The following is a 56083-nucleotide window of genomic DNA, read 5'->3' as shown; positions in this document are numbered from 1 at the left end:
TTCGTAGAACCCTTTGTCTTTTGCCACATAATAGCCCGCAAACTGCGCTTGCGTGACCCACTTCAATTGCAGTGTCACCTCATCCGCAGCAAGTGTCGCACTGGCTGCCAGGCTAAAGGCCGCAACCGCCCCACTGAGTAGCTTCTTCATCTTCATATCTCCTAGTTGCTTATGTTTGCCCCGTTTATGGGGTCTGTTGAGTTATTCCTTTATCCTCGCTGCGACGGATGCCAGAAGGTTACCGCCTTTTCGATCATCGCCACTACGCCATAGAAGGCCGTCCCCGCCAGCGCGGCCACCACAATCTCGGCCCACACCATATCCAGCGACAATTGCCCGACGCTGGTCGATATCCGAAAGCCCATGCCCAATGTGGGGGAGCCAAAGAACTCAGCCACGATAGCGCCGATCAGCGCCAGAGTGGTAGAAATCTTTAGCCCGTTGAAAATAAACGGCATAGCGGCGGGGAGGCGAAGTTTCAGGAAGCTCTGCCAATAGGTGGCGGCATAGGTCTCCATCAGATCGCGCTGCATCGTTGTGGCTTCGCGCAGCCCTGCCACCGTGTTCACCAGCATCGGGAAGAACACCATCACTACGACGACCGCCGCCTTGGAATGCCAGTCGAACCCGAACCACATCACTAGAATGGGTGCGGTGCCCACGATCGGCAGCGCTGCAACGAAGTTGCCGACGGGAAGAAGCCCGAGGCGCAGGAAATCCCATCTATCCACGGCAATTGCCATGAGAAAGGCCGAACCGCAGCCGATGATGTAGCCGCTGAGTGCTCCCTTGATGATCGTTTGAACAAAGTCAGCCCAAAGTGTCGGCAAACTGTCCCAGAAACGGTCCCAGATGACCGATGGTGCGGGCAGGATGACCAAGGGCACTTCTAGTCCACGCACCACCAGTTCCCAGATGCCAATCACGGTCAGACCGAAGATCAGGGGCGCAAGAAACCGCACCATCCGTGTGTCAGAATAGGGTCCGCTGGCCAGACTGCTGTTCAACCACCAGCCCAATAACCAGACTGCGATTGCACCAAGAATAGGTATCATTGTGCCATCCCCATTCGTTTCAGGACGGTCCGCTCGATCAGCCCCAGCAACCCGACGAGACAGGCGGCGAGAATGGCCGCAGCGAACAGCGCCGACCAGATCTGTACCGTCTGGCCATAGTAGCTACCGGCCAGCAGCCGTGCACCCAACCCGGCAACAGCCCCGGTCGGCAGTTCTCCAACAATGGCCCCGACCAGCGAAGCAGCGACGCCAATTTTCAGCGATGTGAAGAGATAGGGCATCGAGGCCGGCAGGCGCAGTTTCCAAAACCCCTGCGAACGGCTGGCATTGTAGGTTCGCAGCAAATCCAACTGCATAGCATCCGGGCTGCGCAGCCCTTTTACCATGCCTACGACGACGGGGAAGAAACTCAGATACGCCGAAATGATCGCCTTCGGAATGATCCCCTGAACCCCAACAGAATACAGAACAACGATGATCATCGGAGCCAGCGCAATGATAGGAATGGTCTGGCTAACGATCGCCCAGGGCATCACCGACAGATCCATCACCCGACTGTGCACGATCCCGACCGCCAGTAGGATGCCCAACCCGGTTCCGATAGCAAAACCCAGCATCGTGGCGCTCAGCGTGACCCAGCCATGATAAATCAGAGAGCGTTTCGAGGTGATTTTTTTCTCAATCGTGGTTTCCCACAACTCAATCCCAACTTGATGGGGTGCAGGCAGACGGGGGCGGTCCTGCTCCCATGTGGCTGGGATTGCAAACGCGTTGTTCAAGGCCAGACCGATCTCACCCATGTCCCGGCGATCCTTGGCTGAAGGTGGCTGGACTTCAGCACCCACGCGCTCCTGTTCAGTCAGAACCCCTTTGATATTCATAGGAATACAGGCCGCGTACCAGACAACGACAATGGCGGCGATCACGGTGAGGACTGCAATGATCTGCTTCATGCGTGCCACTCCATCCGAATGACAGGCACCGTGTCAGGTGGCACCGGAGGCTCTCTTCCCGTCTCAACAAAGCCCTCGCGCCGATAAAACCGTTGCGCGTCGACATTTGGCACATGTGTGGTCAGCCAAAGATGGTCGCGCCCCTCCTTCGCCTTATCCAGCAATTGCTTGCCGATGCCCTGCCCAGTGCGCAAACAATACAGCGCACCAACCTTATGTTCGACCGGATCGACAGACATATAGCAATCAATCGGATCACCTGCGATCCAGATGTCCCTGTTCGGAAACGCCTCAAGGATCAGATCCGCCAGCTTTTCTTCTGGCAATTCCTCGGGTATCCAATCGGTCTGGGCGGCCCAGGTCGCGATGATGCGCGCGCAATCCCCCACATCTTCGCGGGATGCCCGTCTGATGCCTTTATCCGCCATCACACATCATCCCCATGACCCGCTCGCAATCCTTCTCGCACGCGGTGGGCGACTTCGATAAACTCGGGCGTATCACGGATATCCAAAGGCCGCTCTTTCGGCAGAGGGCTATCGATCACATCCGTGATCCGGCCGGGCCGAGGGCTCATTACCACGATTTTGGTGCTGAGATACACCGCTTCGGGGATCGAATGTGTCACGAAACCGATGGTCTTCTCGGTGCGCGCCCATAATGCCAGAAGCTGTTCGTTCAGATGGTCGCGCACAATCTCATCCAGCGCACCGAACGGTTCGTCCATCAGCAGAATATCCGCATCAAATGCCAAGGCCCGCGCAATACTGGCCCGCTGTTGCATCCCGCCCGAGAGCTGCCAGGGGAACTTACCGCCAAATCCATCAAGATCAACAAGTTCCAGAACCTTTCTAACGCGTTCCTCCTGCTCGGCAGAGGAATAGCCCATGATCTCAAGCGGCAGCTTGATGTTCTTTGCAATGGTCCGCCACGGGTAGAGCCCGGCCGCCTGAAACACATACCCATAAGCGCGCTTTCGCCGTGCTTCGTCAGGCGTCATGCCATTCACGGTCAGGGTCCCGCCGGTCGGTGTTTCCAGTGCTGCGATACAGCGCAGGAACGTCGTCTTGCCGCAGCCCGAGGGGCCGATAAAACTAACGAACTCGCCCTTGCCAATCGACAAGTTCACATCTTTCAGCGCATGAATAGGCCCATCATTCGTCTGAAATGTAAGATCCAGCTGCCTTGCCTCAATAACGGGCTGAGTAGTATTTTCTGTATTCATTCCATTGCCTTGAAGAAGCTCAGACCCGAGTCGCCAGAAAGGCGACCCAAGGGGTTTATACTCCCGTTGCCGGTATACCTGTCCGCTCAACAGGCCGGGGCGCTGTCAACTCTTTCCAGGTGCTCAGCGCCTTGTTCACATGGGTATTGGCCTCACGTGCCACGAACTTACCGTGCCCTTCCTGAGTCTGAATCTCGCCATCATGTACAGCCACCGCACCGCGGGTCAGCGTGAACCGAGGCAGCCCTCGCACCTCTTTGCCCTCGAAGACGTTGTAGTCGATCGACGACTGCTGCGTATCAGCCGAGATCACCTTGGCCTTATCCGGATCCCAAACCACCAGATCAGCATCCGCTCCCACGAGAACCGCGCCTTTTTTCGGATAACAATTCAATATCTTGGCGATGTTAGTTGAAGTAACAGCCACGAACTCATTCGGCGTCAATCGCCCGGTATTCACCCCATGCGTCCAAAGCATCGGCATCCGATCCTCCAGCCCTCCGGTCCCGTTCGGAATCTTGGTGAAATCCCCAACGCCATAGCGTTTCTGCTCGGTCGTAAAGGCACAGTGATCCGTGGCCACCACACTCAGTGTTCCGGACTGCAAACCGTTCCACAAGCTATCCTGATGCTGTTTGTTCCGGAACGGAGGGCTCATGACTCGCCGTGCTGCATGCTCCCAATCGTGATGGAAGTATTCGCTTTCATCCAACGTCAGGTGTTGGATCAAAGGTTCGCCCCAAACCCGTTTGCCCTGCATCTTGGCGCGTCGAATAGCCTCGTGCGCCTCCTCACAGGAAGTATGCACCACATAGAGCGGCACACCCGCCATATCCGCGATCATGATCGCGCGGTTGGTTGCCTCACCTTCCACCTGTGGCGGGCGGGAATAGGCATGCGCCTCTGGCCCGGTATTACCTTCTGCCAATAGCTTCGCACTCAGTTCTGCAACCACATCGCCATTCTCGGCATGAACCATCGCGGTGCCACCCAACTCGGCCAGACGCTTGAACGAAGCAAACAGCTCATCGTCGTTCACCATCAGCGCGCCTTTATAGGCCATGAAATGCTTGAACGTATTGATGCCACGCGTCTCGATGACGGTTTTGATGTCGTCAAACACCTGCTCGCCCCACCAGGTCACCGCCATATGGAACGAATAATCACAGTTCGCGCGCGTAGACTTGTTGTCCCAACGCTTCAGGGCGTCCAACAGGCTTTCGCCCGGATTAGGCAACGCGAAATCCACAACCATCGTGGTCCCGCCTGCCAGCGCTGCGCGCGTGCCGCTTTCGAAATCATCGCTGGAATAGGTTCCCATAAACGGCATTTCCAGATGCGTGTGCGGGTCAATCCCTCCGGGCATGACATAACAGCCCGATGCATCAAGTTCCTTATCACCTCGCAGGTCCGGCCCAATCTCAGTAATCACACCACCTTCGACCTTTACATCCGCCTTATAGGTCAGATCAGCGGTCACAACGGTTCCGTTCTTGATTACAGTGCTCATGTTAAACTCCCTGATGCGGTCTACGCCGCTTGCTTCATCTGGCTAAAAATACCCCGGGGGAGCCGCCCATCGGGCGACGGGGGCAGAGCCCCCTATTCCACAATCTCTGCTGTCTCAACGACCGCATGCAACAGAACATCCGCCCCGGCTGCAGCCCAATCCTTGCTGATCTCCTCAGCTTCATTATGGCTCAACCCATCAACGCATGGGCACATCACCATCGCCGTTGGCGCTACCCGGTTGATCCAGCAGGCATCATGCCCGGCGCCCGAGATGATATCCGTATGCGAATACCCCAACCGCTCAGCCGCATCGCGCACCGCCGCCACGCAACCTTCATCAAACTTCACCGGATCAAAACCGCCCACTTTCTCGAATTCGATCTGCAGCCCCATCTCTTCGACGATATCTTCAGCTGCGACTCGCAGACGGTTCTCCATATCAGTGATAACGTCCAACTCGGGCGAGCGAAAATCGACCGTGAACACTGCCTTTCCGGGGATCACATTGCGTGAGTTCGGATAGACATCGATATGCCCCGCCGCACCCACGGCATGAGGTGCATGCGACCATGCAATCTCGTCCACTTTCTCAAGAATACGCGCCATCGCCAGCCCGGCATTCTTGCGCATCGGCATCGGTGTAGACCCAGTATGCGCATCCTTGCCGGTCACGGTAACCTGGGTCCAGCTCAAACCCTGACCATGGGTTACAACGCCAATATCCTTACCTTCAGCTTCCAGAATCGGGCCTTGTTCAATGTGCAACTCAAAGAAAGCGTGCATCTTGCGCGCACCAACCTCTTCATCGCCGCGCCAACCGATGCGGTTCAGTTCATCTCCGAACTTCTTTCCTTCGGCATCCTCACGTGCATAAGCCCAGTCCTGAGTGTGCATTCCGGCAAACACCCCCGAAGACAACATCGCCGGGGCAAATCGCGTTCCTTCTTCGTTGGTCCAATTGGTGGCCACAATAGGGTGCTTGGTCTTGATGCCCAGGTCATTCAGCGTGCGAATGATCTCCAGCCCACCAAGCACGCCAAGAACGCCATCATACTTGCCACCTGTGGGCTGCGTATCCAAATGCGACCCTACATAAACCGGCAGAGCCTCGGGGTCCGCTCCCTCTCGTCGGGCAAACATATTGCCCATCTGGTCCAGCCCCATCGAGCAACCGGCATCCTCGCACCATTTCTGAAACAGCGCGCGCCCTTCGGCGTCCTCGTCCGTTAGCGTCTGACGGTTGTTGCCACCCGCGACGCCTGGGCCGATCTTGGCCATCTCCATCAGGCTGTCCCATAACCTGTCGCCATTGATCCTGAGATTCTGCGCCGGAGCTGCCATCATGTTCTTCCCTGTTGCTTGCGATTTGGCTCGCTTTTGGTGTCTTGATTTGACCATCTGGTCAAACTCACGCTATCACGGGTTCGACATCAGTCAAGAAATTGCAGTGGCCTGCCGGAATTTTCGACATAATTGACGCCCAACTGGCCGAAAAAAGGACAACAGGTGAACATGCCCAAAGACCGCGCCCCAACCCGGATTCAGCAAAAGAACCGAGCAGCGATTCTCGAGGCGGCCCTGAATGTGTTCTCAGCCCACGGTTTTCGCGGCGCAACCGTCGACCAAATTGCAGCTGAGGCGGGGCTAAGCAAGCCCAATCTGCTCTATTATTTTCCATCGAAAGAAGCGATCCATACAGCCCTGTTGTCGGGTCTGCTTGAAGTCTGGCTCGCTCCCCTGCACGCGTTGAATGAGGATGGCGACCCGCTGGAAGAAATACTGTCTTATATCCAACGCAAGCTTGAGATGAGCCGCGACCTGCCGCGCGAGAGCCGCCTCTTTGCCAATGAGCTTGTTCAGGGCGCGCCGCGCATTCATGAAGCTTTGTCCAGCGATCTCAAAAAACTGGTCGATGAAAAAACCACGATTCTGACAAGCTGGATGGCTCAGGGGAAAATTGCACGAGTCCATCCCTATCATCTGATTTTTTCGATCTGGGCGCTGACACAGCATTATGCGGATTTCGATGTTCAAGTCCGGGCAATTCTTGGGGAAGAAGACCCTTTCGAAGGCGCGGTTCCGTTCGTGGAAACGCTCTATCGAAAACTGCTTACACCTTAAGAGACGTTTAACCCTATTGAGAAAAGCTCGGAGCATGATGACGTATCGCTCAGATCCCGAGCCTTGGATCACCCAGCTTTTCTCGTCCCGATCTGCTCGAACGGGAGCTGTTGTGCGACGCTCAGTTGCTTGGGTCGAACGGGAGGTTGGTCACGCGGCTTTTCAGGCAGAAGTGAAACGGCGCGGATACCATTTGATCCGCACCGCCAATCAATATGTCATCATCTGCCACAACGGACCCATCGACATTCTGTTCTGAGTAAATTCGTCGAATTTTCTCCGCCAAGATTTTTCGACGAAAAATCTCTGACTACTCCGCCGCTTTCGCCATGGGGTTGTTGGGGTGTGTCGTCCAATTGGCATATTCAGGATCAACGACCTTGCCTGTGCGCGGATCAACCGCTCCGGCGGCCATCGGATCCATGGAAATACACCCCTCTACAGGGCACACATCCACGCAAAGATTGCAGGCCACACATTCCTCGTCGATAACCTCGAACACCCGATCCGCCGACATCGAAATCGCCTGATGGCTGGTGTCTTCACAGGCTGCAAAACAGCGACCGCATTTGATGCACTGATCCTGATCGATCTTCGCTTTGGCGATGTAGTTGAGGTTCAGATATTGCCAATCCGTCACATTGGGCACTGCGCGTCCGATCACTTCGTCGATATTGGCATAGCCTTTCTCATCCATCCATTCCGACAGGCCGGCCGTCAATTCATCGATGATTTTGAACCCATAGGTCATCGCTGCAGTGCAGACCTGAACATTGCCGCAACCCAGCGAGATAAACTCTGCTGCATCGCGCCAAGTGGTGACGCCACCGATGCCTGAGATCGGCAGCCCATGCGTGGCTTCGGCCCGCGCAATCTCGGACACCATCGACAACGCGATTGGTTTCACCGCCGGTCCGCAGTAGCCACCATGGCTGCCTTTACCGTCAATCGAGGGTTCGGGGCTGAAGGTGTCCAGATTGACGCTGGTGATCGAGTTGATCGTATTAATCAGCGATACCGCATCCGCGCCCCCATTCTTCGCCGCCGCCGCAGGTTTGCGGATATCCGTAATGTTCGGCGTTAGCTTCACGATAACTGGGCGGTCGTAATACTGTTTGCACCAACGGGTCACCATTTCGATGTATTCCGGCACCTGCCCGACGGCAGACCCCATACCCCGCTCGCTCATCCCGTGCGGACAGCCAAAATTCAGCTCGATCCCGTCCGCACCGGTTTCAGCCACACGCGGCAGAATGGCCTTCCAAGCAGCCTCCTCACAGGGCACCATGATCGAGGCGATCAGGGCGCGATCTGGATAATCCGCCTTTACGCGGGCCATTTCCTCAAGGTTCACCTCAAGCGGCCGATCTGTGATCAGTTCGATGTTGTTGAGTCCCAACAACCGGCGGTCCGCGCCATAAATCGCGCCATAGCGTGGGCCGTTCACATTCACGACCGGAGGCCCCTCGGCCCCCAAGGTCTTCCACACTACGCCGCCCCATCCGGCCTCGAAGGCGCGGCGAACATTGTACTCCTTATCCGTCGGTGGCGCGGAGGCCAGCCAATACGGGTTCGGGCTTGATATTCCAAGAAAGTTTGATGTTAAATCAGCCATTTATCCGGCCTCCCTGATGCAGCTCTGCATCTTTGTCTTTGAGTTTCACGCGCTCAGTGCAGCGTGGATATCCATCGCGGCATCGCGACCTTCGGCTACGGCGGTCACGGTCAGGTCTTCGCCTCCTGCCGCACAGTCTCCGCCAGCCCACACACCGGTCATTGAAGTGCGTCCCGCCCCCGTCACGGCAATCTTATTGCCATCCAGCGTTAGGCCTTCCGGCGCACCGTCAAGCGTCTGACCGATGGCCTTAAGAACCTGATCAGCCGGCACACGGACAGTTTCACCCGTTCCGGTCAGTCGACCATCATGGCTCGCAGTATACTCCAATTCGATCTCTGCTGCGGCACCATTTCCGTGAATGGCCACCGGCTGAACATTGCAGAGAATCCGAACACCATGCGACGCCGCCAAATCCTGTTCGTACCGGCTGGCACCCATCGCGTCGCGACCTCGGCGATAGGCGATGGTGACGTGCTCAGCGCCTAGCAGTTTCGATTTCACTGCCGCATCTACGGCAGTCATACCACCGCCAATCACAACGACATTGCGACCCACAGGTAGATCAACCAGATCGCTGGCCTGTCGCACATCCGAGATAAAGTCGACCGCCGGGCGCACCCCGTCTTTATCGACACCATCAGCCCGCAGTGCGTTCACCCCCGCAAGTCCTATTGACAGGAAAACAGCGTCATAGTTCTCCTGCAACCCTTCCAGAGAAACCGTCTCTCCCAGAATCGAACCGGTCTCGATCGCGATCCCGCCAATTTTAAGCAGCCAATCGACCTCGGCCTGTGCAAAATCATTGGTAGATTTATACGCCGCAATCCCGTATTCGTTCAGACCGCCTGGCTTGGGCTTGCCTTCGTGGATCACCACATCGTGCCCCAGCATCGCCAGACGATGCGCACAGGCCAGACCGGCGGGCCCTGCCCCAACCACGGCAATTGTCTTGCCGGTTGATGCGGCGCGCTCGAACGGATGCGCACCCGAGGCCATCACATCATCGGTTGCATAACGCTGCAGGCGTCCGATCTCGACCGGCTTGCCTTCTGCCGTCTCACGCACGCAAGCCTCTTCACACAAAGTTTCGGTCGGACAAACCCGGGCACACATGCCGCCCAGAATGTTCTGCTCCAGAATGGTCTGCCCTGCCGCCTGCGGTTGCCCGGCCTGAATCTGGCGAATGAACAACGGAATATCGATATCCGTAGGACAGGCCGTCACACATGGCGCGTCATAGCAGAAATAGCATCGATCGGCGGCCACAGCGGCCTCGTGCGGGGCCAGCGGCGGATGCAGATCGGTGAAATTCGAGGTCAGCTCATCGCTGGAAAGCCGCCCGGAGACGATCCCGGGTGCCATCTGGCCCTGTGCCATCACTCTACTCCCTGTAGATATGTTTGTTATGGACCCCAGCTTGCCACAATCTGATTTTTTATCAATTGGTAAAATTTGCCAAATGGTCAAAAAATGAAAAATCCGGGCGGAATGGCCCGGATTCAGTCAGAAATTGCCTATTTTGTTGGCAGCGGCGGCTCAGACCATCCCGCCCAGGTGGCCGGATTTGATCCAAACACGGGCTCCGCCCTCTCCTGCTACAGCAGCAAAGCGTGATCCAGGCGGCAAGCGCAACCAGTCCCAAGTGCCAAATTCTTCGCCCGCCTCGGCAAAGCCACCTTCGATAACAAAGACCTCAAACCCCTTATCGGCGTCCAATTCAATATGTTCGCCCGCGCCCCAGGTTTGCACCTGGACATCCTCATGCACATCCTTGAACAAATCGATATCTCCGCCCCCGTTGATCGAGCGCCGAACCTCGGTGCAGTCATTGGGGTCGAACTGATGCAATTTGACCAGAATAGTCGCGCCTTCGCTGGCCGAGGATGTATGGGAGGACGTCGGGGGATTGCGTACATAGCTGCCGACAGGGGAATCTCCGGTTTCATCCTGGAACACTCCGTCCAGCACCAGATATTCCTCACCACCGTCATGAGTATGCGATGAAAACGCGCTGCCGGGGGCAAAGCGCACGATGGTTGTGGCACGCGCCACTTCCTCGCCAATGCGGTCCAGCATCTTGCGTTCGACGCCAGCAACCGGTGACGCGACCCATTCGGTCTGATCAAAGTGAACGGCGACCCGCTGTGTGAAATCTGCATTGACCCGCATATGCAATCCCCCTGCGTTGCTGTCACATTAGATGGGAGCACGAGCCGGATTTGCAAACCGGTCATGTTTGGGGTTTTGACGCCCTTCACAGCTTGTTGTACTTCCGGTTGAGGCAGCGGCCGAATACCGGCCCGATCAGAAAGCGCAATACGATGCAGGCAAGCCCGGCGACATTTAACATCCTCATCATCGGGCAAAACAACCGGCTGCAATACGAGGCATTGCTTTTCGCCGCCTCGCTGCGCCACAGCTCATCAGGGTTCAAAGGTCGGCTGTTCGTGGGGGTGCCACAGCCCGGCCCTCTTTGGCCTCAGAACCCCAGCATTCAGGATGCCGAAGTTCTTGAAGCCCTGCAGCATCTGGGTGCCGAGATTCTGCCTTTTGAGTCTCATGCTTTTGGCTCGAGCTATCCCAATGGCAACAAGATCGAAGCTTTGCTGGCGATGCCAGAGGGTGAGCCCTTTGTCTTCTTCGACTCCGACACTCTGATCACCGGCGAAATTTCCGACGTCCCGTTCGATTTCGAACAGCCCGGCGCCTCACTTCGGGTCGAGGGAACATGGCCCAAACCCACGCTCTACGGCCCAGGATATGAGGGTATCTGGCGCGCACTGTATGACCGGTTCGGGCTGGATTTCGAAAGCTCTCTCGATCCCAGCCAGCCCGAGGGTTATTGGCGGCGCTACCTGTATTTTAACGCCGGTTATTTCTTCTACAAATGCCCCCGCCAATTTGGTGAGCGGTTTATGGGCTATGCCCGCACCATTCGCGACGAGGAAATCCCCGAACTGACCGGGCAAGTTCTGAACCCGTGGCTAGATCAGATCGCCTTGCCGCTGGTCATCCATTCCTTCGGTGGCGGACGGGATGCCCTGCCCGAGGGCCTGCTGGATGGTCGGATCAGCTGCCACTATCGCCTGTTCCCGATGCTCTACGCCCGCGAAAGCGATCATGTGGTCGAGATATTGGAAACCGTCGTGGCCCCGAACAAGATCAAAAAAGTGCTCAAAGGCTATGATCCACTGAAGAAGCTCGTGATACAGCGCAAGGGTGCGAAGATCCGGGCATTGTTCGACCGAAACAACCTGCCCGCACGCGAACAGGTCATTCGCAAAACGATCAAGTCCAAGGGGCTTTGGCTGCGGTGACGCGGACATTGTGCCGGGCGAGCCAATGTCCTAGAGATTCAGCAACACACATTCCAACAGGAGATTTCCTCGATGTCTGACGGACCCACCTACGGTTTTGACACGCTGCAAATTCACGCCGGGGCCCGCCCCGACCCTGCCACAGGCGCGCGCCAGACACCGATCTACCAGACCACGGCATATGTATTTCGCGACGCGGAACACGCCGCCGCGTTGTTCAACCTGCAGGAAGTGGGTTTTATCTATTCGCGACTGACCAACCCGACTGTTGCGGTGCTGCAGGAACGTGTGGCGACGCTTGAAGGCGGTGTCGGTGCGGTCTGCTGTTCCTCGGGACACGCAGCGCAGATCATGGCGCTGTTCCCGCTGATGGGGCCGGGCTGCAATGTTGTCGCCTCGACCCGCCTCTACGGTGGGACGGTGACGCAGTTTAGCCAGACGATCAAACGTTTCGGCTGGTCGGCCAAATTCGTTGATACCGATGATCTGGACGCTGTGAAGGCCGCTATCGACGAAAACACCCGTGCAGTATTCTGCGAATCCATCGCCAATCCCGGCGGCTATGTCACTGATATCCGTGCTCTGGCGGATTTAGCCGATGCAGCAGGCATTCCGCTGATCGTCGACAACACCTCTGCCACGCCCTACCTGTGCCGCCCGATTGAACAGGGCGCGACGCTGGTCGTGCACTCGACCACCAAGTACCTGACCGGAAACGGCACCGTGACCGGCGGCTGCATCGTGGATTCGGGCAAGTTCGACTGGTCGGCAAATGACAAGTTTCCTTCGCTCAGCGAACCCGAACCCGCCTATCACGGCCTGAAATTCCACGAGACCTTCGGCCCGCTCGCCTTTACATTCCACGGCATCGCGATCGGTCTACGCGATCTGGGCATGACGATGAACCCTCAGGCGGCGCATTACACACTGATGGGGATAGAAACGCTATCGCTACGGATGGAGCGCCATGTCGAAAACGCGCAGAAAATAGCAGCGTGGCTCGAGGCAGACGACCGTGTGGATTACGTGACATATGCTGGCCTGCCATCCTCGCCTTATAGCGACAGGGTAAAAAAGCACTACCCGCGCGGCGCGGGCGCCCTGTTCACCTTTGCGGTCAAGGGCGGCTATGACGCCTGCGTAAAGCTGGTGAACGCGCTTGAGATCTTCAGCCACGTGGCCAACCTTGGCGACGCACGGTCGCTGATCATCCACTCGGCCTCGACCACACACCGTCAGTTGACGCCCGAGCAGCAGGAAGCTGCAGGCGCAGGCCCTGGAGTGGTGCGCGTGTCCATCGGGATCGAGGATGCAGACGATCTGATCGCTGATCTCGATCAGGCTCTGTCCAAAGCCAGCGCCTGATCCGATGACCGGGCACAACACAAATGAACTGGGTCAACCCATCGGCTTGTCGGTCGCGGGCGAGTTTCCTCGCCCCACCCCGCCTTACACACCGATGCAGGGCCGGTTCTGTTCCGTTGTGCCACTGGATGTAAACAGGCACGCGCCTGGCTTGTACCGGGCGTTTGCCAATGACATGGACGGCCACAATTGGACTTATCTGCCCTACGGCCCGTTCGACTCTGAGGCGGATTTCACCGCATGGGCGCAGTCAAACTGCATGGATGCGGACCCGATGTTCCATACGGTGCTCGACGCGGATGAGGTGCCCGTGGGGATGGCCTCGTATTTGCGGGTCGAACCAGCAGCGGGTGCGATCGAAGTGGGCCACATCCATTTCTCGCCTCTGCTGCAGCGTAAACCGCAATCGACCGAAGTGATGTATCTGATGATGCGCCGGGTATTCGATGAGCTTGGCTATCGCCGCTACGAATGGAAATGCGATGCGCTGAACGCTCCATCAAAGCGTGCAGCCGAACGTTTGGGTTTCACGTTCGAGGGCGTCTTCCGGCAGGCGACCCATTACAAAGGGCGCAACCGGGATACGGCGTGGTTTTCGATAATCGATAGCGAATGGCCGCGCATTCGGGCGGCCTTCGAGAACTGGCTTGCGCCGGGGAATTTCGATGCATCGGGCCAGCAGCGCCAACCGCTGCAAGCCCGGGTTGGATCGTAGATTACTCCGCGATTTCGAACTCCATCGCGATATTGACCGAAACGGAAATCTCTCCGCCTGCGACCGGCACGCCACCGGCGTCCGACATAGCCATCTCGCGCATCTGAGCCATCGGGCGAACACCTCCGCCGTGGTCGTTGATCGATAGGACGGGACCCAGCGTAACCCCGGACGCCTGCGCTAGTTGCTGCGCCTTCTCGGTCGCATCTGCCACAGCCTTGGCCCGTGCTTCAGCCTCAAGCGGTTTGGGCTCTTGCACGCCAAAGCTCAGACCGCCGAAATCATTCGCACCATCCTTGATGACCGCATCCATGATCTGGCCCAGATTATCCAGATCCCGTACGCGAACCGAAACGCGGTTGGACGCGGTGAACCCAGTGATCTTGGGTGGCTCATTGCTGGAATTGCTGCGCCCCGACCAGACCGGTGAAAGCGAAAGATCGCGCGTCTGAACATCGCGCGCCTCCAATCCCATTTCGTCCAGTCGTTTGAGGATCTGCGTCACCGCATCCGAGGTCGCCTGCATCGCTACCGATGCCTGCGCATCCTGATTGGTCACGCCCAGTGTTATCGTTGCCATATCGGGTGCAACCAGAGCCGTACCGGTCCCGCTGACCGAGATGCGACGTTCTTCCGCATGGGCGGGCAGAGTCGCGGTGGCAGCGGCCATGGCGGCCAAAAAAGCAAGTGTCTTCAAGATGATCCCTCCTTGATGCTTGCTCTCAAGATGGGTGGTCGGGCCCGTACACGGCAAGGGGGAAACGTGCCTTTTTCTTTCCCTCGGCGAGTTCCTGCTCTAATCTCGGCGGGCAGACATCTAAGCGTTTGCATAAAAGCCGACAATTATGGTTCATCGCGATTATGAAACCCGCCTTTGCGCTGTCATTTTCTGAAAACGGCATTTCCTTGCATCATCAGTCGGATGGAGACTGGTACTGCATTGGAACCGTTCCGTTAGATGCGTCGGATTTCGCGGACCAGATGCAGGCCCTTCGGGATCAAGGATTCGCGCTGGAAAATGACCTGAGTTGCAAGCTTGTGATTCCATCCGATCAGGTGCGCCGCTTGGTTGTCGACACCGATGGTTTGGACACCGATGCAGCGGCGAAAAAGGTCAAGGATACGTTGGCCGCAGCCACGCCCTATGAGCTATCAGAGCTGGCTTATGTCGCGGGCGACGTGGGGACTGAGACCCCGGTTGCCGCTGTGGCCCAGCAAACGCTGGACGAAGCCAGCGCATTTGCCACCGATCATGGCTTTATCCCCGAGGCATTCTGGGTCAGCGCAACCGGCAACGATGCTCTGGACGCGCCATTTCTGGAACTGCCGATCATTGTGGATGAGGACGCTGTGATTGCGGCCCCCAAACCCGTTGATACGCCGGACATACCGGTTCACGCCATCGCTGAAGATGCAGCCCCCCCTGCATTTGAGCCTGCTACCAAAGCACTGCCCTCGTCTGCCAAGACAGGAACGGATCTGAAACGCTTTGCAATTCCTGCGATCGCAGCGTCGGTTGTGGTTGGAATGTTGCTGGGTGTCTGGTCTTACAACAGCTCTGACCCCGAAATTGTCGAAGTGGCCGAGCCGTTAGAGCCCGAGCTGCAGCCAGAGCCAGAAATTGTGACGGCAGAACCGCAGACACAGCCCGAACCTCAGGAAACCGAGATCGCAAGCCTCCCACAAGAACCTGAAGTGGCAGAGGAAGAACCGGTGCTCACCCCCACGGACGAGGCCATTCTCGAAGCACTGAAGATTGAACCGGAGCCGGTCGAAGACATCGCTGATCTGCCAGAGAGCAGAACCGAGTTTCGTGAGTTTACCGGCACCGCCCCTGTTGAACCTTCAGATCTGGAGCCAGCGCCTGTGGCTGGCGTGGATAATCAATATCTCACATCGGTCGATCGCTCGGACCTGTCGACCGATTCCGTCGCACTACCCGAACTTGCCAGCCTGGACACAGATGCGTCTTTTGAGTCGATCTCTTTGCCAGGCCAAGCGGGGCAGCGGTTCAACCTGGATGAACGCGGACTTGTGACGCCAAGCGCCGAAGGCACGCTGAACCCGGCCGGCGTTATGGTTTATCTGGGTCGTCCCGCATCTGTGCCCCCCGACCCCCCAACCAGGTTCGAAACAGAACCCGTTGTCGTAGAAGAGGTCGATGAGAGACTCGCGGCGTTTCGCCCACGGCCACGCCCGGAAAATCTGGTGGATCAATTCGAACGCCAGCAACTTGGCGGTCGATCCCGGCAAGAACTGGCCTCGGTCCGGCCCAAGCTGCGGCCCAAGTCTCTGCAAACCCCTCCGCAGGTCGATGAAACCCCGACTGCGCTGGCTGTTGTACGGGTACCCCGTCCAAAAATCAGGCCTGCCAGCATCACGGCGCGCGCGACACGGCAACCTAGTTCTGGGAGTGCAGCGCTAGCCTCGACCGCAAATGTGGCCAGTAATGCCGATGAAGTTGGTTCGTTCCAGCCCAGAACGGTCAATCCCAAAATTCCGTCTTCCGCGTCAGTTGCGAGACAAGCAACCATCGACAACGCGATTAACCTGCGCAAGTTGAACCTAATCGGCGTGTACGGCACCCCGGCAAACCGCCGTGCTTTGGTCCGCCTGCCCAGCGGACGCTACAAAAAGCTGAAGGTGGGCGATCGCATCGACGGAGGTAATGTCATCGCCATCGGCGACAGCGAGTTGCGCTATCAGAAGCGCGGCAAGAACATCACGCTCAAGATGCCGCGCGGGTAAAGAAAATGCGCCATGTCGGTCAGACACGGCGCTCGGTTGATTTCATTGATTCATGTTTAGGCTGCCGAGATTTCACCCGACTCGATCTGCTCGCGTTCGATCGATTCAAACAGGGCTTTGAAATTGCCCTCACCAAACCCGTCATCCCCTTTACGCTGAATGAACTCAAAGAAGATCGGGCCAATGACTGTTTTCGAAAAGATCTGCAGCAGAATCTTGGTCTCACCGCCATCAACTACACCTTCGCCGTCGATCAGAATGCCGTGCTTCATCATCCGATGCTTGGGCTCATCATGGCCGGACACACGGTCGTAAGACATGTCATAATAGGCCTCGTTCGGACCGGGCATGAACTTCAGACCCTTCTCGGCAATGGCATCGGTCGAGGCGTAGATATCGTCGCTGCCCACCGCGATATGCTGGATGCCTTCGCCATTGTACTTCTTCAGGTAGGAGACGATCTGTCCGGTCTCTCCACGATCTTCATTGATCGGAATGCGGATGCGACCACAAGGTGAAGTCAACGCGCGACTGTAAAGCCCGGTGAACTTACCTTGAATGTCGAAAAAGCGGATTTCACGGAAGTTGAACAGGTCGCCATAGAATTTGAACCACTTGTCCATGTTGCCCTTGAACACGTTGTGGGTCAGGTGATCGAGATAGTAGAACCCATCGCCGCGCGGTTTTGACTGCTCCAGCCATTCAAATTCCTCGTTGTAGGGCGAGGTGTCATAATACTGATCGATGAAGTAGATCAGCGAACCACCAATGCCCTTAATCGCCGGAACGTTCATGGTCTTGTCTGCGCCATCATAAGGCTCAGCCCCTTTGGCGATCGCGTGCTCATAAGCCTTCTGAGCATCAACAACGCGCCAGCCCATGGCAGGGGCGCAGGGGCCGTGCTCGGCCACGAATTTGGCTGCAAAACTATCAGGATCCGCGTTCAGGATGTAGGTTACATCACCCTGTTGCCAAAGCTCGACCTTGGGGGTGTTGCGGTGATAGCCGACATAGTCGAAGCCCATTCGCGCAAACAGGTCTCGCAGCTCTTGCGGCTCGGGATGTGCGAATTCAACAAACTCAAACCCGTCGGTACCGGCTGGGTTTTCTTCGCTGATGACAGATTTCGGGGCGTTATGCGGGAAAGGACCCATGGCGCGTCTCCTCGGAAAACAGGAATTTCTTTGCTGATTCAAAAATACGCCTTAATGAGTGCTGTTTCTGCGCATTGTTTTCGTATAAACTAAGTTTAGATGCGTACTTTCCGCATATTGATTGCAAATCTTGAGGAAACGCCGCACGTGCTGGATCGGATTGATATCGGAATACTCGCAGCTTTGCAGCGCGACGCGCATCTGACGTCGCAGCAATTGGGTGATGTGCTGAATCTATCCGCCAGTCAGGCGGGCCGTCGCCGACAGCGCCTTGAGGCCGAGGGTTACATCACTGGGTACACCGCACGACTGGACCCGCTGAGGCTGGGGCTACAGGTTCAGGGGTTCATTCAGGTGCATCTGGGCACTCATGGCCCCGAACAATCCGCAGGCTTCGCCCGCATGGTCAACACCCGCCCCGAGATCACCAGCGCCTGGACGATGACAGGTGAGGCAGATTACCTGCTTCACGTCTATTGTGACGACTTATCCGCACTCAATACCTTGCTTCACGAAGTGATCCTGCCGCATCCTGCAGTTGCACGGGTGCAAAGCCAGATCGTGATGGACCAATTGAAACGCGACGCGCCGCTCCCGACCTGAGCGGATTTAAGAGGACAATAATGAACGAGTTCCTTTATCAGGCATCGATCTATCTGGCAGCTGCGGTGATCGCGGTGCCGCTTTCCGCCCGTCTGGGTCTGGGATCGGTGCTGGGTTATCTGGCCGCAGGCATCGCGATTGGTCCCATTTTGGGCCTTGTCGGGGCCGAGACGGAAAGCCTGCAGCATGTGGCCGAATTCGGCGTCGTGATGATGCTGTTCCTGATCGGGCTCGAGCTTGAGCCCCGTGCCTTGTGGGATATGCGGGACAAATTGTTAGGCTTGGGCGGGCTGCAGGTCGGCCTGTCGACCGCAGCAATCGCAGCTGTGGCGTTCTATGCGGGTCATCAATGGTCGGTAGCGCTGGCGGTTGGATTGACCTTGTCGCTTTCTTCCACGGCAATCGTGCTGCAGACCCTGTCCGAAAAGGGCCTGATGCAAACCAACGGAGGTCGAGCGACCTTCTCGGTCCTGCTGACGCAGGACATTGCCGTAATCCCGATCCTAGCTTTCCTGCCGCTGCTTGCCCTGCCCGCAAGTATCCACATCGAAGATGACGGCTCCATCAGCCGTGGCGTAGGCATAGCCAAAGACGCGGATTATCACGCCAAACTCTCGCTGGTCGAAGGTCTGCCCGGCTGGGCCGTTACGCTTGTCACCATTGGCGCCGTCGCGTTTGTCGTATTGGCCGGCATCTACCTGACCCGCCCACTGTTCCGTTTCATCCACGCCACCCACCTGCGCGAAATGTATACGGCACTGGCGCTAATGATCGTGGTCGGCATCTCGTTCCTGATGACCCTTGTGGGCCTGTCGCCCGCTCTTGGCGCGTTTCTGGCCGGAGTGGTTCTGGCCAGTTCGGAGTTCCGACACGAAATGGAAAGCGACCTTGAGCCGTTCAAGGGGCTGTTGCTGGGCCTGTTCTTCATCACCGTGGGCGCTGGGATCGATATCGGGTATTTCTTCGCCGACCCGTTTGACCTGATCGGTTTGGCCTTACTGGTCATACTGGCCAAGGGGATCATCCTGTTCATCGTCGGGCGCGCCTTCAAGCTGCGCGGGCGCGATCACTGGCTGTTCACGCTGGGTTTGGCCCAGGCCGGTGAATTCGGCTTTGTCTTGTTGGCGTTTTCTACGCAGCAGAACGTGATTCCGCCGGGCTTGTCGCAAAAACTGTTGATGATCATCGCGCTGACCATGTTGATCACACCGCTTCTGTTTATCGTCTACGACGTACTTTCGCGCTTTCTCGGCGAGAGCAATCCGCAGGTTGAACCCGATCAGATCGACGAAAAAGGCCCTGTCATCATCGCCGGGATCGGTCGCTTTGGGCAGATCGTCAACCGGCTGGTACAGGCAAGCGGGTTTAAAACAGTTGTTCTGGACCACGATATCGAAACGATCCAGCTGATGCGACGGTTCGGTGTCAGAGGCTTCCTTGGCGACCCCACTCGCCCCGAATTGCTGCGCGCTGCTGGAATCGAAAAGGCAGCGGTCCTTGTCGCGGCCATGGATGACTACAAACAGGTCACCCGTCTCGTCGGATATGCCCGCCGCCAGCGGCCCGATCTGCACATCATCGCCCGCGCCCGCGACCGCAACCATGTCTATGAACTGTATCAGGCAGGGGCCAACGATATTGTCCGCGAGATGTTCGACGGATCGCTACGCGCGGGCCGCTATGTATTGGAGAACATTGGCCTCAGTGAATACGAGGCCGCACAAGCTGAACAAACCTTTTATCACCACGACCGGGGATCGGTGCGCGAGCTTGCAGAACTGTGGATCCCCGGCATGCCCACAGCCGAAAACAAGAAATACATCGAGCGTGCGCGGCAACTGGAAAAAGATCTGGAAACCGCGCTGCTGGAACTGGCCGAGGAACACGCCAAGAAGTCGGCTTAACCGTCCGACACACCCGCTTCAGCGAATGTCGCCATGCCGGAATGGCAAGCAACCGCGCTTTTCAGAATGTTGATCGCCAACGCCCCGCCCGAGCCCTCGCCCAAGCGCAGGCCGAGGGTCAGCAATGGCTCCTTGCCGAGCTTGCCCAGCATCGCGGCATGCGCGCCCTCGGCGCTTTGGTGGCCCGCGATGGTGTGATCAAGCGTTGTTTCCGAAATCTGCGCCAGACAGGCTGCAGCTGCGGTGCAGATGAATCCATCCAGAATTACCGGTATCCGCAATACGCGCGCGGCGGCTATCGCACCCGCCATAGCCGCAATCTCGCGTCCGCCGAGGCACCTTAGAATATGAAGTCCATCGCCCTGACCATGCAGAGCGACGCCTTCCGCAACAACCCTGGTTTTGTTCGCCAGACCTGCATCATCCACACCGGTCCCGCGGCCAGTCCAGTCGGCAGCATCCCCGCCAAATAGCGCGCAAGCGATGGCGGCAGCCGGCGTGGTATTTCCGATCCCCATCTCTCCAACAACCAGCAGATCGGCCTGCGGATCAACCGCCTGCCATCCTGTGCGCAGTGCGCTTAGAAATTCCTCTTCGCTCATCGCGGGGGCTTGGGTAAAATCTGCGGTCGGACGGTCCAGCTCCAGCGCGTGCACGTCCATCTTCGCGCCCGCAGCCTTTGCCAACTGGTTGATCGCCGCGCCGCCATGTTCGAAATTCATGACCATCTGCACCGTCACTTCGGGCGGGAACGCCGAGACACCTTGAGCAGTTACGCCATGGTTGCCCGCAAACACGATGACCTGCGGCGCATCGATCTGAGGCCGCGCATCCCCGCGCCAACCTGCATACCAGATCGCCAGATCCTCAAGCCGCCCCAACGCGCCGGGCGGTTTGGTTAGTTGACCGTTGCGCTCTTCCGCGCCCTGCTTGGCAGCGGTGTCCGGACCGGGTGCGCCGGTCAGCGCATTGCGGAAACTGTTCAAGTCATTGAGTTCGGGCAGCATGGAAAGCCTCGTTGCATCAGAGTGGTTGTGTGTGTTTAACCAATGCTGGCAAAGCAACAAGACCCGGAAAGGCCTGGGAGTGACCAAAAACGACACCGCCCCGTTTTCCCTGTGGGATATCTCGCTGGCTCTGGTCCTTTTGACGCGCCTGCCCCTGCCACGCCTGCCCGATCAAGCGTTCACCCGCCAGTCGCGTGCGGCTTGGGCCTATCCCCTTGCCGGGCTTGTTGTGGGGGCGCTGGCTTGCGGCGTCGCCTGGATTGCAATCTGGGCGCAGCTGCCAACCCTTGCCACCGCCGCCCTGCTGGTCGCCACGTTGATCATCGCAACCGGAGCGATGCACGAAGACGGGCTAGCCGATACGGCCGACGGGCTTTGGGGCGGCTTCACAACCGAACGTCGACTGGAGATCATGAAGGACAGCCATATCGGCACTTACGGCGTACTGGCCCTGTTGCTGGGCCAACTGCTTCGAATTGCTGCTGTCATGGCACTGATCGGTGCGGGTCTGTTGACGGGCATATTGGCCGCCTGCCTGTTCTCACGCGCCATGATGCCCGTGCTGATGCGCGCGCTACCCAACGCTCGCAAATCGGGGCTGAGCCATTCGGTTGGTGCGCCCCCCTTGTCTGCGGTGCTGGCCAGTATCGTGTTGGCTATCGTCCTGTCGCTATTGCTGCTGGGTGGATCAGCCATCACGCCGATGCTCTGCGCCCTACTTGCAGCGGCTTTTGTCGCTCGCATCGCCAAGACCAAGATCGGTGGCCAAACCGGTGATATTCTGGGGGCCACGCAGCAGGTCTCGGAAATCATCTTCCTCCTGACGCTAACAGCCTCAATCTAAGACGCCCCACCGGTTTCAATGCGCAGCGTCGCGCCACAGTGTTTGCAATGCACAGCATCCGGATCGTGCCGGAACAGGCCGCAGCTTGGGCATTTGTAGCGCACTTTCTGCGGCATGAAGATCGCCTGCGCCAGACGGACAAACAACGCCACGCCAACAACCATGATGAAAACGGAAAACAGCTTTCCCGCTGGTGTGCCCAGCGTGATATCTCCGAACCCCGTTGTCGTCAGGGTCGCCATAGTGAAATAAAGCGCGTCGATATAGGGGGTCTGCGCATCTTCGGGGACGAAAAAGACCAGTACTGCAGTCGAGGTTGCAAAAACAAAGACCATCAGATTGATCGCCGCAATCACCGCGTCCTCGTGGGTTCGGAAGAAAGGACTATCTCGGCGCAAATCCCGCAGCAGATGATAGGAATGGATCAGCCGCAACGCGCGCAATATCCGAAGAAACGCGAGATTGCCGGTCAGGAACGGGTCAAGCAGCAGCGACACGATCACAACGATGTCTGCCATCGTGTAAATCTGGCGCAGCAGTTTCCAGCGGTCTTTGGAAATCCACATCCGCGCGCAGAAATCCATTAGGATGATCAGCCCGACACCCAAACTTGCCGCCGTCAGCCCAGGCCCATGCGGGATATTCGCCGTGGAGACAAAAAAGATGATCGAGGCGATATCGAACAGGATCAGCCCATAGCGAAACCAGACCGAGACCGGCTCGTGGCTGATGTAGAGAAACTTGACGGTTTGCTTCATCATGTCCCCGTATCTTCCTGCAGTTACAGAAAAATACCCGACACACACCACAAGACCAAGCGCCTAGTTGCGAAAAAGGGCCGCCCCGGATATCGGGACGACCCTTAAATTGGCTCGAACGCAATCAGGCTGCGCGTGAGGTCAGAACCTCATCGACCTGTTTGGCAGCCGAAATCTCATCGGCGCCAGAAACTGCGGCCACTTCGCGTGTCAGACGTTCCAGCGCGGCTTCGTACAGCTGACGCTCGGAATAACTCTGCTCGCGCTGGTCGTCGGTGCGGTGCAGGTCGCGGACCACTTCGGCGATCGAGATCAAGTCACCCGAGTTGATCTTTTGCTCGTATTCCTGCGCCCGGCGCGACCACATGGCGCGTTTGACCTTGGCTTTGCCCTTCAGCGTCTTCATTGCCTGACTGATCACATCCGGTGAGCTGAGCGACCGAAGCCCCGATTCAGTGACCTTGTTAGTCGGCACGCGCAGGGTCATTTTGTCTTTTTCAAAAGAAATCACGAACAGCTCAAGCGAGAAGCCTGCAACTTCCTGCTCTTCGATTGACACGATCTGACCTACGCCATGAGCCGGGTAGACGACATAATCGTTCGGGCGGAACTCAAGCTTTTTCGATTTCGACATTCATATTCATCCTTCATTACTGATCGGGATATGAGACGACAAAAGCACCACAGCCGAGGCCCTGCATGGCCCCGTCAGGCGGCTTATTTGTCATAAATTCAGAACTCCAAAGCGAGCATACTTACGGAGCACATCCCAATCACAGTCATCATTCGGTCCCAAGTATATCACAAATTTGCGACACTCAAAAGACCGCGCCAAGGTAAATGGGAAATTCCCTTTCTACCTCAAATAATTAATGCACAGATTGATGCCAAATGAACGGTAACCGGCTGCCGAATCGGTCAACCGCCCTCGCCGGGGGCTTCCGAGAAATATTTCTCCATCTTGCCTTCTTCGCCGTCGCGTTCCTCGGCCTCGGGCAAGGGGTCTTTTTTGGTCACGATCACCGGCCACATTTCCGAATATTTCCGGTTGAATTCGACCCACTGCTCCATCCCCGGCTCGGTGTCCGGGCGGATGGCGTCGGCGGGGCATTCGGGTTCGCAGACACCGCAGTCAATGCATTCGTCGGGGTGAATGACCAATGTGTTTTCACCTTCGTAGAAACAATCCACCGGACAAACCTCGACACAGTCGGTGTATTTGCAGCCAATACAGTTTTCGGTGACAACGTAGGTCATGTTGAATTTCCCGTTTGCGCTTTGGCGACTAGCTAATCCAGTCTGACCGCCGCTTCAAGGTCAGATCACCCCTTTGGGATGCGAGAAAGATCAAGCGCGCGTCTTTCTTTCTTGGTTGGACGACCTTTTCCCTCAAACGCAGGATTCTTGGGCGATACGTCCTGCTTTTCGGTCATATCAAAGTACAAAGCTTGCGCCTCGGGGGCCGGACCGCGACGCACGCCAAGCGCTTCGATACGTACAACCCGGACAATACGCCCCTGCGGAAAGGTCAGGACATCTCCGGGTGCCACGGCTTGCGCCGGTTTAAGCACCCGATTTCCGTTAAGACGCACACGGCCGCCGCTGACCTGTTTGGCGGCCAGGCTACGGGTCTTGAAGAACCGCGCCTGCCACAACCATTTGTCGATCCGCAGCTTGGCCTCGGCCATCGCGGATCAGTTGCCGTCCTTCAGACCCATCAACGCTGCCGCAAATGGGTTATCGGGATCGATTGCCTTTTCCTTTTTGGGTGGCCGTGACGAGAAGGTCTTGGCGCCCTGAGGCTTGCCCCCCTTCTTGCCATGCGGCTTGCCCTGAGGTTTACCACGCGGCTTGCCCTTGCCCTGCCCCTGCTCGCGACGCGGACCACGGTTTTGCTGACGTTGGCGCCCCCAAGTGAAGGTGTAGAACACCTCAATTTCGGGCTCATCCGAATTGGACTCTGCTGATTTCTCAGTGGCCGTAGCCTCTGCTGCCGCCTCGGTGCTTTCGGAGGCTTCGGCTGCCGTCTCGGCGGTTATACCGACGTCATCCGCTTCGGCATTTGCGGTCGGTGTCTCATCGACGACGGGTTGTTCCTCAGCTTCCGCCACAGGCTGCTCCGTGGGGACCGGTTTGGCCTTCTCACGTTCGCCGCGTTCGGCCTTGTAACCCAGTCCCTGCATCAGGTCTGCAAACTGTTCCAAGGTCATGCCGGTAATCGACAACATGTCGGGTTTGGCTTCGAACCCACCGCGGCTATCCTCGGACCGCAGCATGTCGGCCAGCCGTTCCAGCATATCGATCCGGATTGAGCGTTCGCCCGCATCGCGGTAGCCGCACATGGTGTCATAGCCCTGCGGCGCGTCCTTGGCGACCGGAACGGTAACCAGACCCGGAGGTGGTGCTTCGGGGAACTCCTGCAAGCCACCGGACAATGCCCAAAGTACCAGACGCAGGCGCGTTGGCGCGGGTTTCAGCAGCAGCGGCATGAAGATGGTGAATTGACCGAACCGGATGCCATGTTTACGCAGTGCACCACGGGCATCCTGATCCAGATCCTTGACCTCTTGCGCGACCTGCGCGCGCGGCAGAACGCCCAGCGCCTCGACCATGCGGAAGGCAAAACCTTTGGCCAGACCGCTCAGCTCCTCATCCCGCGACAGGTTCAGCAGCGGCTCGAACAGGGCTGCCACTTTGCGGTCGATGAAATGCTGCAGGCGGCGCTGAACCTTCTGTTCCACGTCCGGCCCGGCGGCCTCATCGACAAAAACCTCGACTACAGGCTTGAGAGGCTCGGCACCGGCAACAAGTTTGCCCACGGCATACTCGCCCCACATCAGGCCACCCTGATCGGTGAAATCAATTTCGGTATCGGGCGCATTGTAGAAGCGATCGGCACGCAGATGGAATTGCGGCGCGAGTGCCTGCAGAGAGGCTGACTTCAAGGCTTTCGCTTCAGTCCCCTGCGCGCTTTTGTCCGGGGTAAACCGGAACCCTTCCAGACGACCGACGAATTCGCCTTCGACGGTCACTTCACCCTTGTCATTTACTTCGGCCAAAAGGGCCTCCTTCTGTTTGAGCCGGCGCAGCAACACTGACGTGCGCCGGTCCACAAATCGCTGAGTCAAACGGTCGTGAAGAGCGTCCGACAGCCTGTCTTCTACAGTGCGCGTTTCCTCGCGCCAATGGGATTCGTCACGCACCCAACCGTTTCGTTGCGCAACATATGTCCAAGTGCGAATATATGCCAACCTTTTGGACAATGCATCAATGTCGCCATGGGTTTGGTCGATACGGCGGATTTGCCGCGCCATGAAATCATCGGGGATACTTCCGCGCTCATGCAGATGGCCATAGATCACCTCAAGCAGGCTGGCATGTTCGGCATGGCTGATGCCGCGAAAATCGGGGATTCTGCACACATCCCATAGCAATCGGATCGACGGTCCATCGCTGGCACGGGCAACAACTTCGGTGACTTGGGACAGAGATTTCAGGACGTTCAGATCGTCAGCTGGCCGCGCTTTGATCAGGTGCTCATTGTCTGGGCTGACCTCAAGCGAGTCGATTAGTGCGTCGATTGAGCCGAACCGCAAAGCGGCATTCCGCCAATTCAACTTTTTCATAGGCGTGAACCGGCTGTCCATAATGGCTTGGGCTACGCCCTCATCCAGCGGCGGAGCCTCGCCCGTCACACCAAACGTGCCATCCGACATTCCGCGCCCGGCCCGTCCTGCGATCTGGGCCAACTCGTTGGGGGCCAGAGGCCGCATTCGGCGGCCATCAAACTTGGTCAGAGATGAGAACGCCACATGGTTCACATCCAGGTTCAACCCCATACCGATGGCATCCGTAGCCACCAGATAATCAACCTCACCGTTTTGATAGAGGTCAACCTGCGCATTCCGCGTGCGAGGGCTGAGCGCCCCCATGACGACCGCAGCCCCGCCCTTTTGGCGACGAAGCAGCTCGGCGATGGCATAGACGTTATCGACCGAGAATCCGACGATCGCACTGCGCGCAGGCATTCGGCTGATCTTTTTCGAACCGGAATAGACCAGCTGAGACATCCGTTCACGCCGGATGAACTGCGCTTCGGGCACAAGGGCCGCGATGGGGCCGCGCATGGTGTCAGAGCCGAGAAACAGCGTTTCATTGGTGCCGCGCGACCGCAACAGGCGATCAGTAAAGACATGGCCGCGTTCGGGATCCACGCAAAGCTGAATTTCGTCAATCGCTACAAAATCAGTGCCCATGCCTTCTGGCATCGCCTCAACTGTACAGACCCAGTATTGGGTGCGCGGCGGTACGATCCGTTCCTCGCCTGTCACCAGCGCCACAACAGACGGACCGCGAATAGCGACAATCTTGTCATAGACCTCGCGCGCGAGCAGCCGCAGCGGCAGACCGATGACACCGGTCCGGTACCCCAGCATACGTTCAATCGCGTAGTGAGTTTTACCTGTGTTCGTCGGGCCAAGTACGGCCACGATTCGGGATGACCCGCTCACCTTTGCCCCCTGCGCCCTGAGACTTACAGCGCCTTGCCTTCAACCTGAGGCTTCAGCCGATTCACGGCATTGGTTACTTCTTCATGATGGGGATGTATAGACAGGGCACGTGAATAGGCCTCAAGCGCTTGTTCTGGCTTGCCCACGATCTCAAAAATGAGGCCAAGGCCGTAAATAGCGTCGTAGTTGTTCGGATTCAGGGTCAATGCCTGTTCAAGATCCGCCGCAGCCATGCCAAACATGTCAATGCCGAAGAAAACCGAAGCGCGCACATGCCAACCCTCGGCAAATTCGGGTGCGTGATCGGTAAGCGCCGTCAAATGATCAAGCGCGGCCTCGACATCCCCGTCATCCAGCGCTTCGCGTCCGCGTTCCAACAGCAAATCCGCTGAAGCCGAACCTGATTGTGACCACAGCGCCTGCAATTGCCGATCCAATCCGATGGCCTGTTCGGGCGTCGATTGTGCCAGTTGCTGCAACAGTGATGCCTCGTCCCGCGAATCCGCCTGCTGCGCGATGCAACTGGTGGAAAACGTGACTATGACGGCAAGTGCCGCGACGGTACGTTTGAGATTGGTGATTGCAATACCCATAACAATGGTCAGTGTAGCGTAGCGACCGGGGATGTCCATTCACGGCGCATGAACAATATGAGGAAGACCATGAGCGATATTCTGGAAAAAGCCGCGGCGGCATTGAATGAGAAACTGTCGGGCGGCGATTTCGATGCGTCAGCCAAATTTGCCATTGCCGATCTGGGTTCTATCATTCTGGATGCAAGCGGTGCGCGGGTAAGCGACGAAGATGCTGATGTGACCCTCAGCGCCGATGCGGACACCTTTGAACAGATTCTCAGCGGCGACCTGAACCCAACCGGTGCGTTCATGTCCGGCAAGCTGAGCGTTGACGGAGACATGGGTATTGCCATGAAACTCGCCTCGGTGCTGGCCTGATGGAGTTTTCGCCGGCCCCCTTATACGAAGACGTGGCCGGCGGCCCTGCCGATGGTGCGGCGCATTGGCTGATAACCGAAGATGGCAAACGTATCCGCGTGGCACATTGGCTGCCCGGAGGCGATGCGCGCGGCACGGTGATGCTGTTCCCCGGTCGCACGGAATACATCGAAAAATATGGTGATACCGCCAAGGAATTTGTGAACCGGGGCTTTGCAAGCCTCGCGGTCGATTGGCGCGGGCAAGGGCTTGCAGATCGCCTGCTGGATGATCCGCGGATCGGTCATGTCGAACAATTTACCGATTACCAGCACGACGTTCGCTCAATACTGAAACTGGCCGAAAAACTGGAGTTGCCCAAGCCTTGGTACGTCATAGGCCATTCCATGGGCGGGGCTATCGGGCTTCGCGCCGTTCTGGAGGGGGCTGATTTTGCGGCCTGCGCCTTTACGGGCCCGATGTGGGGGATTTTCTTTACAACAATCATGAAGCCGCTCAGCCAGCTAACTGCCTATTGGGGGCCACGCTTGGGCTTGGGCGAGAAAACACCGCCCACCACCACGCTGGAGAGCTATGTGGCCTCACAGCCCTTCGAAGGAAACGTGCTGACACGCGATCCGGCGATGTACCGAATGATGCAGGATCAGTTGGCCGCACACCCTGAACTTGCTTTGGGCGCACCGTCTACCATCTGGCTGCGCGAGGCGCTGGATGAATGCACCTGGCTGATGGAACAGACCGCGCCCGAGATCCCTGCCCTGACCTTCTTGGGCAGCCACGAACAGATCGTGGACCGCAAGGCCATTCGGGCACGTATGGCCAACTGGCCTAGCGGTACTCTGATCGAGATCCCCGACGGCGAACACGAAGTTCTGATGGAGGCACCCGAGGTGCGCGGGCCGGTCTTTGATCAACTTGCTGCACATTTCGCGGCAGCCGCGGCGAAACCAAAACCCGAGCCCTGTCATTAAGGTTTGACCAGACAGCTTGCTTGTGATCCGGACGTGCCGCGCCTAAATGTTTGCCAACGCAGTTTATTCGAGGTGTTCCATGCGCGACCTTCCCTTTCCCGTCCGTGATGCAAATGCAGGCGGCGGTGCCGATGATCTGGGCAATTTGCCGGAATGGGATCTGACGGACCTCTATGCCTCGGAAGATGCACCCGAACTGGCCCGCGATCTGGACTGGTTGGAGGGCGAATGTGCGTCCTTTGCCGCAGATTATGAGGGTAAGCTGGCCGAATTGGACGCAGCTGGACTACTGACCTGCGTGCTGCGCAACGAAAAGATCAACGCCATCGCCGGGCGGATCATGTCCTTTGCCGGATTGCGCTATTACCAACTGACCACCGACGCGGATCGCGCCAAGTTCCTGTCTGACATGCAGGAGAAGATCACCGTCTTCACCACGCCTCTGGTGTTCTTCACGCTGGAACTGAATCGCATCGACGATGACGCGCTGGCTGCTCATTTTGTCGCCAATGCCGATCTGGCGCGATACGAGCCCGTGTTCCGCCGTATCCGCGCGATGAAGCCTTATCAACTATCCGACGAGCTTGAGAAATTTCTGCACGATCTCGGCGTGGTCGGCGATGCATGGGAGCGCCTGTTCGACGAGACAATTGCGGGCCTGACCTTTACCGTTGATGGCGAAGAGTTGAATATCGAAGGTACGCTGAACCATTTGACCGAGCAGGATCGTGCCAAACGTGAAGCTGCCGCGCGCGAACTGGCCAGCGTTTTCCAAAGCAATATCAAAACCTTCGCGCGCGTGCACAATACGCAGGCCAAGGAAAAAGAAATCGTTGACCGCTGGCGCAACATGCCAACTGCTCAGACTGGTCGCCACCTGTCGAACGATGTCGAGCCCGAAGTGGTCGAAGCCCTGCGCGAGGCCGTTGTGGCCGCCTACCCCAAGCTGAGCCATCGTTACTACGAACTGAAACGCAAATGGCTTGGTCTGGACGTGATGCAAGTGTGGGACCGTAATGCTCCGTTGCCGATGGAGGACACCCGCATCGTCGATTGGTCCGAGGCCGAGAAGACGGTGATGGACGCCTATAACGCGTTTGATCCTCGGATGGGTGAGATCGCAGCTCCCTTCTTCTCGAAGGGTTGGATCGATGCGGCCGTGAAGCCCGGCAAAGCGCCTGGCGCCTTTGCGCATCCCACCGTGACCGAAGTTCATCCCTACGTGATGCTCAACTATCTGGGCAAACCGCGCGATGTGATGACCTTGGCGCATGAATTGGGCCACGGGGTGCATCAGGTATTGGCCGCCAATCAGGGCGAGATGCTTTCATCGACCCCACTGACCTTGGCCGAAACTGCTTCGGTCTTTGGTGAAATGCTGACCTTCCGCAAAATGCTGGATCAGGCCGAGACAGCGGAACAGCGCAAGGTGCTTCTGGCCGGTAAGGTCGAGGACATGATCAACACAGTCGTCCGCCAGATCGCCTTCTACGACTTCGAATGCAAACTGCACGCCGCCCGTCGTGAGGGCGAGCTGACACCAGACGACATCAACGCCCTTTGGATGAGCGTTCAGGCTGAAAGCCTTGGCCCCGCATTCGAATTCATGGACGGGTACGAGACCTTCTGGGCCTATATCCCGCACTTCGTCCACTCGCCGTTCTACGTCTATGCCTATGCCTTCGGTGATGGCCTCGTGAACGCGCTCTATTCGGTCTACGAAAGCGGTGCAGACGGGTTCGAGGACAAGTATTTCGAAATGCTGCGTGCCGGTGGCTCCAAGCACCATAAAGAGCTTCTGGCTCCGTTCGGACTGGACGCCAGCGACCCTGAGTTCTGGGACAAAGGCCTGTCGATGATCTCGGGATTTATTGACGAACTGGAAGCGATGGAAAGCTAAAGTTGAAAGGCAGCCTGTATGGCTGCCTCATTTCTCTTTGGCTGATTTCATCGTCGTCACGAAAATGGCCGTGACAATCAATACCGCGCCAACAATCGAAAGCGGTGTGATCGTTGCGCCCAGAAACAGTGCCGAGTTGACAAAGGTAAACACAACCGAGGCGGCGAATAGCAACGTCGCCGTCAAAGTCGACACGCGGGCGGCGGCCTCGTACCAAAGATAATAGGCAAGCGCGGTCGGCAAAACGCCCAGAAGGATCAAGAAGATCACGTCGTTAGCGGTCGGCATCTGAATAGAAAAAGCCGCCAGTGGCACCAGCAAAACGCCCGAACACAAAAAGATGCCAAACAGGAAGTTCAACCTTTCGGCAGTGGTCTCCGATGACTGCATCGCGCGGCTGCTGGAAATCAGGAACACCGCCCAGCTAAGTCCCGCCCCGATTTCCATCAGATCGCCCAGCAGGGGTTCTCCCCCGCCTTGAAAATCCCGATAGACGGTTAGAAACACACCGAGGATCGCCAGCAGGGTTGCCAATACATCAGTCCGGCCAACGGTGGTATCCGCGAAGAAATACAGAAATATCAACACGAAGAACGGCGCGGTATTCTCAAGCACCATCGCATTAGCAGCACCTGTATGTTCCAAACCTATGTGGAACAGGATATAGTTCACCACCGTCGACAACACCGCCAGCCGGAAGTTCCAATCCCTGTACTGGATTGAAACCCGTGCGCCCATCACCCGCAACATGCAGTAAATCGCAAAAGCAGCGATGAACAGGCGAGACACGGCAATCTGTAACCCGCCGAGATCGCTGGTCAGGTACCGCACGATGACACTGTGCGTACCCCATAGAAACGCGGCTAGGAACCCAAGAACCAACCCGTTTTGCAGTACTGATCTCTGCGGCTGATCCTTCACCGGGTGCTCCTCGCGTTATTTCAACTGACTGTCTTTCGAACCCCGCCGATTGATCCCGCCGCGGGTCTTGAAGCTGCTGTCACGCTCTTGCTGGCAATCCAGGCACAGCTTTACGCCGGGCAGAGCAAGGCGGCGTTTTTCGGGGATCGGTTCTTCGCATTCAGCACAATGGGTAAGGCTTTCGCCCACAGGTCGCTTTTGTGCCTGCATCCGCGCCAGTTCATCTGAAATCGAAGCTTCGATCTGTTCACTCACCGCGCCATCGCGCGCCCAGCCGCCCGCCATTTAGCCCTCCTGATCCGGTCGGGACAGGATACGCGAGACACCACAGGGGTGGCAAGCTAGAGCGAAACGGCGGCGTCAAAGACCTGATCGATAACCTCTTGTGTGCCCCTCACGAATTCCAACGAACAGGGATATTCAACCCCTTCGCGAACCGATCGGCAGAACGCTTCGACCTGCAATTGATAGTGGTTGTCCGCAGGAAACCGGGGCACCAGAACCTCAAGGCCCGGTCGGTGCAGTTCAACCCGCGCCTCGCCGAACACACGGGCATTGAACGGAGCGGTTAGACGGATCATGCCACCTTCTCCGTGAAACACCATTTCCTGATGTGGATGCATGCGTGTTGAGACGTAGGCGGAATAGGTAAATTCGGGAAACTGCGCGCGTATTTCGGTGAAAACATCCACGTCATTTTCCCACCGGATCGCACCGCTGACCGAGACCGGCTCTTGCCCAGTCGCAAACCGAGCGCTGCCGATGACATACACCCCGATGTCACGCAGCCCGCCCCCACCGGTTTCCGCACGGTTGCGGATGTTGCCCGTGTCCGCCCGGTTGTCATAGCTGAACGCCCCGGTGACATGGACCAGCCGGCCGATCGCTCCGTCCGCGATCAGTTTACGGGTCAGATGCCACTGAGGGTGATGCACGATCATATATGCTTCGGCAGCCAGCAAACCCGTCTGGTCCCTCTTTGCGATCAGAGCGTCAAACTCATCGGCCCGCATGGTCATCGGCTTTTCGCACAGCACATGCTTGCCCGCATCCAGCGCCTTCAGGCTCCATTCGACATGAAGATGGTTTGGCAGCGGGATGTACACCGCCTCAATCTCAGGATCGGCTAGCAATGCCTCATAGCTGTTGTAGACATTCAGATCAGGGCAATATCTGGCAAAGGGCTCGGCCTTGGCCGGATCCGAGGTCGCCAACCCCGCCAGCCGCGCGCCCTCTGCCGCATGGATGGCGGGCGCCATGTGTTGTCGTGCGAATCTGGCTGCACCCAGAACACCCCAATTGACCGGTTTATGCATGCGCGCCCCCTAAAAATTGATGTAACCCGCCCAGGGCGAGCTCAATGTAATTCAGTTCCTGATCTGTCTATCAAGCACCTGCCAATAAGTCAGTCCTTTCTCTATCTATTTGAAAATCATACGCCTCGGTAAATTTTTTGATGAGATTAAAAAACCCCGATAACCTTATACTTTATATCGATAATCTAAAATCGATCGGCGTCAAACCTGCCCTCGCAAATCAGTTTTGTTGATCCAGTCTGATACTGCCGCCGTAGCTCAAACATCGACTGAATCATGCTCGGATGGCGCTCTGGCAACATCTGGAGCAACGGCAAACAGGATGGGAGGCTTACTGAAATGCCAGCAACACATACGATTACAGGAACAGTGCTAAAAAGCGGTGATCCCGGAACGTTTGACAGCGACAATCAGGATTTCGACATTCTCCGCGAAGCGGTGATTGCAGCCGGGCTGGCGGAAACGCTGGACAATCCTGAGGCAGAACTGACCGTCTTTGCCCCAAATGACGCTGCCTTTATTACTCTGGCACAAACGCTTGGGTATAAAGGGGATGACGAGGCTGGAGCATTGGGCCACACCATCAAGGCGCTCACCCTGCTTGGCGGCGGAGACCCTATCCCTTTGCTAACCAACATTTTGAAGTATCACGTGGTCGATGGTGAGTTCGACAGCACCACAGTGGTCGGTCTAGGCGACGGGGCTGAAATCCAAACTTTGCTTGGGTCGTCAGTCGAACTGAACCTTGAAAGCGATCCTCCCAGCCTGGGCGATGCCGATCCGGGCATCGACGATCCCGGCTTGATCGCGTTCGACGTGGATGCGTCAAACGGTATCATTCACGTACTTGACGGCGTACTTCTACCCGTCTCGGTGTCGGGCATTCTGGGCAAAAAGAACACGGACTTTATCCTGGGTGACAGCAGCGATGAATTCATCTTTACCGGACGCGGCAAAGACTTTGTTCACGGTGATGGTGGCAATGACGTGATCAACACCGGCTCGGGCAATGATGTGGCGCTTGGCGGTGCCGGGAACGACATAATCTTCGGGGGGCGCGGAAAGGATATTCTGCGTGGCGATGAAGGCCATGACAAAATCTTCGGAGGTCGTGGGAAAGACATCATCGACGGCGGCGAAGGCAATGACAAACTCTTTGGTGGGCGCGGTAAGGATACGTTTGTATTCGATGAAGGCGACGGTCACGACTGGATTGTCGATTTCCGCGTCGGCAAGGACAAGATCGACCTGTCCGAATACGATGGCATCACCAGCTTTGAGGACATCGAAGACGATATCGACGGAAAGTTCTTCGGGACCAAGATCGAGTTGGACGACGGAGACAGCATCTATCTATCAGGCATCTGGGCAAGCCACCTGTCCGAGTCCGATTTCATTTTCGCATAACTAAAAAAATCAGCCCGCTCATATGGCGGGCTGATATCAGTCTGGGGTTAGTTTGAACCCAGCATACCTTTTTCGCGCGCAAGCTCTCGCATCTTCTTTTGCAGCTTCTCAAACGCGCGCACTTCAATCTGACGAATACGTTCACGGCTGACATTGTACTGCGTGCTCAGCTCTTCCAGCGTAACAGCCTGGTCCATCAGACGGCGCTGAGTCAGGATGTCTTTCTCGCGATCGTTCAGAACATCCAGCGCAGCAGCGAGCAATTCGCGCCGGGCTTCCAATTCATCGCGCGCCTCGTAGTCACCAGCCTGATCGGCATCTTCATCTTCCAGCCAATCCTGCCACTGCATGGTGCCTTCGCCTTCGGACCCCACGGTCGCGTTCAGCGAAGCATCGCCACCGGACATCCGACGGTTCATGCTGATCACTTCTTCCTCGGTCACTCCGAGGTCTTCTGCAATCTTGGCCACGTTTTCAGGACGCAGATCACCTTCTTCCAGCGCGCCAATGCGTGCCTTTGCTTTACGCAGGTTGAAGAACAGCTTTTTCTGCGCCGATGTTGTACCCAGTTTCACCATCGACCACGACCGAAGGACGTATTCCTGGATCGAAGCGCGGATCCACCACATGGCATAGGTCGCCAGCCGGAAGCCTTTTTCGGGGTCAAATTTCTTGACCGCCTGCATCAGGCCCACATTGGCTTCGGAAATCACCTCGGCCTGCGGCAAGCCATAGCCGCGATATCCCATGGCGATCTTGGCCGCCAAGCGCAGATGAGACGTGACCATTTTATGCGCGGCCTCGGTATCCTGTTCCTCGACCCAGCGCTTGGCCAGCATATATTCTTCCTCCGGCTCCAGCAGAGGAAACTTGCGAATCTCCTGCATATAGCGGTTCAGCCCACCCTCGGGTGTCGGCGCTGGAAGATTTGAGTAATTTGCCATTTATTTCTGCCCCTTGGACAAATGTTTAAGCCCTTAACATGGGATATGGGTACCAGACCCGATACATTCAAGAGGATCTGTTAACAGTCTGAGATTAACCCTATGTAAAGGAAAGCTGAAAAGGCCTTTTTCACAAGCCTTTGCAGTTTATTTCAGTGGTTTTCTGAGATTTTCCAGCAGGTCCGCCATATCCTGCGGCAGCGGGGCTTCAAAACGTAATGCCTGGCCCGAGACCGGGTGTTCGAAGCCTAACACTGCTGCGTGCAGAGCTTGGCGGGGGAAAGCCTGCACCGCCTCGGCGGTCTCGGGCGTGAATGCCCGCGCGGCCAGTTTGCGCTTTCCGCCGTAAACCGGGTCTCCGACAAGCCCGTGGCCGGCATGGGCCATATGGACACGGATTTGATGCGTTCGGCCCGTCTCAAGCCAGCATTCGATCAGAGAGAGGCTGCCCGGCGTTCCAAAAACCTCGACAATCCGTGCGCGCGTTACCGCATGGCGCCCACCGTGAAACAACACAGCCTGCTTTTGTCGATCGGTCTTGTGCCGTGCCAGCTGTGTCGTCAGACGCATGATGTTGCCCGGCTCAAAGCTGACACCCTTGATCCCGCGCAGACGTGGATCATTGGCATCAGGCACGCCATAGCAAATCGCGCGATAATAACGCTCGACACTATGCGCCTCGAACTGAGCGGCCAGCCCGTGATGCGCCGCATCTGACTTGGCCACCACCAGCAATCCGCTGGTCTCCTTATCGATCCGGTGCACGATGCCCGGACGCTTGACGCCGCCCACGCCTGAAAGATCATCACCACAGTGATGCAGCAACGCATTGACCAGCGTCCCGTTCGGCGAGCCCGGTGCCGGATGCACCACCATTCCCGCAGGTTTATTGATCACGATCAGATCGTCATCCTCATAGACGACCTCCAGCGGGATATCTTCGGGACCGATGTGGCTGTCCTCAGCCTCGGCCACGGTGATCCCGATCTGCGCACCTTCGGCAATCTTGGCTTTGGGGTCTTCGACTACCGCACCATCGACAGTCACGGCCCCTTCATTGATCAGTCGGGCCAGCCGGGTGCGCGACAGGTTCACTTCCGCTGGCACATCCCGCGCAAGCGCCTTATCAAGGCGGGGCGGCGGAGCGGCCGCGATATGAAACTCTATCAGGCGGGTGCCCATGACTGTCCCTTCCGAACCTCAGGAACCGCAGGAAACACCGCAGCTTCGACTGCTGCGGCGCATGGTCATGCTGTTGACCGCGGTAATGATTGGCGGGGTTCTAGTGACATTCGCCTTGATTGTCATCCGCCTATCGGACCGAACTCCGACTCTGCCGGATCAGATAGACCTGCCGGATGGTGCAAAGGCCCAGGCCGTGACCATCGGCAACAACTGGTATGCGATCGTGACCGACGACAATCGCATTCTGATCTTCGACAAGACGACCGGAAACCTGCGGCAAGAGGTTACGCTGAACTAGTTTCACGCCTGACCCGAAAGTCTATTCAGTTGATTGGTGAACCGCTTGTGGGGCGGATAAAGGTCGCGCGCTTTCTCAAGATAGGGACGCGCCTTGTTCTTGTTGCCGCGACGCATGTGAATCTGGCCCGCCATGCCCTGAATGACGACGGTGACTTCATCCAGATCGGCAGCTTTCAGAATGAACTTTTCACCCTGACCGGTCTTGCCCGTCCGCTCTAGCAAGCGCCCCATGGCAAACAGAAGAAACGGGCTTTCCGGGTCACAAGCTAGCGCCTCTGACATCGTTCGATGCGCAGCTAAGGTATCGCCTTCTGCTTCGTAAAGTTCGGCCAGCCGCTTTTGGTACAAGGCACTTTCCGGCACACCAGCTACGATCTGGCGGGTTTTATCAATGGCGTGGGCCCCGGACAATTCCCCCAGATGCCTCTGTAGTATCACCCTCGCGCCCAACAATCGCGGGTCGTCTGCTGGTACGTCGTGAACCTCATCGAGTGAGGTTGAAAGCGCTTCCAATCTTTGTTGGTGATCAAAGATACGACTTGCGCGTTGATCCAGCGCCAGCTCGGCCCAGTCCAAGAGTATGAAATCGAAGTTGCAAGGACGCCTGACGACAACCTTACGCTGAACCAGATACAGGTTATTGAACGGTGCAAACCGGCGTTGCCGAACGACCTTCTGCAACGACCAATCCACAGGCGGCATTAGCCTAAGCGCAAGTTGGGCGCGGTAGAGCATTCTGGACCCCAGCACCACAACATCCGGCCGTAAGGGTTTGGACCAGAACGCTTTAGCAAAGTGCAGCGTCGCCGCACCGCGCTTGCCCTGCATGCCAAGAACAGCGCCGCGCAACGCGCACAAAACAGAATAGTCTTCGGGCCAGAGATGCGGGTTCTGCAATCCCTCTTTGGCATGTGCCTCGCTTTCCTGCCACTTCGACAGGTAAAAACAGTTCAGGGATTGCAGAAGTGGCATAAAGGCGTTGTCGGCCCCGGCGTCCAGAATAGGTTTCGCACTATCATACGCCTCTTCGCAGCGATCCTGCGCTGACAGATGTTGCACCGCCTTTGAATAGATATGCGCCGCCTCTGAGGGATTCAGAAAGGCCGATGGCCCCTTCGCAACCCGTTCGATGAACCGCGCATTGGCCGCCTGCATCTCATCCTTGGACAATACATCGCGGAACACTTTACGCTGCTGCCCCGAAATCCGGGCTGCAGCCATTGAAAAGCCAGATATGTGTGGCGCGATCACCTGATCCGCCCGTGACATCGCAAAAAGCTCCAGAAAGTCCCGCTGCGCCCGGGTCAGAGCCAACAGATCAGCGATATCCGACATCTGCATGAGCTCCGGAAACCGTTGCTTGAAACGGCCTATCACCTCTGGCTGATCCGAAAACATGATCACCGTCTGGCCCTTGGATTTCTCCAGATGGGCCTCGTAAAACTCGTCAGGTTCGATCTTGGCGGGCCAGATCGAATGCTTCCATGGTAATCCGTTCAGGATTTCTCCGCGCCGAATGTGGTAAGCCGAAACCCCCTGCCCCGAGAGCTTCTGATCCGCGCGATCCATGATCTGACGAACCTCATCCACAAATCCAACGCTATGTATGAAATCGCGATAGCGGGGACGGATGGTTTCGATATCTTCCCACGGGAAGGCAAATATCTCGCTCGCTTCTTCGACCAGAACCGAACGGCCAGACGCCAAATGGTCGATCAGCCGCTCGGGTGATGGATCGTTTTGGAAGGCCCAAATTGGCAGAGCGGTCGCGCTTATCGTGTCGAACTCTGCCTGATCAAGGAAATGCGCATCCATCCAGTCTTTGGTGAATAACTCCTCGGGATGATCCAACTCCGGCGCATCGGCGCCTTGCGGGAACCAGTTCACCCGGTAGTCTGTCCCAAAGTCTTCGGCCAGACGGATACAGGTCAGGATCATCAGCAGGCGCGCGCCCAAACAATCCGTACGCTGACCAATGAAAACGCCACGCGTTTGGATCATTGCGCGATCCGGGTGGTCAATGCCCTGCCAACTATTCCAATTATCTGATACATACAGACATTCCCAAACCACGTTCGCCTAAGGTCTTACACAACCGCTACAGTTGAGGCGAGATGTGAAAAACGCGCTGTTTCGCAATTTGTTGCAACACGAGGTTAAGCAACCGCCGGACGGGCCTGCGACAAATCCGGAGAAATGCGAATGGCCTGCGAGATCAAGTTCAGGCACGCGATTGAGCGCTGGGAAATGATATCCGCCGGAATGCGTGTGGCCGCTGCCAAGGCGTCCGTCAGTGAAACGCCGACATCCGTTGTCAACACGCGCAGCGCGGTGGTCAGGTTCAGATCGGCCCCGGCCAGGGTTCCATCCGGTAAGGTCAGCCTGCTGTTTTCACGTTGGATGACACGCCCTTCCAGCTTGAATTCCTGCAGATCCGTTCCAGCAACGGCCATCGCGTCGCTCACCAGAAACAGATGCCCCGGCCCCTGTTTAGCTGCAAAGGCGGCGCGCATCGTCTGCGGGTGAACATGGATTGCATCCGCTATCAACCCGGCAGACATCGCACCGCTGGACAAGACTGCGCCAACCAGCCCCGGTTCGCGGTTGCCCAACTGACTCATCGCGTTAAACAAATGGGTGGCGCAGTGCGCGCCCGCCTGTGCGTAAGCCACGCAGGTCTGAAACTCGGCATCACTGTGCCCCAACGACACGATGACCCCCGCCTTGCTGAGCGTTTCGACCTGAGCAATCGTGACACTTTCAGGCGCAAGCGTAACCATCAATGCAGGCAACGCCCCTGCCGCTTCTATCAGCTGTGCAAGATCAGCGTCCTGCATCCGGCGGATCAGCCCGCCGTCATGCGCGCCCTTGCGTCGCACCGAGAGATGCGGCCCCTCAAGATGCAAGCCGACAATCCCCTGAACTCCGCGCTGAATGGCCTGAGAAGCAGCAGAAATGGCAGCCGTTGTCTTTTCGGGCGTGTCCGTGATCAGCGTCGGAAGGATCGACGTCGCGCCAAGCTTGCGATGAGCCGCCGCAATACGCTGTAATGTCTCGACCGATGGATCGTCGTTGAACATGACGCCTCCGCCGCCATTCACCTGCAAATCTACATAGCCGGGGCTTAAAATATCGCCCGACAGATCCTGAACCATCTCATCCGAAGGCAACTCGGCTTCGGGCAAAATACTGTCGAGCAGCCCGCCGACGAAACGGGCGGCGTGGCCGTCCTTCAGGGTTTTACCATCAAAGATAGGCCCGCCCGCGAAGGTGATCGTCGCATCGGTCATACCGTCTCCGTCACTTTCCGCAGGTGACGCGGTGCATCGGGATTGATGCCCCGGCGCGTGGCCACAGTTTCGACCATACCGTAGAACGAAGCGATTGAGGCTACCGGATCTGTCATCCAGTGCGTGGTGCGGACATGTGGTAGCCTCACGGCATCAGACACCTGATTGGTCGTTGCGAAGACTTTTGCGCCCTTGGCTGCGAGCGCATCGGCGACTTCGGCGATGTTGGCCTCAGCCGCGTCTCCGGACGAGAACGCAATCACCGGAAAGCCCTGATCCACGATCGAAACCGGGCCATGCAGAACTTCGGCCGAGGAATAGCTTTCCGCATGAATTTGGCAGGTTTCCTTGAATTTCAACGCCGCCTCATTCGAGATCGCCCAGGACATCCCCCGCCCCAGAGTGAACAGGGATTGTCCATCGACTGCCTCGACCACCGCGCTCCAATCGCAGGTGATCGCCCGCGATAAATCTTCCGGCAATTTGTGAATTGCAGCCAGCAAAGTGTCATCACCCTTTACCTCGGCCAACAGCCAAAGCCCGGCGACCAGAGAGGTGACGAAAGTCTTGGTGGCAGCCACGCTAAGCTCGGGGCCTGCAAGGATGGACAGAGCCGAGGTGGCGTTCTGGGCCAGTGCAGACGTGGTATCGTTCGTGATCGCCACCGAATACGCGCCGCCTTCTGTCAGGGACTTCGTCAGCTGTACGATGTCGGGGCTTTGACCCGATTGGGATACCGAAATACACAGCGCACCGGGGCATCGCATATCGACCCCGTAGATCGATTTCACGCTCGGCCCAACCGAGGCCATGGGCAGGCCCAGCAGCAGTTCCGAAGCGTATTTCAGAAAGCTGCAGGCATGGTCCGACGAACCTCGCGCAACCGAAATCAGGAAGCCGGGATCGTGCGCGCAGATCGCGCTTGCGGTCTTTGTAATCGCCGTGGCACCATCAGTGAGAAGCCGATCAACGGCAAAAGGTATCTCATTGATTTCCTGCCGCATTTGAGTTGTATCGCTGGACATGAGCCCCGCCTTTCAGGTTGACAGACGCAGCTCTGCTACGAAATCGTAGGCATCGCCGTGATAGATGGATCGGGTCAGTTCAGCAACGCGCCCGCTTTCTAGATACGAGGTCCGCTGAATGCGCAGTCCCGCCGTACCTTCAGCAACGTCCAGCAATCCAGCCTCGGTTGCTTCGAGATTGATGGCCGAGATTTTCTGGATCGCGCGCACCGGACGATTGCCTGAGTGTTCGAGAAAGGCATAGAGAGATCCGGTAACCTCAGTCGGGTTGGGCAATATATCCAGCGGCAACGCCGCGCGTTCCAGCGCCATCGGTCGCCCGCCAGCCGCGCGCAGACGATGAATGCGGGCGACCTGATCACTCGCCGATAGGCCCAGCGCCAGCATCTCATCAGGTGACGGCAGGAATATTCCGCGCTCCAACCAGGTTGAAGTCGTTTCAAAACCGCGCCTCTCCATGTCTTCGGTGAACGAGGTCAGGTGCGACAGCGACTGCTCAACCCGTGCAACCGCTTGACGCACGAATGACCCCGAGCCTTGCCGCTGTTCAATCGCACCTTTGCGCACAAGTTCCTGAATCGCCTTGCGGACCGTCACCCGCGACAGGTCCGTCAGCTCGGCAATCTCGCGCTCGGGCGGGAGTGAACTGTTCGGAGCCAGAATACCCTCTTCAATCCCCTGCTCCAGCCGCTGCCGCAGCTGTACGTATCGGGGACCGGCGGTCTGACCCAGCCAACCCTCGGGCCGCAAGAAGTCAGCAACGCTCATGTCGGGTCTCCTTTTGAAAGGCGTGGGCCAACGCGATGGCACCGGTCAACGGATCGCCCAGCGGGTCGGCCAATTCCTGTTGCATTGGCGCAGGCAGAAATTCCGCATATTGCGGGCCGATGCCGCCGGTCAGGCAGATCGAAAGGCCGGGCATCCAGCCCATCGCCAACATCTGATCCGCCAGATACTGTGCACTATCCTCCATGATCGACAGCGCAAGCGCATCTCCTTGCTTTGCGTGTTGCGTGACAACAGGCGCCAGCGCTCCGAACTCGGTAGGCGACATCTTGGAGGCGGTCCTGACAATCCCAGCAGCGCCATCAAAACGCGACAACAGGCTGTCCGCCAAATCAGACGCAGGCTTCAGAGCGTCCACACAGTCAAGCGTAAAGGCCAAAGCCCGCCGCCCAACCCATTGCGCCGAGGCCTGATCCCCGAGAACAGGTCCCCAGCCCCCGGCAAATGACCTGCGATCCCCATTCTGGACCGCCAGAAAAGAGCCCGTTCCGCAATGCGCTACGAAACCGTCTTTCGAACCCAACGCACCACGCAATGCGGCTGGCCTGTCATCTTCAATCAGAACATGGTCAAATGGCAGCTTTTCTGCCAGCCGATCAGCCAGCTCGCACCCCGTGATACCGGCCAGCCCCAAGTAGGCTGGCGCACGAGAAATTTGAGTTGCCTCTTGTCCGGCAAGTCGGGCCAAAGCAGCAATTCCGTGCATCAACTCAGCGCAGGCTGCGTCAAAATCGGTTGATACATTTGCCGCACCAACCTCGACACACTGAACCGCAGAGCCGTCTGAAACAGCAAGACGGCAGCGTGTTCCACCGCCATCAGCGGCCAGCACAATGGTATCAGAAGGGCGACTCATGGAGATACCTTTATAATACCTATTTCTAATTTTGAAGACCAAATTCCACAATAATGCAGTAATAGTTGTCTAAATCTTGAAAATAGTGGGTATAAAAATAAAATGGTAGACTAATGGTATCTAAAAGGTATGATATTCAAAATCTCGGGGGAGAATCACGTGACCAAGCCAGTTACCGAACAGCTACATCAAGACGCGATCGGACTTGACGCCCGACCGCTGACTGAGGTAGCCGAGCTGCTGGCCCGCTCGCAAGCCGACGCTGCCGCTGCCCCGCTTTCCTCGCTGCCCACCCTCTGCGCAGGCGCAAAAGCTATGGCGCAATCCATCCGATCGGGCGGGGTTTTGCGCTATTTGGCGGCAGGCTCTTCCGGCTTGATGGCCGCCTCGGATGCGCTGGAACTGGGGGGAACTTTTTCGATACCAGCCCGCCAGATTCGCATCCACATGGCAGGTGGATTGCCCTCAGGGGTAGAGATGCCGGGAGATGTCGAAGATGCCACCAACGGCCTTGCTCGTGAACTGGCCGATCTTTCTGCCAAAGACACCTTGATCACCGTCTCGGCCAGCGGAACCACACCGTACACAACCGCAGCAGCGCGGATCGCGCGGGACAGAGGCGCCACAGTTATCGGCATTGCCAATAACGGGGGCACCGAACTGTTGCAGCTTTCTGACCATCCAATCCTGCTTTCGACACCACCTGAACTGATCTCGGGCTCTACCCGCATGGGCGCTGGTACAGCGCAGAAAATCGCACTGAACATGCTTTCGACGCTGATGGCGATGGAGCTGGGGCATATTCAGGACGGCATGATGATCAATTTGCGTGCTGACAATGACAAGCTACGCGCCCGAGCCAACGGGATCGTCTGTCAGTTGACCGGCGTTTCCTCCGCTCAGGCTACAAAGGCGTTGACTGCGGCAGAGGGCAACCTCAAATGCGCGGCCCTTTTGGCTGTAGGCGCAGGGTCGCTGGACGCGGCGCAAGCAATGCTAAGCAACACCGACGATCACCTCCGCCCTGCGCTGGAGCGGATGAAACAAAACCAAGAAACCATCAACCTGGGAGATATCAAATGACACGCAAAGTTCTGAGCCTTGCCTTGATGAGCACGGCGCTGGTCACAAGCGCCTATGCGCAAGAGGCCACTTTGACCATCGAAAGTTGGCGAAACGACGATCTGGCGTTGTGGCAGGAAAAGATCATTCCGGCGTTCGAGGCCGAGAATCCCGGCATCAAAGTAATATTCTCGCCCTCTGCACCGGCAGAATACAATGCTGTCTTGAACTCGAAGCTCGAGGCCGGATCGGCTGGCGATCTGATTACCTGCCGTCCGTTTGATGCCTCGCTTGCGCTATACGAGTCGGGGCACCTGACCGATCTGTCTGATCTTGAGGCCATGGGAAATTTCTCGGACGTGGCCAAATCTGCGTGGCAAACCGATGACGGTTCGGCCAGTTTCTGCGTCCCGATGGCGTCAGTGATTCACGGCTTCATCTACAACAAAGATGCGTTCAATGAGTTGGGCATCGAAGTTCCAACTACCGAAGCTGAGTTCTTTGCCGCCCTCGATAAGATCAAGGAAGACGGTACCTATATCCCGATGGCGATGGGCACCAATGACCAGTGGGAAGCCGCAACGATGGGCTACAACAACATCGGCCCAAACTACTGGAAGGGTGAAGAAGGCCGTCAGGCGCTGATCAAGGGCGAGCAGAAGCTGACCGACCCCCAGTGGGTCGCCCCGTATGCGACACTGGCCAAGTGGGCCGACTATCTCGGCGACGGGTATGAAGCGCAAACCTATCCCGACAGCCAGAACCTGTTCACGCTGGGTCGTGCAGCGGTCTATCCAGCAGGCAGCTGGGAAATCTCGGGCTTCAACACGCAGGCCGATTTCGAAATGGGCGCCTTTAAGCCACCGGTCCAGAACGCGGGCGATACCTGCTATATTTCGGACCACACCGATATCGGCATCGGCATGAACGCGGCGAGCGAGAACCAGGAAGCTGCGCGCACCTTCCTGGCTTGGGTCGCAAGCCCGGAATTCGCCAGCATCTTCGGAAACGCCCTACCCGGCTTTTTCCCGCTGTCCAGCACTCCGGTCGAGTTGGAAGACCCACTGGCCAAGGAAATCGTCGGTTGGCGGGATGAGTGCGAAAGCACAATCCGCTCGACCTACCAAATCCTGTCGCGCGGCACACCGAACCTCGAAAACGAGACTTGGGGTGCATCCGTTGCAGCCATCAAGGGTGCCGAGACACCCGAAGCGCTGGGTCAGCAACTGCAAGACGGTCTGGCCAGCTGGTACGCACCGCATCAGTAACAACTAGGCCACTCACACCGGACGCGGCTACCGCGTCGCGTCCGGACCTTTCCCCCGGAGATTCCCATGCAGACCCGCCGCATACGCTGGCACATTGCCGTTTTCCTCGCCCCTGCGGTGCTGGTCTACACGGCAGTGATGATCTTCCCCTTGTTCAACACACTGCGCCTCGCACTGTTCTCCGAGGTTGATCAGACACGTATCTACGTGGGCTTTCAGAATTTCCGCACCCTGTTCTTCGATCCGATCTGGTCCGAGCAGTTCTGGAACGCTTTGGGCAACAACTTCTGGTTCTTCCTGATCCACATGCTGGTTCAGAACCCCATCGGCATCGCTTTGGCCGCGCTTCTGTCGCATCCACGCTTGCGGTTTGCCGCGCTCTATCGGTCCGCGATCTTCATTCCGACCATTCTGAGCTTTGTGATCGTCGGTTTCGCGTGGAAGCTGATATTGTCCCCGCTTTGGGGCATCGCACCTTCAATGCTGGACGCCATTGGTCTGAAGTCGCTGTTTGCACCATGGCTGGGCAAGGAAGAATACGCGCTGACGACACTGGCACTTGTCTCGGTCTGGCAATTCGTCGGCATCCCGATGATGTTGATCTACGCCGCCCTGCTGTCGATCCCTGAAGAGATCCTTGAAGCCGGAGAAATAGACGGCATCACCGGCGCTTCGGCGTTCTGGAAGATCAAGCTGCCGTTGATCATTCCCTCGATTGGCATCATCTCGATCCTGACATTCGTCGGCAATTTCAACGCGTTCGACCTGATCTACGTCTCGCAAGGTGCGCTGGCAGGGCCGGATTTCTCAACCGATATCCTAGGCACATTCATGTACCGCACCTTCTTTGGCTTCCAACTGCAACTGGGCGACCCGCATATGGGCTCCGCCATCGCTGGCGCCATGTTCGCGATCATCCTTGTGGGTGTCTGCATCTACCTCTTCGGCATCCAGACCCGGATGCGCCGGTATCAGCTGTGAGGGTGAACGCATGAACAAAGCACGCCATAACCCGCTGAACACGGCCGCCATGCACGGGGCGCTGATCCTCTACACGTTGATTGCCCTCTTCCCGGTCTTCGTGATCATCATCAACAGCTTCAAAACCCGACGCTCGATTTTCCGCGAGCCACTCGCCCTGCCCGATGCCGAAAGCTTCTCGCTGATCGGTTACCAGACGGTGATGAAACAAGGGGATTTCTTCCTTTATTTCCAGAACTCGCTGATCGTGACCGTGGTGTCGCTGGCCTTCGTTCTGCTATTTGGCGCCATGGCTGCCTTTGCCCTGAGCGAGTACAAGTTCAAAGGCAACACCCTGATGGGCCTCTATCTGGCCCTTGGGATCATGATCCCGATCCGCATCGGCACTGTTGCGATACTTGAGATGATGGTTGCCACCGGTTTGGTGAACACCCTCTGGGCGCTGATCCTTGTCTATACTGCACAAGGGCTGCCGCTAGCCGTGTTCATACTGTCCGAATTCATGCGACAGGTCTCAGACGACCTGAAGAACGCAGGCCGCGTCGATGGGCTGTCCGAATACACCATCTTCTTCCGGTTGGTTCTGCCGCTGGTCCGCCCCGCCATGGCAACGGTCGCCGTTTTCAACATGATCCCCATCTGGAACGACCTCTGGTTCCCGCTGATCCTCGCGCCCGCTGAGGAGACTAAAACCCTGACACTGGGCAGCCAGGTCTTCATCGGCCAGTTCGTCACTGACTGGAACGCAGTTCTGTCGGCACTCAGCATGGCAATCCTGCCGGTACTAGTGCTCTACGTCATCTTCTCGCGCCAGCTGATCCGCGGCATTACTTCAGGAGCAGTCAAATGACCAAAGTTCTGATCGCTGGCCTCGGCAATATGGGGCTGAGCCACGCTTTGGCCCACCATCATCACCCGGACGCGCAGATTGTTGGGTTGGTGAACCGATCCGGTCGCGTGGATCATCCAGATCTGTCGATCTATCCGGCCTATTCGGATTTTCACACCGCTCTGGCAGAGACCAAGCCCGATCTGGTGGTCGTGGCGACCTACTCCGACAGCCACGCCGATTTCGCCTGCGCGGCGATGGAGGCCGGGGCGCACGTATTTGTCGAAAAGCCGCTAGCGACCACTGTGGCAGATGCCAAGCGCGTTGTCGAAAAGGCCATTGAAACCGACCGCAAACTGGTGATCGGTTACATCCTGCGCCACCATCCTTCGTGGATGCGCCTGATCGCCGAGGCGCGCGACCTCGGCGGGCCGTATGTGTTCCGCCTGAACCTCAACCAACAAAGCAGCGGGGCCGAGTGGGAAACACACAAAGCTCTGATGCAGACCACCTCGCCCATCGTCGATTGCGGTGTGCATTATGTCGACGTGATGTGTCAGATCACTGACTCCGACCCCGTGCGAGTCCACGGCATGGGCCTGCGCCTAAGCGATGAGATCGCCGAAGACATGTACAACTACGGCCAGTTTCAGGTGGTCTTCGAGGATGGCTCGGTCGGCTGGTATGAGGCCGGTTGGGGCCCGATGATGTCCGAAACTGCGTTCTTCGTGAAAGACATCGTGTCGCCCAACGGCTCGGTCTCGATCACCGATGGAAACAAGGGCGCATCCGCCGATATCGACGGACACACCAAGGTTGGCGGCCTTCTGGTCCATCGCCCCGATGGCGACCAGACAATCGACATGCCCGATGAGCCCGACCATCAGCAGCTCTGCGATGCCGAACAAGCCTATATGCTGCGCGCCATCGCCGAGGACATCGACCTGACCCGCCATATGAACGACGCCATGCAATCGCTGGCCATCTGTCTAGCTGCCGATGAAAGCATCCGCACTGGCCAACCCATTTCGCTGAAAGAGGCACGCACATGACCGCCCTGACGCTGACAAACGTGAACAAGTCCTTCGGCACTGTCGAGGTACTGAAAGATATTAACATCGAAGTCGAAGACGGAGAATTCGTCGTCTTCGTCGGCCCCTCCGGCTGCGGCAAGTCCACCCTGCTACGCGTGATCGCGGGGCTGGAGGACGTGACCTCGGGCGAAGTGCGCATTGGCGGAGAGGTGATGAACCTAACGCCCCCCTCGAAACGCGGCATCGCGATGGTGTTCCAAAGCTATGCACTCTATCCCCACCTGAATGTGCGCAAGAACATGTCGCTGGCACTGAAACAGGAAGGCCAGAGCAAGCAGGTCATCGAAGAACGCGTCGCCAAGGCCAGCAAGATGCTGAACCTTGAGCCCTATATCGACCGTTACCCCTCAGAACTGTCAGGCGGCCAGCGCCAACGCGTCGCGATCGGTCGCGCCATTGTACGCGAACCCAAACTGTTCTTGTTCGACGAGCCCTTGTCCAATTTGGACGCTGCCCTGCGTATGAATACGCGACTGGAAATCGCCAACCTGCATCAGCAGCTCGATGCATCGATGATCTACGTCACCCACGACCAGACCGAGGCGATGACGCTCGCTGACAAGATCGTCGTCCTGCGCGACGGGCGCGTTGAACAGGTTGGCAGCCCGATGGAGCTATATAATAACCCCGCCAACCAGTTCGTCGCGGGTTTCCTTGGCGCTCCGTCGATGAATTTCTTCCCCGCCAGCGTAATCGGCGACAGCGCGGACACAACTTTGGGCATCCGCCCAGAGGACTTGTACTTATCCGACGAAGGCCCCCTGACCGCAAACGTGACCCATGTTGAGCATCTGGGTGGAGACACAAACGTGATCGCGATGATGCAAGACCACCAGATAACCGCGCGCCTGTTCGGCCAGCATCAGGTCAACGCTGGTGAATCCGTCCATTTCGGCTACGCCCAGGATCGAACCTACCGCTTCAACCAACAGGGCGCCCGTCTCACCTGACAATTTCGGGTAACGATTTCAGGATGTTGGTGCGGTCGAGAAGACTCGAACTTCCACGGGTGTTACCCCACAGCGACCTCAACGCTGCGCGTCTACCAATTCCGCCACGACCGCACTGCCAATGACTTGGTAGAGGGGCGTATAGACGCTGAGCCGCGCGATGTGAAGAGGCAAAAACACAGCCGATTGAAATCACGTGCTTTAGCCATATCTAACCGCGATACAATGCAATCTGGAGCAGCCCATGCCCTCGCCCGATCCCCGCCCTACCGTGCAGATTGATGTCGTCTCGGATGTGGTCTGTCCGTGGTGTATTGTCGGCTTTCGTCAACTCGATGCCGCACTGAAGCAAGAGAATGTGCTGGCCCGATTGCGCTGGCATCCGTTCGAACTGAACCCCAACATGGGGCCAGAGGGACAGAATCTGAGGGAGCATATTGCCGAGAAATATGGCTCGACGCCCGAACAAAGCCAGCAGGCGCGCGAGCGGTTGACTGCGTTGGGCACTGAACTTGGGTTCACCTTCAATTTCACTGATGACAGCAGAATCGTGAACACCTTTGCCGCGCATCAACTGCTTGACTGGGCGGAAACACAGGGGCGTCAGCATCCGCTGAAACTGACCCTGTTCGAAACCTATTTCACCAAGCAACAGGATGTCTCTGACGTCGAAGTGTTGATGGGCGCGGTCGAGACGGCCGGGCTCAACCCGGAGGCGGCGCGAACCGCACTTGAATCAGGTGCGCATGCCCAACCGGTGCGTGAAAAACAAGATTTCTGGACCAGCCGAGGCATCTCGGGCGTGCCTTCGATGGTGTTTGGAGGGAAATATCTGCTGACCGGCGCACAGGGCACGGACACTTATGCGCAGGTCCTGCAACGCTGCCTGGCCGAGGCCGCCTGACCCCTTCCCCCTACCCCGCAGACGGTCTAAGGAACGAGCATGGAATGGAAGACTACCGACGGGCTGATCGACTACGACGAGGCCACTGCCTTCATGGAGGCGCGCGTTGCCGCGATTGCAGCGGGTGAGGCGGACGAATGCATTTGGCTGTTGGAACACCCTCCGCTTTATACCGCTGGGACTTCTGCCAAGCGAGAAGATCTGACCGATCCGGATCGCTTTCCGGTCTATGAAAGCAAGCGCGGTGGACAGTACACCTATCACGGCCCCGGTCAGCGCGTTGTTTACGTCATGCTTGATGTGGGCAAACGCGGTCATGATGTGCGCCGCTTTGTGCAGCAGCTTGAGGCATGGGTGATTGCGGCTCTGGCCGAGTTCAATGTCATCGGTGAGATCCGCGACGGCCGCGTGGGCGTCTGGGTGCAACGGCAAGACAAGCCGCTGACGATCACCGGCCAGCCAGCCGAGGACAAGATCGCGGCCATCGGCATTCGCCTGCGGAAATGGATCAGCTTTCACGGCATCTCAATCAATGTCGAGCCGGACCTGTCACATTTCACCGGAATCGTGCCCTGCGGAATTCAGGAACACGGGGTGACCTCACTGGTCGATCTTGGGTTGCCGGTGACCATGGATGACGTCGATGTTGCGCTAAAAAAGACCTTTGATGAGGTCTTCGCCACCGAGGGCGCCTAGTTTATAGGTGATTCCACGTATTCGGATAGATCTGGCCAGAATACGCAAAAGACAATGCTAGTATTTGGGGCACTCTGTTTCGAAAATCATTCAGAAAATTCCTTTGAATGGCCTCAATTCGCCTCAAATTCAGGGATTCTTCACATCCTCTCCTTACAAACGCCATCTGACCACATAGTATGTAATGACCGTTCATGAGTGAGTGGTGTGTTAACCGGTGATCTCAGGGCTGCCCTGCGAAATCCGTGAAAGTGTTTGGTTACGAGTCTGCCGTTCCGACCCCATATCGGAACGGCAATTCTCGTTTTAGGCCCCTAAATCTGTTGATGCCCAAATCGGGTTGATCCGACGCAAGCGTGCCCGCTGGCTTCGATTTCAAGCGTAACATGACCAAGCCCAAACTTGTTCTGCAGAACCTGCTTGACCATCACCCGGATATCCTCGGCACTATCTTGTGCGTCGGGTTTGATGACCAGATGCGCCGACAGCGCGGGCTCACGCTCCTGCATGCTCCAAAGATGGATGTGGTGAACTCCTGCCACGCCCGATACGCCTTCAATGGCTGTGGCGACCTCTTCCGGATCCAATTCTGTTGGCGCGCCCAACATCAGAACGCGTATGGTTTCACCGATCTCGGATTTGACGTGCCAAAGGATGTAAAGTGAGATCATGATGGTGACCGCTGGGTCGACCCAAGTCCAGTTGAAGACAATTACAGCGGTACCTGCGACAATCACGGCGACGGACCCCAATGCATCGGCCACATTGTGCAGGAATGCCGCACGAATATTCATGCTGTCCTTGGACATGGAATAGGTCAGCATAGCGGTGACAAGGTCGACGACCAATGCGATCCCAGCGATCCAGACAACGATCCAGCCATTAACCGGCTCGGGCTCGACAAACCGCATTACGCCTTCGTACAGCAGATAGACCGACAGAACGATCAGTGTTGTGTAGTTAACCAGCGCCGCTACAACCTCGGCCCGGCCATACCCGAAACTCATACGCGCGTTCGCGGGTCGACGAGCGATCTTGCGGGCAAAGAATGCGATGACCAGCGCAATCGCATCTGACAGGTTGTGCAAGGCGTCCGCTATCAAGGCGAGCGACCCTGAAATAACCCCGCCCACAATCTGTGCCAGCGTCAAGAACATATTGACCGCGATGGCCCAGGCAACGCGCGCATCTCCAGCCTGCGGATCAACAGGCGCGTGGCTGTGCCCTTTGTGGGAATGCTGATGAGCCATTTTAGTGTGTCCTATTTACTGAATCACCATGCTACATAATTCCTCTAGTGACTAGAGGTTCAAGGGGGTGTTTTCGAAAATGAATGCAATCGGGGCTCCCTCATTTCGCACTGGATTCAAAGCACCTACGATCCGGTTCTGGACTTCTACCGCCGTTCGAACCTACTGCGGGTAATCGGCGCCGCTATGACGAAACCGCGCTGCGGCGGTTGCAATGCGTACGCCATGGCCAAGATCTGGCCACCCGCTGGCCCAATTAGAGGCTTTGCTCACACTCGAAAGTGCAAATGGAAAAACTTGAACCGGGCTAATGAAATCGCCGGACAGCAGCCTGATGTTTTACGAGTCCGGATCGCACGCATGAAATGAATGGAACAAGACTGATCCGTATTCCTCAGGTCTGCGACGGGCAGCGCTGTTACGCAAGTGTCGTGCTCCATGCGTTTGGTGATCACGACGCCTGCGACAGCTCGCTTCGAAGGTGGATCAGGTCAGTGCCGCGCGGATCTTGTCGGCGTGTTGAGCAATCAGGTCAAAATCGCCCATTTTTCCGGGCGGGCGTATCGAGACGCCCTCGTGGCGCGGCAATACATGCACATGAAGGTGAAATACCTCTTGCCCGCCTGCGGCCTCATTGAATTGCTGAACGGTGACGCCATCAGCGTCAAACGCTTCTTTCACAGCGTGAGCCATCTTCTGTACCGTCGCCATCACCGCTGCCAGTTGCTCGGGCGTTGCATCCAGCATGTTGCGACAGGAGGTTTTGGGGATCACCAACAAGTGCCCGTCCGCCCGGGGCATGATATCCATCAGCGCGACGGTGTCGTCGTCTTCATACACACGGTTTGACGGGATTTCTCCGCGCAGGATCTTGGCAAAGACATTTTCGGGATCATAAGCGGTCATTACAGGCCTCCGGTGTTGGACTTACCCGTTGTTCTGAGCCGCCGCTTGATGCGGGTCAAGCGGGTTTCCCCGTCACCACTTGTAATCGCGGACTGAATCCCCAAATCCCTCGCATCCGAGGTCAGATTATCGCGCAGCACAGTCTGCCCGCGACAATTAATCTTGATCCAGATCAAACTCGACCATTGAAGGTCGCCCCTTCGCAATCTAAAACCAGCAGGAATCCCGCGCGTTGGAGAGGTCCGACTGCGCGGTACAGTTGCAACAGGAGGCACCTAATGGCAGACGCAGCCATTCATGGTCACGAGCATGAAGATCAGCGCGGCTTTTTCACCCGCTGGTTCATGTCGACCAACCACAAGGACATCGGGATTCTCTACCTGGTCTTTTCGGCCCTTGCCGGTCTGATCTCGGTTCTGATGACTGTCTATATGCGGCTCGAACTGATGCACCCCGGTGTTCAGTATATGTGCCTCGAAGGTTTCATGGCCGATCCATGTACCCCCAACGGTCACCTCTGGAACGTGATGATCACCTATCACGGTGTTCTGATGATGTTCTTCGTGGTCATCCCTGCCCTGTTCGGCGGATTTGGAAACTATTTCATGCCGTTGCAGATCGGCGCGCCGGACATGGCGTTCCCGCGGATGAACAACCTGTCCTTCTGGCTGTATGTCGCTGGCACCTCGCTGGGCGTCGCCTCGCTGCTCAGCCCCGGTGGTAATGACCAGCTTGGTTCAGGTGTTGGCTGGGTTCTGTATCCACCGCTGTCGACGACCGAAGGCGGCATGTCCATGGACCTTGCGATCTTCGCCGTGCACGTATCGGGCGCCTCCTCGATCCTCGGCGCAATCAACATGATCACCACCTTCCTGAATATGCGTGCCCCGGGAATGACACTGTTCAAGGTGCCTCTGTTCAGCTGGTCGATCTTCGTCACTTCGTGGCTGATTCTGCTGTCGCTGCCGGTTCTGGCAGGCGCAATCACCATGCTGCTGATGGACCGCAACTTTGGCTTTACCTTCTTTGATCCGGCTGGTGGCGGTGATCCGATCCTGTATCAGCACATCCTTTGGTTCTTTGGCCACCCGGAAGTGTACATTGTGATCCTGCCCGGCTTTGGCATCATCAGCCACGTGATCGCGACCTTCGCGCGTAAACCAATCTTCGGCTACCTGCCGATGGTCTGGGCGATCATCGCGATCGGTGTGCTGGGCTTCGTTGTATGGGCGCACCACATGTACACCGTTGGCATGTCGCTGCGCCAGCAGGCCTACTTCATGCTGGCCACGATGGTCATCGCGGTTCCGACAGGCGTTAAGGTCTTCTCGTGGATCGCGACCATGTGGGGCGGCTCGATCGAGTTCAAAACCCCGATGCTGTTCGCCTTCGGCTTCCTGTTCCTGTTCACCGTTGGTGGTGTGACCGGCGTTGTTCTGTCGCAGGCCGGCGTGGACCGTGCCTATCACGACACCTACTACGTCGTTGCGCACTTCCACTACGTGATGAGCTTGGGTGCCGTCTTCGCGATCTTCGCTGGCGTGTACTTCTACTTTTCGAAGATGACGGGCCGTCAGTATTCCGAGTTCTGGGGCAAGGTTCACTTCTGGCTGTTCTTCATCGGCGCCAACCTGACCTTCTTCCCGCAGCACTTCCTGGGCCGTCAGGGCATGCCACGCCGCTATATCGACTACCCTGAAGCGTTTGCTCAGTGGAACTTCGTTTCGTCGATTGGTGCGTTCATCTCGTTCGCCTCGTTCCTGCTGTTCTTCGGCATCGTGATCTACGCCCTGCTGCGTGGTGCGAAAGAGACACGCCCGAACCCGTGGAACGAATACGCGGATACGTTGGAATGGACCCTGCCCACGCCGCCGCCTGAACACACGTTCGAGCAGCTGCCCAAGCAGGAAGACTGGGACAAGGGCCACGCGCACTAATCCCGCCATCCAAACCAAACTCAGCAAAGCCCCGCCCCGTGCGGGGCTTTGTGTTTTTTATGCCCCCAGTCCGCAACTTGCTGCACCCAACACGTAGACGCACCAAAGATCAGGCCGCTAGTATTTGCGAAAACAGCATAATCTAAGACGGGTGCGCGCCACATGATTCTCCATCACGGCATCACACTTCGGCAACTGGTCAAAGGCTCTGCCGGGTTCATTTGCATCGTCATGGCCTGGATACTCCTGCTTGAACTAGTAGATGAAGTAACTCCGCTTGAGTTGATCTCGAACTCCAGCCCACCGGTCACGATGCTGGGTTTGGCAGTGGCATTTTTTCTGGGTTTCAAGAACACCTCGGCCTATGGCCGCTGGGTCGAGGCCCGCAGGATTTGGGGGGACATCGTCAACGCCAGTCGCGATTGGGGCAATACGATCAGCAATCTGGTTCAGGCTGACGGCACGCCGCTTGCGCCCGAGATGCGCCGCGAGTTGCTGGAGCGTCATATCGCTTGGCTAAACATGCTGGCCTTTCAACTGCGCCAGCCCGCAACGCATGGACGTGCCCGCCGCCCGTGGATGTTCGGACACAAACCGGTCGTGGACAAAATCGCGCTGCATCAGGAACCCGAATGCTGGCGCGATACCCAACTGACGGCTGATTTGCCTCTGCTCGAAGGGAAATCCAACCGTGCCGCGTACCTGTTGTTTCTTCAGGGTGAGCGGCTTTCATCACTGGCGCAATCCGGCAAGATCGACCCCTATTGGCATGTGGCGCTGATGAACCGGCTAGCACGGTTTGCAGACGCGCAAGGCCAAAGCGAACGTATCAAGAATACCCCCTTCCCACGGCAGGTCGCCGAGGTCGGACGCATCTTCAGCTATATTTTTATCTTCATGTTACCGCTGGCGTTGAATGACCAACGCTCGATCACCGCTGGCATGGGCTACTCGGTAACAAAATCCGTTCTGCTTGACTGG

55 protein-coding genes and 1 tRNA gene (2 of these 56 only partly in view) are annotated in these 56083 nt (G+C 57.3%); 24 read left to right on the top strand and 32 right to left on the bottom strand.

Going from position 1 to position 56083, the window contains the following annotated elements; all coding sequences use genetic code 11:
- The 7 genes from ACR0I1_RS00880 to ACR0I1_RS00850 all read right to left on the bottom strand — a co-directional run.
- A protein-coding gene (locus tag ACR0I1_RS00880) for an ABC transporter substrate-binding protein (RefSeq protein ID WP_170393369.1) crosses the window boundary here: on the bottom strand, positions 1-150 show its beginning. The gene continues 840 nt to the left of window position 1, outside the view; the window shows 150 of its 990 coding nt (coding positions 1-150); the start codon lies at positions 148-150; the stop codon falls past the left edge of the window.
- 59 nt (positions 151-209) lie between these two features.
- Positions 210-1055 carry an ABC transporter permease gene (locus tag ACR0I1_RS00875; protein ID WP_480561690.1) on the bottom strand — a complete coding sequence of 282 codons (846 nt, stop codon included), beginning with the start codon at positions 1053-1055 and terminating at the stop codon, positions 210-212.
- A complete protein-coding gene (locus ACR0I1_RS00870; RefSeq protein ID WP_480561692.1) occupies positions 1052-1969 on the bottom strand; it encodes an ABC transporter permease in 918 nt (305 codons plus the stop codon). The genes ACR0I1_RS00875 and ACR0I1_RS00870 overlap by 4 nt, the downstream gene beginning before the upstream one ends.
- Entirely contained in the window at positions 1966-2397 is a 432-nt protein-coding gene (locus tag ACR0I1_RS00865; RefSeq protein WP_170393374.1) for a GNAT family N-acetyltransferase, read from the bottom strand. The genes ACR0I1_RS00870 and ACR0I1_RS00865 overlap by 4 nt, the downstream gene beginning before the upstream one ends.
- A complete protein-coding gene (locus tag ACR0I1_RS00860; RefSeq protein ID WP_170421163.1) occupies positions 2397-3194 on the bottom strand; it encodes an ABC transporter ATP-binding protein in 798 nt (265 codons plus the stop codon). Before ACR0I1_RS00860 ends, ACR0I1_RS00865 begins: the two co-directional genes overlap by 1 nt.
- Before the next feature lie 55 nt (positions 3195-3249).
- Positions 3250-4704, bottom strand: coding sequence for a dihydropyrimidinase (gene hydA, locus ACR0I1_RS00855; RefSeq protein ID WP_170393377.1), 1455 nt, complete (start codon positions 4702-4704; stop codon positions 3250-3252).
- 92 nt (positions 4705-4796) lie between these two features.
- Positions 4797-6047 carry a Zn-dependent hydrolase gene (locus tag ACR0I1_RS00850; RefSeq protein WP_170662813.1) on the bottom strand — a complete coding sequence of 417 codons (1251 nt, stop codon included), beginning with the start codon at positions 6045-6047 and terminating at the stop codon, positions 4797-4799.
- Between the two features lie 171 nt (positions 6048-6218).
- Between ACR0I1_RS00850 and ACR0I1_RS00845 the strand changes: the two genes are divergently transcribed.
- Together ACR0I1_RS00845 and ACR0I1_RS00840 are read left to right on the top strand one after the other, a co-directional pair.
- Positions 6219-6827, top strand: a complete 609-nt coding sequence (locus ACR0I1_RS00845; RefSeq protein ID WP_170393378.1) for a TetR family transcriptional regulator C-terminal domain-containing protein — start codon at positions 6219-6221, stop codon at positions 6825-6827.
- Positions 6828-6864: 37 nt separating this feature from the next.
- Complete coding sequence (locus ACR0I1_RS00840) at positions 6865-7086, top strand: N-(5'-phosphoribosyl)anthranilate isomerase (RefSeq protein WP_480704565.1); 222 nt, start codon at positions 6865-6867, stop codon at positions 7084-7086.
- A gap of 51 nt (positions 7087-7137) precedes the next feature.
- Here the strand turns inward: ACR0I1_RS00840 and preA are convergent, their stop codons facing one another.
- The 3 genes from preA to ACR0I1_RS00825 all read right to left on the bottom strand — a co-directional run bounded on the left by preA (position 7138) and on the right by ACR0I1_RS00825 (position 10614).
- A complete protein-coding gene (preA, locus tag ACR0I1_RS00835; RefSeq protein ID WP_170645896.1) occupies positions 7138-8442 on the bottom strand; it encodes an NAD-dependent dihydropyrimidine dehydrogenase subunit PreA in 1305 nt (434 codons plus the stop codon).
- A 45-nt stretch (positions 8443-8487) separates the two neighbouring features.
- Positions 8488-9822, bottom strand: a complete 1335-nt coding sequence (locus ACR0I1_RS00830) for an NAD(P)-dependent oxidoreductase (protein ID WP_480704563.1) — start codon at positions 9820-9822, stop codon at positions 8488-8490.
- A gap of 159 nt (positions 9823-9981) precedes the next feature.
- Positions 9982-10614 (bottom strand): cupin domain-containing protein, encoded by a 633-nt coding sequence (locus ACR0I1_RS00825; RefSeq protein ID WP_480704561.1) that lies wholly within the window; start codon positions 10612-10614, stop codon positions 9982-9984.
- A 152-nt stretch (positions 10615-10766) separates the two neighbouring features.
- On the opposite strand from ACR0I1_RS00825, the gene ACR0I1_RS00820 reads away from it, so the two are divergent.
- The 3 genes from ACR0I1_RS00820 to ACR0I1_RS00810 all read left to right on the top strand — a co-directional run bounded on the left by ACR0I1_RS00820 (position 10767) and on the right by ACR0I1_RS00810 (position 13842).
- On the top strand, positions 10767-11762 hold the full coding sequence (locus ACR0I1_RS00820) for a hypothetical protein (protein WP_170405116.1): 996 nt from the start codon (positions 10767-10769) through the stop codon (positions 11760-11762).
- Positions 11763-11834: 72 nt separating this feature from the next.
- Positions 11835-13127: an O-acetylhomoserine aminocarboxypropyltransferase/cysteine synthase family protein gene (locus ACR0I1_RS00815; protein ID WP_170405113.1), complete on the top strand. Its 1293-nt coding sequence runs from the start codon at positions 11835-11837 to the stop codon at positions 13125-13127.
- Between the two features lie 4 nt (positions 13128-13131).
- A complete protein-coding gene (locus ACR0I1_RS00810) occupies positions 13132-13842 on the top strand; it encodes a GNAT family N-acetyltransferase (protein ID WP_480704559.1) in 711 nt (236 codons plus the stop codon).
- A 1-nt stretch (position 13843) separates the two neighbouring features.
- On the opposite strand, the gene ACR0I1_RS00805 is transcribed toward ACR0I1_RS00810, so the two are convergent.
- A complete protein-coding gene (locus ACR0I1_RS00805; protein WP_170421149.1) occupies positions 13844-14539 on the bottom strand; it encodes an SIMPL domain-containing protein in 696 nt (231 codons plus the stop codon).
- A 164-nt stretch (positions 14540-14703) separates the two neighbouring features.
- Here ACR0I1_RS00805 and ACR0I1_RS00800 point away from each other — a divergent pair, with 164 nt between their 5' ends.
- Positions 14704-16590, top strand: a complete 1887-nt coding sequence (locus ACR0I1_RS00800; protein ID WP_480704557.1) for a hypothetical protein — start codon at positions 14704-14706, stop codon at positions 16588-16590.
- Between the two features lie 56 nt (positions 16591-16646).
- On the opposite strand, the gene hppD is transcribed toward ACR0I1_RS00800, so the two are convergent.
- The gene (gene hppD, locus ACR0I1_RS00795) at positions 16647-17744 is read right to left on the bottom strand and encodes a 4-hydroxyphenylpyruvate dioxygenase (RefSeq protein WP_170393394.1); all 1098 of its coding nucleotides are present in this window, start codon (positions 17742-17744) and stop codon (positions 16647-16649) included.
- Positions 17745-17843: 99 nt separating this feature from the next.
- Here hppD and ACR0I1_RS00790 point away from each other — a divergent pair, with 99 nt between their 5' ends.
- Both ACR0I1_RS00790 and ACR0I1_RS00785 read left to right on the top strand, forming a co-directional pair.
- Positions 17844-18347 carry an Lrp/AsnC family transcriptional regulator gene (locus tag ACR0I1_RS00790; protein WP_370644441.1) on the top strand — a complete coding sequence of 168 codons (504 nt, stop codon included), beginning with the start codon at positions 17844-17846 and terminating at the stop codon, positions 18345-18347.
- Positions 18348-18367: 20 nt separating this feature from the next.
- Complete coding sequence (locus ACR0I1_RS00785) at positions 18368-20251, top strand: monovalent cation:proton antiporter-2 (CPA2) family protein (RefSeq protein ID WP_480704555.1); 1884 nt, start codon at positions 18368-18370, stop codon at positions 20249-20251.
- Here the strand turns inward: ACR0I1_RS00785 and cobT are convergent.
- Positions 20248-21258 (bottom strand): nicotinate-nucleotide--dimethylbenzimidazole phosphoribosyltransferase, encoded by a 1011-nt coding sequence (cobT, locus tag ACR0I1_RS00780; RefSeq protein WP_480704553.1) that lies wholly within the window; start codon positions 21256-21258, stop codon positions 20248-20250. The two genes, ACR0I1_RS00785 and cobT, sit on opposite strands and share 4 nt — an antisense overlap.
- Positions 21259-21337: 79 nt before the next feature.
- Between cobT and cobS the strand changes: the two genes are divergently transcribed.
- On the top strand, positions 21338-22102 hold the full coding sequence (cobS, locus tag ACR0I1_RS00775; protein ID WP_480704551.1) for an adenosylcobinamide-GDP ribazoletransferase: 765 nt from the start codon (positions 21338-21340) through the stop codon (positions 22100-22102).
- Here the strand turns inward: cobS and ACR0I1_RS00770 are convergent.
- The 6 genes from ACR0I1_RS00770 to ACR0I1_RS00745 form a co-directional block, all read right to left on the bottom strand.
- Entirely contained in the window at positions 22099-22860 is a 762-nt protein-coding gene (locus ACR0I1_RS00770; RefSeq protein WP_170406404.1) for an ion channel, read from the bottom strand. The genes cobS and ACR0I1_RS00770 overlap by 4 nt on opposite strands.
- Positions 22861-22984: 124 nt before the next feature.
- Positions 22985-23494 (bottom strand): CarD family transcriptional regulator, encoded by a 510-nt coding sequence (locus ACR0I1_RS00765; protein ID WP_010439402.1) that lies wholly within the window; start codon positions 23492-23494, stop codon positions 22985-22987.
- 284 nt (positions 23495-23778) lie between these two features.
- A complete protein-coding gene (gene fdxA, locus ACR0I1_RS00760; protein ID WP_010439399.1) occupies positions 23779-24117 on the bottom strand; it encodes a ferredoxin FdxA in 339 nt (112 codons plus the stop codon).
- Between the two features lie 65 nt (positions 24118-24182).
- Positions 24183-24548, bottom strand: coding sequence for an RNA-binding S4 domain-containing protein (locus ACR0I1_RS00755; RefSeq protein ID WP_480704550.1), 366 nt, complete (start codon positions 24546-24548; stop codon positions 24183-24185).
- Positions 24549-24554: 6 nt separating this feature from the next.
- Positions 24555-27371, bottom strand: a complete 2817-nt coding sequence (locus ACR0I1_RS00750) for a helicase-related protein (RefSeq protein ID WP_480704549.1) — start codon at positions 27369-27371, stop codon at positions 24555-24557.
- Positions 27372-27394: 23 nt separating this feature from the next.
- Entirely contained in the window at positions 27395-28003 is a 609-nt protein-coding gene (locus ACR0I1_RS00745; protein WP_480704548.1) for a tetratricopeptide repeat protein, read from the bottom strand.
- Between the two features lie 30 nt (positions 28004-28033).
- On the opposite strand from ACR0I1_RS00745, the gene ACR0I1_RS00740 reads away from it, so the two are divergent.
- The 3 genes from ACR0I1_RS00740 (at position 28034) to ACR0I1_RS00730 (ending at position 31195) form a co-directional block, all read left to right on the top strand.
- Positions 28034-28324, top strand: coding sequence for an SCP2 sterol-binding domain-containing protein (locus ACR0I1_RS00740; protein WP_170393409.1), 291 nt, complete (start codon positions 28034-28036; stop codon positions 28322-28324).
- Positions 28324-29295, top strand: coding sequence for an alpha/beta fold hydrolase (locus ACR0I1_RS00735; RefSeq protein ID WP_480704547.1), 972 nt, complete (start codon positions 28324-28326; stop codon positions 29293-29295). The genes ACR0I1_RS00740 and ACR0I1_RS00735 overlap by 1 nt, the downstream gene beginning before the upstream one ends.
- Positions 29296-29374: 79 nt before the next feature.
- Complete coding sequence (locus ACR0I1_RS00730) at positions 29375-31195, top strand: M3 family oligoendopeptidase (RefSeq protein WP_170393413.1); 1821 nt, start codon at positions 29375-29377, stop codon at positions 31193-31195.
- A 27-nt stretch (positions 31196-31222) separates the two neighbouring features.
- Here the strand turns inward: ACR0I1_RS00730 and ACR0I1_RS00725 are convergent, their stop codons facing one another.
- The 3 genes from ACR0I1_RS00725 to ACR0I1_RS00715 are packed head-to-tail and all read right to left on the bottom strand — an operon-like array spanning position 31223 to position 33432.
- Positions 31223-32116 (bottom strand): DMT family transporter, encoded by an 894-nt coding sequence (locus tag ACR0I1_RS00725; protein WP_170393415.1) that lies wholly within the window; start codon positions 32114-32116, stop codon positions 31223-31225.
- Between the two features lie 15 nt (positions 32117-32131).
- Complete coding sequence (locus tag ACR0I1_RS00720) at positions 32132-32401, bottom strand: DksA/TraR family C4-type zinc finger protein (RefSeq protein WP_010439380.1); 270 nt, start codon at positions 32399-32401, stop codon at positions 32132-32134.
- 56 nt (positions 32402-32457) lie between these two features.
- Complete coding sequence (locus tag ACR0I1_RS00715) at positions 32458-33432, bottom strand: Gfo/Idh/MocA family protein (protein WP_170510509.1); 975 nt, start codon at positions 33430-33432, stop codon at positions 32458-32460.
- A 339-nt stretch (positions 33433-33771) separates the two neighbouring features.
- Here ACR0I1_RS00715 and ACR0I1_RS00710 point away from each other — a divergent pair, with 339 nt between their 5' ends.
- Entirely contained in the window at positions 33772-34839 is a 1068-nt protein-coding gene (locus ACR0I1_RS00710; RefSeq protein WP_480704545.1) for a fasciclin domain-containing protein, read from the top strand.
- Between the two features lie 47 nt (positions 34840-34886).
- Here ACR0I1_RS00710 and rpoH read toward each other — a convergent pair whose 3' ends face one another.
- Complete coding sequence (rpoH, locus tag ACR0I1_RS00705; RefSeq protein ID WP_170393423.1) at positions 34887-35783, bottom strand: RNA polymerase sigma factor RpoH; 897 nt, start codon at positions 35781-35783, stop codon at positions 34887-34889.
- 147 nt (positions 35784-35930) lie between these two features.
- Positions 35931-36965: an RluA family pseudouridine synthase gene (locus ACR0I1_RS00700; RefSeq protein WP_480704543.1), complete on the bottom strand. Its 1035-nt coding sequence runs from the start codon at positions 36963-36965 to the stop codon at positions 35931-35933.
- Between ACR0I1_RS00700 and ACR0I1_RS00695 the strand changes: the two genes are divergently transcribed.
- Positions 36964-37266, top strand: coding sequence for a DUF6476 family protein (locus ACR0I1_RS00695; protein ID WP_480704541.1), 303 nt, complete (start codon positions 36964-36966; stop codon positions 37264-37266). The genes ACR0I1_RS00700 and ACR0I1_RS00695 overlap by 2 nt on opposite strands.
- A 2-nt stretch (positions 37267-37268) precedes the next feature.
- Here the strand turns inward: ACR0I1_RS00695 and ACR0I1_RS00690 are convergent, their stop codons facing one another.
- The 5 genes from ACR0I1_RS00690 to ACR0I1_RS00670 form a co-directional block, all read right to left on the bottom strand.
- Positions 37269-39269: a tetratricopeptide repeat protein gene (locus tag ACR0I1_RS00690; RefSeq protein WP_480704539.1), complete on the bottom strand. Its 2001-nt coding sequence runs from the start codon at positions 39267-39269 to the stop codon at positions 37269-37271.
- Between the two features lie 155 nt (positions 39270-39424).
- Positions 39425-40558, bottom strand: a complete 1134-nt coding sequence (gene nagA / locus ACR0I1_RS00685; protein ID WP_223118203.1) for an N-acetylglucosamine-6-phosphate deacetylase — start codon at positions 40556-40558, stop codon at positions 39425-39427.
- A complete protein-coding gene (locus ACR0I1_RS00680) occupies positions 40555-41583 on the bottom strand; it encodes an SIS domain-containing protein (protein ID WP_480704537.1) in 1029 nt (342 codons plus the stop codon). Before ACR0I1_RS00680 ends, nagA begins: the two co-directional genes overlap by 4 nt.
- 12 nt (positions 41584-41595) lie before the next feature.
- The gene (locus tag ACR0I1_RS00675) at positions 41596-42351 is read right to left on the bottom strand and encodes a GntR family transcriptional regulator (protein ID WP_170393434.1); all 756 of its coding nucleotides are present in this window, start codon (positions 42349-42351) and stop codon (positions 41596-41598) included.
- A complete protein-coding gene (locus tag ACR0I1_RS00670; protein ID WP_480704535.1) occupies positions 42338-43225 on the bottom strand; it encodes a glucosamine kinase nucleotide-binding domain-containing protein in 888 nt (295 codons plus the stop codon). Before ACR0I1_RS00670 ends, ACR0I1_RS00675 begins: the two co-directional genes overlap by 14 nt.
- Before the next feature lie 159 nt (positions 43226-43384).
- On the opposite strand from ACR0I1_RS00670, the gene ACR0I1_RS00665 reads away from it, so the two are divergent.
- The 6 genes from ACR0I1_RS00665 (at position 43385) to ACR0I1_RS00640 (ending at position 49409) form a co-directional block, all read left to right on the top strand.
- Entirely contained in the window at positions 43385-44308 is a 924-nt protein-coding gene (locus ACR0I1_RS00665; RefSeq protein WP_480704533.1) for an N-acetylmuramic acid 6-phosphate etherase, read from the top strand.
- Positions 44305-45555, top strand: coding sequence for an ABC transporter substrate-binding protein (locus tag ACR0I1_RS00660; protein WP_170393441.1), 1251 nt, complete (start codon positions 44305-44307; stop codon positions 45553-45555). The genes ACR0I1_RS00665 and ACR0I1_RS00660 overlap by 4 nt, the downstream gene beginning before the upstream one ends.
- A 66-nt stretch (positions 45556-45621) precedes the next feature.
- A complete protein-coding gene (locus ACR0I1_RS00655) occupies positions 45622-46536 on the top strand; it encodes a carbohydrate ABC transporter permease (protein ID WP_480704531.1) in 915 nt (304 codons plus the stop codon).
- A gap of 10 nt (positions 46537-46546) precedes the next feature.
- A complete protein-coding gene (locus ACR0I1_RS00650) occupies positions 46547-47386 on the top strand; it encodes a carbohydrate ABC transporter permease (protein ID WP_170393445.1) in 840 nt (279 codons plus the stop codon).
- The gene (locus tag ACR0I1_RS00645) at positions 47383-48417 is read left to right on the top strand and encodes a Gfo/Idh/MocA family protein (RefSeq protein ID WP_480704529.1); all 1035 of its coding nucleotides are present in this window, start codon (positions 47383-47385) and stop codon (positions 48415-48417) included. The genes ACR0I1_RS00650 and ACR0I1_RS00645 overlap by 4 nt, the downstream gene beginning before the upstream one ends.
- A complete protein-coding gene (locus tag ACR0I1_RS00640; protein ID WP_170662208.1) occupies positions 48414-49409 on the top strand; it encodes an ABC transporter ATP-binding protein in 996 nt (331 codons plus the stop codon). The genes ACR0I1_RS00645 and ACR0I1_RS00640 overlap by 4 nt, the downstream gene beginning before the upstream one ends.
- 27 nt (positions 49410-49436) lie before the next feature.
- Here the strand turns inward: ACR0I1_RS00640 and ACR0I1_RS00635 are convergent.
- A tRNA-Leu gene (locus tag ACR0I1_RS00635) sits at positions 49437-49523 on the bottom strand.
- A 130-nt stretch (positions 49524-49653) separates the two neighbouring features.
- Here ACR0I1_RS00635 and ACR0I1_RS00630 point away from each other — a divergent pair.
- Together ACR0I1_RS00630 and lipB are read left to right on the top strand one after the other, a co-directional pair.
- On the top strand, positions 49654-50313 hold the full coding sequence (locus ACR0I1_RS00630) for a DsbA family oxidoreductase (RefSeq protein WP_480704527.1): 660 nt from the start codon (positions 49654-49656) through the stop codon (positions 50311-50313).
- Positions 50314-50352: 39 nt separating this feature from the next.
- Positions 50353-51009, top strand: coding sequence for a lipoyl(octanoyl) transferase LipB (gene lipB, locus ACR0I1_RS00625; protein ID WP_480704525.1), 657 nt, complete (start codon positions 50353-50355; stop codon positions 51007-51009).
- 314 nt (positions 51010-51323) lie between these two features.
- On the opposite strand, the gene ACR0I1_RS00620 is transcribed toward lipB, so the two are convergent.
- Positions 51324-52259, bottom strand: coding sequence for a cation diffusion facilitator family transporter (locus tag ACR0I1_RS00620; RefSeq protein WP_480704523.1), 936 nt, complete (start codon positions 52257-52259; stop codon positions 51324-51326).
- 486 nt (positions 52260-52745) lie between these two features.
- Positions 52746-53165 (bottom strand): HIT family protein, encoded by a 420-nt coding sequence (locus ACR0I1_RS00615; protein ID WP_170610159.1) that lies wholly within the window; start codon positions 53163-53165, stop codon positions 52746-52748.
- A 278-nt stretch (positions 53166-53443) separates the two neighbouring features.
- Here ACR0I1_RS00615 and ctaD point away from each other — a divergent pair, with 278 nt between their 5' ends.
- Together ctaD and ACR0I1_RS00605 are read left to right on the top strand one after the other, a co-directional pair.
- A complete protein-coding gene (gene ctaD / locus ACR0I1_RS00610) occupies positions 53444-55102 on the top strand; it encodes a cytochrome c oxidase subunit I (RefSeq protein WP_170393460.1) in 1659 nt (552 codons plus the stop codon).
- Positions 55103-55264: 162 nt separating this feature from the next.
- Positions 55265-56083, top strand: the 5' portion of a protein-coding gene (locus tag ACR0I1_RS00605; protein WP_480704521.1) for a bestrophin family protein. It continues 210 nt past the right edge of the window; 819 of the gene's 1029 nt are visible here — the first part of the coding sequence; it begins with the start codon at positions 55265-55267; the stop codon falls past the right edge of the window.

This window comes from Ruegeria sp. B11 (assembly GCF_056539785.1).
The sequence above is the reverse complement of the archived record's forward strand: the minus strand, read 5'-3'. Positions and strand labels throughout refer to the sequence as shown.

Bases quoted from the DNA above. Each gene is read 5' to 3' on its own strand.
- ACR0I1_RS00875 (WP_480561690.1), bottom strand. From the start codon at position 1,055: ATGATACCTATTCTTGGTGCAATCGCAGTCTGGTTATTGGGCTGGTGG.
- ACR0I1_RS00870 (WP_480561692.1), bottom strand. From the start codon at position 1,969: ATGAAGCAGATCATTGCAGTCCTCACCGTGATCGCCGCCATTGTCGTT.
- ACR0I1_RS00865 (WP_170393374.1), bottom strand. From the start codon at position 2,397: ATGGCGGATAAAGGCATCAGACGGGCATCCCGCGAAGATGTGGGGGAT.
- ACR0I1_RS00860 (WP_170421163.1), bottom strand. From the start codon at position 3,194: ATGAATACAGAAAATACTACTCAGCCCGTTATTGAGGCAAGGCAGCTG.
- hydA (WP_170393377.1), bottom strand. From the start codon at position 4,704: ATGAGCACTGTAATCAAGAACGGAACCGTTGTGACCGCTGATCTGACC.
- ACR0I1_RS00850 (WP_170662813.1), bottom strand. From the start codon at position 6,047: ATGGCAGCTCCGGCGCAGAATCTCAGGATCAATGGCGACAGGTTATGG.
- ACR0I1_RS00845 (WP_170393378.1), top strand. From the start codon at position 6,219: ATGCCCAAAGACCGCGCCCCAACCCGGATTCAGCAAAAGAACCGAGCA.
- ACR0I1_RS00840 (WP_480704565.1), top strand. From the start codon at position 6,865: ATGACGTATCGCTCAGATCCCGAGCCTTGGATCACCCAGCTTTTCTCG.
- preA (WP_170645896.1), bottom strand. From the start codon at position 8,442: ATGGCTGATTTAACATCAAACTTTCTTGGAATATCAAGCCCGAACCCG.
- ACR0I1_RS00830 (WP_480704563.1), bottom strand. From the start codon at position 9,822: ATGGCACAGGGCCAGATGGCACCCGGGATCGTCTCCGGGCGGCTTTCC.
- ACR0I1_RS00825 (WP_480704561.1), bottom strand. From the start codon at position 10,614: ATGCGGGTCAATGCAGATTTCACACAGCGGGTCGCCGTTCACTTTGAT.
- ACR0I1_RS00820 (WP_170405116.1), top strand. From the start codon at position 10,767: ATGCAGGCAAGCCCGGCGACATTTAACATCCTCATCATCGGGCAAAAC.
- ACR0I1_RS00815 (WP_170405113.1), top strand. From the start codon at position 11,835: ATGTCTGACGGACCCACCTACGGTTTTGACACGCTGCAAATTCACGCC.
- ACR0I1_RS00810 (WP_480704559.1), top strand. From the start codon at position 13,132: ATGACCGGGCACAACACAAATGAACTGGGTCAACCCATCGGCTTGTCG.
- ACR0I1_RS00800 (WP_480704557.1), top strand. From the start codon at position 14,704: ATGAAACCCGCCTTTGCGCTGTCATTTTCTGAAAACGGCATTTCCTTG.
- hppD (WP_170393394.1), bottom strand. From the start codon at position 17,744: ATGGGTCCTTTCCCGCATAACGCCCCGAAATCTGTCATCAGCGAAGAA.
- ACR0I1_RS00790 (WP_370644441.1), top strand. From the start codon at position 17,844: ATGCGTACTTTCCGCATATTGATTGCAAATCTTGAGGAAACGCCGCAC.
- ACR0I1_RS00785 (WP_480704555.1), top strand. From the start codon at position 18,368: ATGAACGAGTTCCTTTATCAGGCATCGATCTATCTGGCAGCTGCGGTG.
- cobT (WP_480704553.1), bottom strand. From the start codon at position 21,258: ATGCTGCCCGAACTCAATGACTTGAACAGTTTCCGCAATGCGCTGACC.
- ACR0I1_RS00770 (WP_170406404.1), bottom strand. From the start codon at position 22,860: ATGAAGCAAACCGTCAAGTTTCTCTACATCAGCCACGAGCCGGTCTCG.
- ACR0I1_RS00765 (WP_010439402.1), bottom strand. From the start codon at position 23,494: ATGTCGAAATCGAAAAAGCTTGAGTTCCGCCCGAACGATTATGTCGTC.
- fdxA (WP_010439399.1), bottom strand. From the start codon at position 24,117: ATGACCTACGTTGTCACCGAAAACTGTATTGGCTGCAAATACACCGAC.
- ACR0I1_RS00755 (WP_480704550.1), bottom strand. From the start codon at position 24,548: ATGGCCGAGGCCAAGCTGCGGATCGACAAATGGTTGTGGCAGGCGCGG.
- ACR0I1_RS00745 (WP_480704548.1), bottom strand. From the start codon at position 28,003: ATGGACATCCCCGGTCGCTACGCTACACTGACCATTGTTATGGGTATT.
- ACR0I1_RS00740 (WP_170393409.1), top strand. From the start codon at position 28,034: ATGAGCGATATTCTGGAAAAAGCCGCGGCGGCATTGAATGAGAAACTG.
- ACR0I1_RS00735 (WP_480704547.1), top strand. From the start codon at position 28,324: ATGGAGTTTTCGCCGGCCCCCTTATACGAAGACGTGGCCGGCGGCCCT.
- ACR0I1_RS00730 (WP_170393413.1), top strand. From the start codon at position 29,375: ATGCGCGACCTTCCCTTTCCCGTCCGTGATGCAAATGCAGGCGGCGGT.
- ACR0I1_RS00720 (WP_010439380.1), bottom strand. From the start codon at position 32,401: ATGGCGGGCGGCTGGGCGCGCGATGGCGCGGTGAGTGAACAGATCGAA.
- ACR0I1_RS00715 (WP_170510509.1), bottom strand. From the start codon at position 33,432: ATGCATAAACCGGTCAATTGGGGTGTTCTGGGTGCAGCCAGATTCGCA.
- ACR0I1_RS00710 (WP_480704545.1), top strand. From the start codon at position 33,772: ATGCCAGCAACACATACGATTACAGGAACAGTGCTAAAAAGCGGTGAT.
- rpoH (WP_170393423.1), bottom strand. From the start codon at position 35,783: ATGGCAAATTACTCAAATCTTCCAGCGCCGACACCCGAGGGTGGGCTG.
- ACR0I1_RS00695 (WP_480704541.1), top strand. From the start codon at position 36,964: ATGACTGTCCCTTCCGAACCTCAGGAACCGCAGGAAACACCGCAGCTT.
- ACR0I1_RS00700 (WP_480704543.1), bottom strand. From the start codon at position 36,965: ATGGGCACCCGCCTGATAGAGTTTCATATCGCGGCCGCTCCGCCGCCC.
- ACR0I1_RS00690 (WP_480704539.1), bottom strand. From the start codon at position 39,269: ATGATCCAAACGCGTGGCGTTTTCATTGGTCAGCGTACGGATTGTTTG.
- nagA (WP_223118203.1), bottom strand. From the start codon at position 40,558: ATGACCGATGCGACGATCACCTTCGCGGGCGGGCCTATCTTTGATGGT.
- ACR0I1_RS00680 (WP_480704537.1), bottom strand. From the start codon at position 41,583: ATGTCCAGCGATACAACTCAAATGCGGCAGGAAATCAATGAGATACCT.
- ACR0I1_RS00675 (WP_170393434.1), bottom strand. From the start codon at position 42,351: ATGAGCGTTGCTGACTTCTTGCGGCCCGAGGGTTGGCTGGGTCAGACC.
- ACR0I1_RS00670 (WP_480704535.1), bottom strand. From the start codon at position 43,225: ATGAGTCGCCCTTCTGATACCATTGTGCTGGCCGCTGATGGCGGTGGA.
- ACR0I1_RS00660 (WP_170393441.1), top strand. From the start codon at position 44,305: ATGACACGCAAAGTTCTGAGCCTTGCCTTGATGAGCACGGCGCTGGTC.
- ACR0I1_RS00655 (WP_480704531.1), top strand. From the start codon at position 45,622: ATGCAGACCCGCCGCATACGCTGGCACATTGCCGTTTTCCTCGCCCCT.
- ACR0I1_RS00650 (WP_170393445.1), top strand. From the start codon at position 46,547: ATGAACAAAGCACGCCATAACCCGCTGAACACGGCCGCCATGCACGGG.
- ACR0I1_RS00645 (WP_480704529.1), top strand. From the start codon at position 47,383: ATGACCAAAGTTCTGATCGCTGGCCTCGGCAATATGGGGCTGAGCCAC.
- ACR0I1_RS00640 (WP_170662208.1), top strand. From the start codon at position 48,414: ATGACCGCCCTGACGCTGACAAACGTGAACAAGTCCTTCGGCACTGTC.
- ACR0I1_RS00630 (WP_480704527.1), top strand. From the start codon at position 49,654: ATGCCCTCGCCCGATCCCCGCCCTACCGTGCAGATTGATGTCGTCTCG.
- lipB (WP_480704525.1), top strand. From the start codon at position 50,353: ATGGAATGGAAGACTACCGACGGGCTGATCGACTACGACGAGGCCACT.
- ACR0I1_RS00620 (WP_480704523.1), bottom strand. From the start codon at position 52,259: ATGGCTCATCAGCATTCCCACAAAGGGCACAGCCACGCGCCTGTTGAT.
- ACR0I1_RS00615 (WP_170610159.1), bottom strand. From the start codon at position 53,165: ATGACCGCTTATGATCCCGAAAATGTCTTTGCCAAGATCCTGCGCGGA.
- ctaD (WP_170393460.1), top strand. From the start codon at position 53,444: ATGGCAGACGCAGCCATTCATGGTCACGAGCATGAAGATCAGCGCGGC.